This window comes from Halomonas sp., from assembly GCF_033549285.1.
Lineage (GTDB): Bacteria > Pseudomonadota > Gammaproteobacteria > Pseudomonadales > Halomonadaceae > Halomonas.
Window position 1 is genome coordinate 1 of record NZ_JAWSUJ010000015.1, and the last position, 56112, is coordinate 56112.

Below are 56112 nucleotides of genomic sequence, written 5' to 3' on the forward strand. Positions count from 1 at the left end.
CCAGGTCCGGCTCGCGCAGCAGCAGCCGGGCCAGGGCGACGCGCCGGGCCTGGCCACCGGAGAGCCGGCGGCCGCCCTCCCCCACCCGGGTATCCAGGCCTCGCGGCAGGGCCCCGGCCCAGTCGGCGAGCTCCACCATCGCCAGCACCCGCCACAGCCGGGCGTCCCCCGCCTCGGGGTCGCCCAGGCGCAGGTTGGCGGCCAGGGTGTCGTCGAACAGGTCCGTCTGCTGGGTCAGCAGGGCCACTCGGGAGCTCAATGCCGCCGCCGGCCACGCCTCCAGCGCCACGCCACCCAGCCGCACCTCGCCCGACTCGGGACTGAGCTGTCGCGTCAGCAGACCGGCCACGCTGGATTTCCCCGCCCCCGACGCCCCGCACAGGGCGAGCCGCTCGCCGGGCCCCAGGGCCAGGCCGACCTCGGCCAGGGCGGGCACCAGGGCGTCCGCATGGGTCAGGGTGACATCGGTGAGGGCCACCGAGAGGGCCCCCAGCGGCAGGCGTGCCGGCGATTCCGCCGCGGCCACGCGCTCCTGCTGTGCCTCCAGCGCATTGAGTCGCTCGGCGGCGCCCCGCGTGGCCCCCAGCCAGGTGAAGGCGGCCGGAAGCGGGGCCAGCGCCTCGCTGAGGGCCAGCACTGCCAGCGGCATCATCACCGTCAGCGGCCCGGAGAGCCGCCCGGCGCTCCAGGCCTCGGCCGCTAGCCACAGCGCCAGGAGCATCGCCAGCCCCACCACCAGCGATGCCAGGGCATTGCCCAGCGCCACCCGCGCTCCCAGGCGACGCTGGTCCCGGTACAGCCCCGCCTCGATGGTGGCCAGCCGGGCGCGGTGATCCGCCAGGCTGCCATAGGCCTCCAGCTCCGCCAGGCCCTGGACCTGCTCGATGAGTCGCCCCCTGAGCCGCTCCAGGTCGTCGACCTGGCGACGGCTGGCGGCCATGCCGAGACGGGCCTGGCCTGCCGTCAACCAGAGCCAGCCCAGCAGCAGCAGCGCCCCGGTCGCCGCGCCGACCCGCGGCGACCACAGCGCCAGAAATCCGGCCAGGCCAAGGATCGCCAGCAGCGCCACCAGCGCCGGCGCCAGCAGGCGCAGGTAGAGGCTGTCCAGGGTATCGATATCCGCCGTCAGGCGGTTGAGCCAGTCGCTGGCACGCCGCCGCGACAGGGCGTGGGCGTCGAGGCCGGAGAGCACGGCGAACAGCCGCGAGCGCAGGTCGGCGAGCAGCCGCAGCACGGTATCGTGGTTGTAGAGGCGCTCCACGTAGCGCGACACCGTGCGGGTCACCGCGAAGAAACGGATCCCGCCCCCGGGAACATAGACCTCCAGGGTCGCGGCGATGCCCGCCGCCAGGAGCATGCCGGTCACCGCCGTGGCGGTGATGAACCAGCCCGAGAGGGCCAGCAGGCCGATGGCCGACACCAGGGTCAGGCCCATCAGCAGGGCCCCCAGGATCAGCCGGCGGCGACGCTGCCCGAGCAGGGAAAGCCAGGGGCGCAGGGCCCGCCAGAGCGAGGCATCAGTCGGAGGCATCGTCGCGCTCCTCCCGGGGGGTGGCCTGGACCTCGAGCGACAGGCGCCGACTCGCCAGCGCCATCAGGGCGGGATGATGGGTCGCGATGACCAGTGCCCGCCCCTCCTCGGCCAGCCCCTGCAGCGCCTCGATGAGCTGGCCCTCGGTCTCGGCGTCAAGGCTGGCCGTGGGCTCGTCGAGCAGCACCAGCGACGCCCGGGAGAGGAAGACCCTGGCCAGGGCCAGGCGCTGCGCCTGGCCCCCGGAGAGACCGACACCGCGCTCGCCGAGGCGTGTTTCCAGCCCCCGGGGAAGCCCCACCAGCAATTCGCCGAGGTCCGCCCTGGCCAGCGCCGCGCGCATCTCGGCCTCATTGACATCGGGGGCCGCCAGCCGCAGGTTGTCCGCCAGGCTGCCCTGGATCAGCAGCGGGCGCTGGTCCATCCAGGCCAGACCCAGCCCCTCGGCCACGCGGACACTGCCGCTGGCGGGCGCGACGAAGCCGGCCAGCAGCTGCAGCAGGCTGGACTTGCCGACACCCGACGGCCCGGTGACGGCCACCACGTCGCCCGCGGCCAGCGTCAGGTCGACGGGCCCCAGCACACGTCCACGGCCCGGATGCTCGACGCTGGCGGCCTCGAGCTCGACCAGCACATCCCGTGAGGGCGCCGGGACGGCCGTTCCCGGCAGGCGCCCGGCATCGGGGGCCTCGTTGAGCAGGGCCACCAGGCCTTCGGCGGCCCCCAGCGCCGCCGCCCGGTCATGGTAGTGCTGGGAGAGGCTGCGCAGTGGCTGGAAGAATTCCGGCGCCAGCAGCAGCACCAGCAGGCCACTGAAGAGGGTCAGCTCCTCCGCAGGGCCATAGGCGATATAGCCCAGCAGCCCGAACCCGACGTAGATCGCCACCACGGCGATCGCCACCGAGGCGAAGAACTCCAGCACCGCCGAGGAGAGAAATGCCAGGCGCAGGGTACGCATGCTGCGCCGCCGGTAGTCATCGGCGGCGGCATGCACCTCGCGGGTGGCCTGCTCCGTGCGGCCGAAGAGCTGGAGCGTGGTGATGCCCCGTACGCGGTCGATGAAGTGGCCCGAGAGTCGCGCCACGGCGGCGAACTGCTCCCGGTTGAGCCGCTCTGCCCCCATCCCGACCAGGGCCATGAACAGCGGGATCAACGGCGCCGAGACCAGCAGGAAGGTGGCCGCCAGCCAGTCCAGCCAAAGCGCCGCCAGCAGCACCGGCAGCGGCACCAGCACCGCGAGCCAGAGTTGCGGCTGGAACCGGGCGAAGTAGCCGTCCAGGGCCTCCACCTGCTCCACCAGCTGGCTGGCAAGGGAGGCGCTGTGCCGCGACGTCAGCCTCACGGGTCCCAGTCGCGCCAGGTGCGCGCGCCGCGCGCGCCGGCGGATCCGCAGGCTCGCCGCCTGGGCCAGGGTTTCCTGCAGATAGAGCGCCAGGGCGCGCAGCGCCAGCGTGGCCAGCAGCCCCGCCAGCAGTGGCGCGAGCTCGGCAAGCGGCGCCCCGTCGACGAGCAGGCGGCTGATGAACCCGGCCAGCAGCACCAGCTGCGCGATGGTCAGCAGGCCCGCCGCGGTCCCTGCCAGGACGGCGAGACGCAGCCGCCGGCGTTCGCCGGCGGCCAGGTCCGTCAGGTAACGGCGCGCGGTCAGCTCACCCGAGGCCGCGTCGTTCGCGCCCATCGGCTCAGTGGTACCCCTCGCCGGGGCGCACCTTGCCGCGGAACACCCAGTAGGTCCAGGCGGTATAGGCCAGCACGATGGGGATCACGAAGAGGACCCCGATCAGCAGGAAGAGCTGGGAGCCCGGATCCGAGGCGGCATCCCAGATCGTGTAGTCGGGCGGCACGATCACCGGCCACTTGCTCACCACCAGCCCCAGGTAGGTGAAGACGAACAGGCCCAGGGTGGCGATGAAGGGCTGCCCCTCCCGGCGCTGGCTGACGGCACGCCACAGCAGCGCCGCGCAAGCCAGCGCCAGCACCGGGAAGACCCAGATCAGGTGCAGGTGGCCGAACCAGCGCTCGCGGACCCCGGCATCGACGAAGGGGGTCCAGACGCTGATGATCGCGAACACCCCCAGCACCGCCAGCAGCAGGCGCGGCGCCAGCCGATAGGCCCAGGCCTGGACCGCCCCCTCGGTCTTCATGATCAGCCAGGTGGCACCGAGCAGGGCATAGCCGGCCATCAGCCCCAGGCCGGTGAGCACGCTGAAGGGCGTCAGCCAGTCCAGCGGTCCCCCCACGTAGACGAAGTCCTCCACGGCGAAGCCCTGGATGTAGGCACCCACCACCACGCCCTGGGCGAAGGACGCCACGGCGGAGCCCCAGCAGAAGGCGCGGTTCCACCAGCGACGGTTGCGGTACGACTTGAAGCGGAACTCGAAGGCGATGCCGCGGAAGATCAGGCCGGCCAGCATCAGGAAGACCCCGATGTAGAGGGCCGGCAGGAACACCGAGTAGACCAGTGGAAAGGCCCCCAGCAGGCCCGCCCCGCCGAGCACCAGCCAGGTCTCGTTGCCGTCCCACACCGGCGCCACCGAGTTCATCATGACATCACGCGACGCCTCGTCGGGGGCGAAGGGAAAGAGGATCCCCACGCCCAGGTCGAAGCCGTCCATCAGCACGTACATGATCACCCCGAAGCCGATGATCAGGGCCCAGATCAGGGTCAGGTCGAACGCTTCCATGATTCAGCTCCTTCCCGGTTGGCGAGAGGCGTCCTCGAAGGTCGCATGGGCGGCCGACAGCGGACGCTTGGGCCGGTGGACCTCCCCCTCCACGGTATCGCGGTGTACCTCGGGCAGCATGCCCTGGCGCACCACCCGGGTCAGGTAGTAGACGCCGGCCCAGAACACCACCGCGTAGACGGCGATGTAGCCGACCAGGGTGAACAGGGCCATGCCGCCGGTAAGCGACGGCGTCAGCCCCTCGGCATGGGTCATCATGCCGTAGACCAGCCAAGGCGCCCGGCCGGTCTCGGTGACGAACCAGCCCGCAAGCACCGCGATGAAGGGCGTCACCGTCATCACCCGCATCAGCTGCAGGAAGCCGCGCTGCTCGTAGAGCCGTCCGCCGCGGCGCAGCCAGAGCCCCGCCAGGGAGACGGCGATCATGGCCAGGCCGATGCCCACCATCACCCGGAAGGACCAGAACACCAGCCATACCGGCGGCTGCTCCTCGGGCGGCACCCCGCTGATGCCGGGCACCTCGCCGTCGGCGTGGTGGGTCAGGATCAGGCTGGCAAGGCTCGGGATGCCGACCTCGAAGCGATTCTCCTGGGCCTCCTGGTCGGGCCAGGCGAAGAGCAGCAGCGGCACGTTGGTGCTGCGTTCCCAGTTGCCCTCCATGGCGGCGACCTTGGTCGGCTGGTGCTCCAGGGTGTTGAGGCCGTGGAAGTCACCCAGCACGGCCTGGGCCGGCGTGAGGACCAGCAGCAGCCACAGGCACATGGAGAGCGCCTTGCGGTTGGCCTCCACGTCGCGCCGGATGAGCAGGTACCAGGCGCTGACCCCGGCCACCACGAAGCCGCCGGTCAGGAAGGAGGCCAGCACCATGTGCCAGAAGCGATACCAGAAGGAGGGATTGAAGATCGCCTCGCTCCAGGAGGTGACGTGGAAGCGTCCGTCGATCAGCTCGACCCCGGCCGGGGTCTGCATCCAGCTGTTGGCCGAGAGGATCCAGAACGAGGAGATGAAGGTGCCGGTGGCCACCATGATGGCGGCAAAGAGATGGACGCCCTGGGGGACCTTGCCTCGCCCGAAGAGCAGCACCCCGAGGAAGGCCGCCTCGAGGAAGAAGGCCGTGACCACCTCGTAGCTGAGGACCGGGCCGAGGAAGTTGGATGCCGCCTGGGAAAAGTTGCTCCAGTTGGTACCGAACTGGAAGGACATGACGATGCCCGACACCACCCCCATGCCGAACACCACGGCAAAGACCCGGGTCCAGAACAGCGCCAGGCGGTCCCATGCCGGATTCTCGGTGTTGAAGAAGAGCCCATTGAGCAGGGCAATGTAGGACGCCAGGCCGATGGTGAACACCGGGAAGATGGCGTGGAAGGCGACCACGAAGGCGAACTGCAGTCTCGACAGCAGCAGGGGATCCAGTTCCATCACGCACTCCTGATTGCAGCGGAGGCGGGGCTCCGCGAGGTCAGCTCGTCAAGGGATGCGCGCGGCACTCGTCGGTGCCCTTGTACGTCAGGCCGCCATGCTCATGGCGCCGTGCCGCATTCCACCTCACCCATGCCCAGCCTAGACCAGTCCGTCGGCAATGCCGTCATGGCATTGACTGTGAACATAGGGCATATCCTTATCACCGGGCATGCTAACCATCCTGCGCCCTTCGGGTCGTGCCTGCCACCACGAGAGCCGTGTCGCAGTGTCGCAGCGGGGAAACACTTCACGCCGCGCTCACCCCGCCATGCCACCCCGGATGACCATGCTGACCATGTAGGCGGTATAGCCGAGGAACATGGCCAACAGGGCGGCGCCCTCGGCGCGGTTGATGCGGCCCTCGCGGCCACGCCAGCCCATGGCGAAGACCGCCATCATCACCGTCATGGCCATCATCAGGCTCCAGTCACGCAGCAGCACCTCGCGGCCCGCCTCGATGGGCGCGATCACCCCGGCCAGGCCCACCACACCCAGGGTATTGAAGAGGTTGGAGCCCACCACGTTGCCCAGCACCAGGTCATGCTCGCGGCGGCGCAGCGCACTGATCGAGGAGGCGAGCTCCGGCAGCGAGGTGCCCACCGCCACCACGGTCAGGCCGATCACCAGGTCGCTGACGCCGAAGCCCTGGGCGATGGCCACCGCCCCCCATACCAGGATGCGCGAACTGACCACCAGCAGCACCAGGCCGACACCCGTCCAGACGAGCCCGGCCTTCAGCGACATGGGGTGCACCGTCAGGCTCTCCTCGGTGTCGCTGGAGAGGGGATCGCTGCCGTCGCGAAGGCCCTGGAAAATGGAGACGCCGATGAAGGCGGCCAGCAGCACCAGCAGCAGGATGGCCTCGAGGCGACTTATCACGCCGCCCCACAGCAGCAGGGCGGAGAGCAGGGTGACGCCGCCCAGTACCGGCAGCTCGCGACGCACGACACCGGAGTGCACCGCCAGCGGCGAGATCAGCGCCACCAGGCCCAGGATCAGGCCCATGTTGGCGATGTTGGAGCCGTAGGCATTGCCCAGCGCCAGGCCGGGGTTGCCCTGGCTGGCCGCCAGGGCGGAGACCACCAGCTCCGGGGCCGAGGTCCCGAAGCCGATCACCAGCATGCCGATCAGCAGCGGGGAAAGCCCCAGCCGGGCGGAGGTGGCCGCCGCTCCGTCGACGAAGCGCTCGGCACTCCAGACCAGCAGGACCAGGCCTGCCAATACCGCCACGGCGGGAAGTAACATGTCGTCTCCTCGGGAACATTCAGGCTCGCATGTTTGTATATGGTGTCACCCTCGTCAACGTGCCACACTGACTTTTCTGATCTTGTCGTCATGAGGAGACCCCATCGCGGTGCCCAGGCTCGCCTTTCGCGCCCCCGCCCTGCCCCGGGGAGAACCGCTGGTGGATCGCTCGCCACCGGAGACGCGCACCTCGCGGCGACGGCTGCGGGCCTGCCACGAATGCGACTGGCTGGTGGCGCTGCCGCCGCTGCACGCCGGCGAGAAGGCCGAGTGTCCACGCTGCGGCCATACCCTCGCCAGCCGCCATCACCGACCGGCCCAGCGCAGCATGGCCCTGGCTCTGGCCGCCCTGGTGGCCCTGGCACTGGCGGTTTCCTTCCCCTTCGTCAGCTTCAGCGTCGGCGGCATCGGCAACCGCATCGAGCTCTCCCAGACCGCCACCACCCTGATCGGCTTCGACCAGCCGCTGGTGGCCATCGCCGTGCTGCTGACCATCGCCGTGCTGCCCGCCGTCTACCTCGCCGGGGTGGTCTGGCTGCAGCTCGGCCTGCTGCGCCAGGACCCGCTGCCGGCCAGCCGCAGCATCGCCCGTTCGCTCTCCCACCTGCACCCCTGGATGATGGCCGACGTCTTCATCGTCGGCGCCCTGGTGAGCCTGATCAAGATCGCCGGCATGGCCGAGATCGAGCTGGGCATCTCCTTCTGGGCGTTCTGTGCCTTCGCCCTGCTGCTGCTGGCCACCACCCAGTCGCTAGATGCCGACTGGCTGTGGTTCTCGCTGGCCGGCGAGCCCCTCGCCCCGGAGGGGGCGCGCACCGGCGAACCCGCCGCTCCCCAGGGCCTGGCCGGCTGCGCCACCTGCGGGCTGGTCAACCGCCTGGACGGCGAGGGCCACGGTCGCTGCCGACGCTGCGGCGAGAGCCTGCATGCGCGCCTGCCCCACAGCCTGCAGCGCACCTGGGCCCTGCTGGCCGCCGCCACGGTGATGTACCTGCCGGCCAACCTCTACCCGATCATGACCACCACCAGCCTGGGGCACTCCTCGCCCTCCACCATCATCGGCGGAGTCGTCGAGCTGATCCAGATGGGCTCCTGGCCGGTGGCCGTGGTGATCTTCGTGGCAAGCGTGATCGTGCCGGTGGGAAAGCTGGTGGCGCTGGCCTGGCTGTGTCTGGTGGTCCGGCGCAGCGATGAGCTCAGTGCCCCGACCCGCACCCGCCTCTACCGTCTCACCGAGTTCATCGGCCGCTGGTCGATGGTCGATGTCTTCGTGGTGGCGATCCTGGTGGCGCTGATCCGCGCCGGTGCGCTGATGTCGATCACCCCGGGCCCCGCTGCCCTGGCCTTCGGGGCCGTGGTGGTCAGCACCATGCTCGCCGCCATGACCTTCGACCCGAGACTGCTCTGGGACACGCCCCTGCCGCGTGAGTCCCGCCCCGCACAAGGAAGCCTGCGATGACCGAGATCCCCGACACGTCCGGCCGGGACAGCCACCGCGCCCATGCCACGCCCCAGGCCCGGCTCTCGCCGATCTGGATCGTGCCCCTGGTGGCGATCCTGATCGGCGCCTGGCTGGTCTACGACAATTACCGCAGTCGCGGCCCGCAGATCACCCTGGTGATGGACAGCGCCGAGGGCATCGAGGCGGGCAGTACCCTGATCAAGACCCGCAACGTCGAGGTCGGGCGGGTCGAGCGGGTCCACCTCTCGGATGACCTCTCCCGGGCGGTGATCACCGCCCGCATGAGTCCCGACACCGATGCCATGCTGGTCGAGGACAGCCGCTTCTGGGTGGTCAAGCCGCGCATCGGCCGCGAGGGCATCAGCGGGCTTGGCACGGTGCTCTCCGGCGCCTACATCCAGCTCGAGCCGGGCCAGAGCGAGATCGACGCGCGGGAGTTCGAGGTCAGCGACCAGCCGCCGGTCTCGCCGGCCGGGGCAGAGGGGCTGCGCATCAACCTGGTCAGCCAGCTGGGCAACTCGCTGAACGTCGGCGACCCGGTCACCTACCAGGGCCTCATCGTCGGCCGGGTCGAGGAGGCCAGCTTCGATGCCGCGACCCGGCGCATGCACCACCGCATCTTCATCGAGAGCCCCTACCATGACCTGGTGACCGACAGCACCCGCTTCTGGTCGGCCAGCGGGTTCGACCTGCGCCTGGACTCCGAGGGCTTCCGGGTCAACATCGACTCCCTGGAGACCCTGCTCGGCGGCGGCGTGACCTTCGGCGTGCCCGAGGACCTGCCCCGCGGCATGGCCGTGGAGCCCGACGCCACCTTCAGCCTCTATCCCGACGAGGAGAGCGCCCGCCAGGGGACCTTCAACCGCTACCTGGAGTACGTGCTGCTGGTGGAGGATACCGTGCGCGGCCTCTCCCGGGGCGCCCCGGTGGAGTTTCGCGGCGTGCGCATCGGCACCGTGGCGGCGGTGCCCTGGAACTTCACCGCCCCCCAGCCGGACTCCCGCTCGAACTTCGCCATCCCGGTACTGATCCGCATCGAGCCCCAGCGCCTGGGCATCGACTCCCAGGAGCTCGACCTCGAGGAGTGGCGCACGCGCTTCGAGCGTCTCTTCGGGCTGGGACTCAAGGCCTCGCTGAAGAGCGGCAGCCTCATCACCGGCGCGCTGTTCGTCGACCTCAACTTCCAGCGCGACGACGCCGGCGACTATGTCGCGGAGACCTTCGCCGAGCGCCGCGTCTTCCCCACCACCTCCAGCGGCTTCGCCCAGATCGAGGCCCAGGTGACGACGCTGCTCGACAAGCTCAACGGCCTGGAGGTCGAACCGCTGCTGGAGGGGCTGGACCGCAACCTGTCGACCTCCGAGGCCATGCTCGTCGAGCTCCGCGAGCTCACCGCCAGCGTGCGCACCCTGGTCGACGATCCCGGCACCCGGGCGCTCCCCGGCAACCTCAACCAGACCCTGGAGGAGCTGCGCACCACCCTCGAGGGGGTCTCGCCGGAGTCCGCCGCCTACGGCGACTTCACCGGGACCCTGCAGCAGCTCGAGCGGCTGCTGCGCGACCTGCAGCCCACCGCGCGGACCCTGCGCGACAACCCCCGCGCCCTGCTCTTCGACAGCCTGGACGGCGAGGACCCGCTGCCCAGGGCGCCACAACGCCAACCCGGAGGGAGCCCCCCATGACGTCCATCAAGGCCCTGATCGCCGCCGGCCTCTCCCTGTGGCTGGCCGGCTGTGCCGCCAGCGGGCCGGCGCCGAGCCAGTACACCCTGCCCGGGGACGGCGGCGGTGACCCGGCACGGATCGCCGGGGCCGACGCCGCTCACCGGCTGGTCGTCGGTCAGCCCCGGCTGGCCCGCTTCCTGGACGTCGATGGCCTGGTGCTGCAGCTCGACGACATCACCCTCAACGAGGCCAACCACCACCAGTGGGCGGAGCCCCTCGGCCTGCAGCTCGAGCGCGGCCTGCGCGCTCGCCTGGCCGCGCGCCTGCCGGACACCCGGGTCATGCAGGAGGACGCCGAGAGTCGTCGCGGCGCTGCCGCCACCCTGCGCCTGGAGGTGGACCGTTTCCATGGCCGCTTCGACGGCCGGGCCGTCGCCGGGGGCCAGTGGCAGCTGCGCGACGGCGGGGGGGAGCTGCTGGCCATGGCCCCCTTCGCGGTGGAGGTGGAACTGGCCGAGGACGGCTATCCCGCCCTGGTGCGTGCCCTGGGGCGCGGCTGGGACCGGGTGGCCGACGAGATCGCCGCACAAATCAAACGGCTGCGCTGAGCCGCGCACTATGGCATACTACCGCCACGCGGCGATCGCTGGTCCCTCCTGCCGCGCCAGATTCCTTTTACACGCCTCGGCCCGGGACTGACCACGTCGACCATCGATGCGGCGCGACCGGGGCGTCTCTGCGGAGACCGCATGACCTTTTCCGACCTCGGCCTGCGTGCCGAACTGCTCCGTGCCGTCGAGGCACAGGGCTATACCACCCCGACCCCGATCCAGCTCAAGGCGATTCCCGCCGTCCTCAAGGGTGGTGACCTGCTGGCCAGTGCCCAAACCGGCACCGGCAAGACCGCCGGCTTCACCCTGCCGATGCTGCAGCGCCTGGCCGACGGCCCACGCCCGGCCAAGCGCCAGGTGCGTGCCCTGGTGCTGACCCCGACCCGCGAGCTCGCCGCCCAGGTCGGCGAGAGCGTCGCCGACTACGGCCGCCACCTGACCCTGAAGAGCCATGTGATCTTCGGCGGCGTCGGCCAGCAGCCCCAGGTGGACGCCATCCGCGCCGGCCTGGACGTGCTGGTCGCCACCCCCGGCCGCCTGCTGGACCTTCACCAGCAGAAGCACGTCGACCTCTCGAAGGTCGAGATCCTGGTGCTCGACGAAGCCGACCGCATGCTCGACATGGGCTTCATCCACGACATCAAGAAGATCCTGCGCGTGCTGCCCGAGAAGCGCCAGAACCTGCTGTTCTCGGCGACCTTCTCCAACGAGATCCAGGCGCTGGCCGGCAAGCTGCTCGACGACCCGGCGATGATCGAGGTCGCCCGCCGCAACACCACCGCCGAACTCGTCGACCAGGCGATCTACCGCGTCGACCGCGAGAAGAAGCGCGACCTGCTGGCCCATTTGATCACCGAACACGACTGGCAGCAGGTGCTGGTCTTCACCCGCACCAAGCACGGCGCCAACCGCCTGGCCGAGCAGCTCTCCAAGCAGGACATCCCGGCCATGGCGATCCATGGCAACAAGAGCCAGTCGGCCCGCACCAAGGCGCTGGCCGCCTTCAAGACCGGTGACCTGCAGGTGCTGGTGGCGACCGACATCGCGGCCCGCGGCCTCGATATCGAGGAGCTGCCCCACGTCGTCAACTTCGAGCTGCCCAACGTGGCCGAGGACTATGTCCACCGCATCGGCCGCACCGGTCGGGCCGGCAGCGAGGGCAAGGCGGTCTCGCTGGTCTGCGTCGACGAGCACGGCCTGCTCAAGGGCATCGAGCGGCTGATCAAGCGCGACCTGGAGAAGCGCATCGAGCCGGGCTTCGAGCCGGACCCCAATGCCAAGCCCGAGCCCATCGAGAACGGCCGCGGCAAGCGGGCGGGCGGCGGTCGCAACGGCGGCCAGGGCCAGCGACGCCAGGGCCAGGCCGCGGGCCAGCGCCGCGGTGGCGACGAGACCCGTGCCCCGCGCCGCCGCGGCGGCGGCGGTTCCGGCTCTCGCCAGGCCTGAGATGCCTGACTGGCGGGCTGCATCGGAATGTGCGAATGTAGCCCGCTGTTTCCCCTTGCCCCTTCCACCGTCCAAGGCAGGACGCTTCCATGGATGAAAAGAATCTCGTCACCTGTTACCGGCGCTGGCTGACCTTCCAGCAGCAGGCCCGGCTGGACCGCGAACACCACGGCGCCCGTCAGAAGCTCGAGGAGTCGAAGGTCTCGGCGACGCGCATGACCGAGGCCTACCGCAGCATGGCCGCCAAGGGCGCCAGCGAGGGCGCCAGCTACCGTACCCTCTTCCTGCGCGACCACGGTGACACGGCGCTGGCCTGCGAGGGCTGGCTGTTCGTTCGCCGCGTGCTGGCGGAGGGCGGCTCGACCCGCGTGCGGGCCACCCTGCTGACCACCTTCACCCTCGAGGAGGGCCGCATCGAGCCCGGCACCCACCCGGCGGAGAAGGTCACCCTGGAGATCTTCGACCAGCTGAACATCGATCGCGGCATGAGCAGCGTGGTGCGGGTCGACCGCATCGACGGCGACCGCGACACCCGCTTCATCACCCTGCTCGATGCGGTGCGAGGCGACCTGCGCCGCCACATGCGGTGAGCGCGGCATGCTGAAGACGCTGTTCGGCAGATCCCCCGTGGAGGTCTGGGTCATCAAGCAGGTCGATGATGGCCTGCTGCACCTGTGCGGCCAGGGCATCCTCGAGAGTCGGGATACCCGCAAGGCCGTGCTCGCGGCCCTCGCAGAGGGACGGTTCCATGGCGCCGTGCGCCTGGCCGGCGGCGGCCTGGTGCTCAACGCGCGGCTCTTCGCCGCCCTGGTGCCGCTGGATGACCTGACGCTGACCGACGACGGCCAGGCCCACTGGCAGGGCCGCCTGTGGCGTGTCTCCCAGGTGCCCCAGCGCTGCTGGGGCTTCGATGGCAGGCTGGTCGCCCAGCAGGGGGTCAACGTCGGCGGCCTGGGCCTGGTCAGCGCCGAGGATGTCTCCGGCATCCGCCGGCGCGTGGACCGCGATACTCCGCAGCCGCCCGGCGAGGTCACCTTCCGCGCGGACAACAAGCTCGAGGACCACCCCCTGATCGCCGAGCCCCGGGAGGAGCGTCGCCCCGCCCGCCCGGCGAACCGGCGCGAGTGGCGTCATCATGACGAACGGCACTGAGGCGACCCGGCCCGCTGCCCGCCAGCTGGCGCTGTTCATCGGCCTGATGTTGCTGGTGGGGCTCAACCTGCGCCCCGCCCTCTCCACCCTGGCCCCGGTGCTCACCCGCATCCAGCAGGAGACCGGGCTCTCGGCGCTGGCCATCGGCGCCCTGACCACCCTGCCGGTGCTCTGCCTGGGCATCTTCGCCCCGCTGGCCCCCTGGCTGGCCAAACGCTTCGGCCCCGAGAACACCCTGGCCGCCGCCCTGCTGCTGCTGGCCGGCGGCCTGCTGCTGCGCGGCGTGCCGGCCGTCGTCGCGCTGTTCGCCGGCACCCTGATGGTCGGCGCCGCCATCGGCGTGGCCGGCACCCTGCTGCCGGCCCTGGTCAAGCGCGAGCTGCCTGCCGGCGCCGACCTGATGACCGGCGTCTACACCATGGCCCTCTGCCTCGGCGGCGCCCTGGGCGCGGGGCTGAGCATTCCCCTGGCCGACGCCTTGGGGGGCTGGCCGGCCGGACTCGCCAGCTGGGCCCTGCTGGCGCTGGTGGCACTCGTGGCCTGGCAGGTCCTGATGCCGCGCCATGACGCCGCCTCGTCCCTGCCCGGGGGCGGCGGCTCCACGCGGGAACTGCTGAGCCAGCCGCTGGCCTGGCAGGTGATGCTGTTCATGGGCAGCCAGTCGTCCCTGGCCTACATCGTCTTCGGCTGGCTGCCCACCCTGCTGGTGGCCCGCGGCTACAGCGAGGCCGAGGCCGGCTGGATGATGGGTGCCTCGGTGATGGTGCAGCTGCTCTCGGCCCTCTCGGCGCCCTGGCTGGCACGCCTGGGGCAGGACCAGCGGCCAGCCCTGCTGATCGTGCTGGGCATGGTCGCCGCCGGCTTCTGGCTGCTGCTGCAGGCACCGGCGATCTGGCGCTGGCCCGGCGTGGTGCTGCTGGGGCTCGGCCAGGGCGGCGGCTTCAGCCTCGCCCTCACCTTGATCGTGCTGCGCACGGCCACCTCACGCCTGGCCGGCAAGCTCTCGGGGCTGGTCCAGGGGGGCGGCTACACCCTGGCCGCCATGGGGCCGCTGGCGGTCGGCGTGATGCTGCAGCTCGAGGTGGGTCTTGCGACCCTGACCCGGGTCCTGCTGGGCATCATCGCCGTCAGCATGGGCTTCGCCCTGCTCGCCGGCCGCAACCGCCGCCTGGAGGTCGACGACGCGGGACGGCTGGTCACCCGCTAGACTCGGGGCATGGAGAACCAGGGGATGCCCGGCGGATGGACAACGACAAGGACGAGGTCTTCACCACGCGGGGACTGACCCGCCTCTACCGCATGGGCGAGGTCACCATCCGGGCGCTGCAGGGCGTCGACCTGGCGCTCTACCGCGGCGAACTCGCCGTCATGCTCGGTGCCTCGGGCTCCGGCAAGTCCACCCTGCTCAACATCCTCGGTGGCCTCGACAGCCCCAGCGACGGCGAGGTGCACTATCGCGACAGGGCCGGGCAGGACCACGACCTGACCCGAGCGAGCCAGCGCCAGCTGACCCGCTTCCGTCGCCACCACGTGGGCTTCGTCTTCCAGTTCTACAACCTGATCTCGAGCCTCACCGCCCGGGAGAACGTGGCCATCGTCACCGACATCAGCCGAGACCCCATGCCCCCCGAGGCCGCGCTGGCCCTGGTCGGCCTCGCCGAGCGCCTCGACCACTTCCCCTCCCAGCTCTCCGGCGGCGAGCAGCAGCGCGTGGCCATCGCCCGGGCCGTGGCCAAGCAGCCCGACGTGCTGCTCTGCGACGAGCCCACCGGCGCCCTGGACTTCCACACCGGCATCCGCGTGCTGGAAGTACTCGAACAGGTCAACCGCGAGACCGGCACCACGGTGGCGATCATCACCCACAACGAGGTGATCGGCGAGATGGCCGACCGGGTGATCCGCCTGCGCGACGGCCGGGTGGACGAGATCCACGCCAACGCCCGCCGCCGTCCGCCCGGCGAGCTGCGCTGGTGATGCCATGCTGACCCTGGACCGCAAGCTCCATCGCGACCTCTGGCGCCTCAAGGGCCAGGCCCTGGCCATCGCCGTGGTGATCGCCGGCGGGGTGATGACGCTGATCCTTGCCGTCACCACCCTGGAGGCGCTGACGGGCTCCCGGGACCGCTTCTATGCCAGCCACCACTTCGCCGAGGTGTTCGCCGACGTCAAGCGCGCCCCCGCGGGGCTGATGCCCAGGCTGCAGGAGATCGAGGGGGTCAACCGCATCGAGCCCCGGGTCAGGGCCGCGGTGCGACTGGCCGTGCCCGGCTTCGCCGACCCCGTCCGCGGCCTGCTGGTGTCGATTCCCGACGGTCGCCAGCCGACCCTCAACCGCCTGAGGCTGATCGCCGGTGCCCTGCCGGAGGCCGGCCGCGACGACCAGGTGGTGGTCAGCGACGCCTTCGCCGAGGCGCACGACCTGGCGCCGGGCGATACCCTCGAGGCGATCATCGACGGTCGCCAGACGCGGCTTCGGCTCTCCGGCATCGCGCTTAGCCCGGAGCACCTCTACCAGGCCGCCCCCACCGACCTGATGCCGGACTACCGCCGCTATGCCGTGCTGTGGATGAACGAGCGCGCCCTGGCCAACGCCTACGACATGGAGGGGGCCTTCAACAGCCTGAGCCTCACCCTCCAGGCCGGGGCCCGCCAGGAGGAGGTGATCGACGCCCTTGACCTGGCGCTGGCCCGCTACGGCGGTACCGGCGCCCAGACCCGCCATGACCAGCAATCCCACCGCTTCCTCGAGGAGGAGCTGGCCCAGCAGCGCCTGATGGCCACCGTGCTGCCGGCCATCTTCCTCTCGGTCTCGGCCTTCCTGCTCAACGTGGTGATGGGGCGGATCATCCAGACCCAGCGCGAGCAGCTCGCCGTGCTCAAGGCGTTCGGCTATCGCGACGCGGAGCTGGCCCGACACTACGCCCTGCTGGCCGGCGCCATCGTGCTGGCCGGCTGGGTGCTGGGCGTCACCCTCGGCGCCTGGGCCGCCAGCGGGATGGCCGGCCTCTACCGCGAGTACTTCCGCTTTCCCGAGATGGTCTTCCGGGTGCCGGCCTGGGCCCTGGCCCTGTCGCTCGGCGTGGTGCTCCTTGCCGCGCTGGCCGGTACCTGGCAGGCGGTGTGGCGGGCGGTCAGCCGCCCGCCGGCCGAGGCCATGCGACCGCCGGCGCCCGCGCGGTTCCGCGAAAGCTGGCTCGAACGGGCGCTGCCGGCCGCCCTGCTGGGCCACGAGGGGCGCATCATCCTGCGCAACCTCGCACGGCACCCGGCCAAGGCAGGCCTCTCGGTGGCCGGCATCGCCCTCTCCTGCGGGCTGCTGATGGTGGGCGCCTACCAGCTCGATGCCGTGGAGGCGATGCTCGACCAGCAGTATCGCCAGGTACTGCGCATGGACGTCGAGCTCACCTTCGTCGATGCCACCCCGGCGCGGGCCGTCGGCGAGCTTCGCCACCAGCCCGGCGTGATGGCGGTGGAAGCCTGGCGCCGGGTGCCCGCCACCCTGGTCCACGGTCACCGCGAGGTCCGCACCAGCCTGCTGGGCCTGGAACCCATGCCGCGGCTGCGCCAGCTGCTCGACGCCGACGGCCACGCCAGGGGTCTGCCCGAGGAGGGCCTGACCCTGACCCGCCACCTCGCCGAGGAACTCGACGCCCGCATCGGCGATACCCTGGAGGTGGCCATCATGGAGGGCCGGCGTCGCCGGGTCGGCCTGCCGCTGGTGGCCCTGGTGGACGAGCCCCTTGGCACGGGCGCCTACCTGCGCCGGGAGCGACTCAACGCCCTGATGGGCGAGGGGCCTGCCATCAGCGGGGCCTGGCTGCTGGTCGACCCCGGGCGCATGGACGAGCTCAATGCCGCCCTGTGGGCCATGCCGGGCGTCGCCGCCATCGGGCTGCTCGCCGAGGCCGAACGTGGCATCCGCGACTACCTCGACGAGACGCTGCTGTTGGTCGCGCTGATCTTCGTCACCGTCGCCGGCTCCATCGCCTTCGGGGTGGTCTACAACAATGCGCGTATCGCCTTCGCCGAACGCGCCCGGGAACTGGCCACCCTGCAGGTGCTGGGCTACACCCGGGCCGAGGTGTCGCGCATCCTGCTCGGCGAGATCGCCCTGCTGACGCTGGTCGCCATCCCGCTGGGCTGGGCCATCGGCATCGCCTTCGCCCGGCTGCTCAACCAGGCCTTCAGCAGCGACCTCTACCGGATACCCCTGGTCTTCACCCCCCAGGCCTTCGGCATCGCCGCCGGTGGGGTGCTGGGCGCCTCGCTGCTGGTGGGCCTGCTGGTGGTCCGCCGGCTGGGCTGCCTCGACAGGATCCGCGTGCTCAAGGCCGTGGAATGACCCGCACCGCACCACAGGAGAGCCCTCATGACATCACGCCTGCGCTGGACCCGACGCCTGCTGTGGATCGCCCTGGGACTGGCCCTGGTCATGGCACTGGCCTGGGCACTGCGCCCGGCCCCGGTGCCCGTCAGCGTGGCGCCGGTGACCGTCGGCCCCTTCGTCGACTCGGTCACCGAGGAGGGTCGTACCCGGCTGCACGACACCTGGAACGTCTCGGTGCCCATCGCCGGCTACCTCCAGCGGGTGCTGCTCGAGGTGGGCGACGAGGTCGAGCGGGGCCAGGTGCTGTTTCGCCTCGAACCCAGCCCGGCCCCGGCCCTCGATCCGCGCTCCCGCCAGCAGGCCGAGGACGCCCTGCGGGCCGCCGAGGCGCGGCTCGAGGCGGCCCGCGCCAACCTGGAGACCGCCCGGGCCGAGCGCCGCTTCGCCGAGGCGGAGTACGAGCGCTACCGTCAGCTCCACCAGCGCAACCTGGTCTCCACCACCGAGCTGGAGCAGCGCCAGAGCCAGCGTGACCGCCAGCGCGCCCTGGAGCGGGCCGCCGCGTCCAGCGTCGAGGCGGCGCGCTTCGAGGTGGAAAGTGCCCGCGCCGTGCTGGCGGTGGCCAGCGGCCAGCGCGGCGACATCGAGCACCCGGAGCTCGAGGTGCGCGCCCCCATCGATGGCGTGGTGCTCGGCCGCTATCGCTGCTGCGAGGGGAGCGTGGCCGCCGGGGACCCGATCCTGGAGCTCGGCCGCCTCGACGACCTGGAGATCCAGGTCGACCTGCTCTCCATGGACGCCGTGCGCCTGCGCCCGGGAATGGCAGTGCGCATCACCGGATGGGGCGGCGAGCCCCTGGCGGGGAGCGTCCGGCGCATCGAGCCCGCCGGCTTCACCCGCATCTCCGCACTCGGCGTCGACGAGCAGCGCGTGCCGGTGATCGTCGACTTCGACGCGGCGGTCGATCCCGCCGCCCTGGGGCTGGGCAGCGGCTTTCGGGTCGACGTCGAGTTCCTGGTCTGGCAGGCCGAGGAGATCCTGCAGCTACCCACCGGCGCGCTGTTCCGCGAGCCCGGCCAGTGGACGGTGTTCGTGGTCGAGGACGGGCGTGCCATCAGCCGTCGGGTCGAGGTCGGCCGGCGCAGCGGACTGGTCACCCAGGTCGTCGGCGGCCTCGAGCAGGGCGAGCGGGTCATCATCCATCCCGGCGAGCGGGTGGCGGATGGCGTGCGGGTCAGCCCTGATTCCTGAGGGCCGCGGCCGCCGCCTTGCCCCCTCGCGGCGCACCGGTATCATGGCGCCATCGCGCTTCCCATCCGCCGCCGACAGGAGCCCCCATGCCCGCCCCGGTTTCCGCAGACTCTCCCGTGCTGGTGATCTACACCGGCGGCACCCTGGGCATGGTCGAGACCACCCGCGGTCTGGCTCCGGCTGGCCACATCGAGGCGCGCCTGCGACGCGCCCTGGCCGCCCTGCCGCCGGGCCGCCAGGCGAGCCTGCCGGCCTTCGAGGTGCTCGAGATCGACCGCCCCATCGACTCCAGCAGTGCCACGCCCGATGACTGGCAGCGGCTCGCCGCCCTGGTGGCGCAGCGCTACCGGCAGCATGCCGGTGTCGTCATCCTCCACGGCACCGACACCCTGGCCTGGACGGCCTCGAGCCTGGCCTTCCAGCTGCCGGGGCTGGACCGCCCGGTGATCCTCACCGGGGCCATGCGCCCCCTGGAGGCCGAGGGCAGCGATGCCGCGGCCAACCTCGAGGACGCCCTGCGCTTCGCGGTCACCCCGCGCCTGCAGGAGGTGGCGATCTGCTTCGCCGGCCGCCTGCTGCGAGGCTGCCGCTCCCGCAAGTGGCAAACCCGGGAGGCCGACGCCTTCACCAGCCCCAACCAGCCGCTGCTCGGCGAGCGGGTCGACGACGAGGTGGTGCTCTACCCGGGGCGCGGCCTGGCGGATCACCAGCGGGGCGCCCCGCGTTTCGAGCTGGCCGACTATTCGCCGCTGGCGGGGGGGGGTGTCGTGCGTCTGGCCCTCTGGCCCGGCCTCCAGGCCTGGCAACTGGAGGCCTGGTTGCGCGACGACCGGGTCAGGGGCGCCGTGCTGGAGGTGTGGGGAGGCGGCAACCTGCCCGACGACCCGGCGCTGGCCGGGGCACTCGCCCGCGCCAGCGGCGAGGGCAAGCTGCTGGCGGCCCTCAGCCAGTGCCCGCATGGTCCGGTGGCCTTCGGCGCCTACGCCGCGGGACAGGGGCTGGCCGATGCGGGGGTGCTCTCGGCGGATGACATGACCCCGGAGGCCACCTTCACCAAGCTGGTCCACCTGCTGGCCCTGCCGCTTCCGGAGGAGGAGCGGCGACGGCGCTTTCTCACGCCACTCGCCGGCGAGCGATGAGGCGTCGACGGCAGCGTTGACGGGCGTCAAGCACGGCACCCCGGAAGTCGCTAAGGTGGGGGTATCTCGACAGGACAGCAGGAGTCACGCCATGGAACACCCCGACCACCCCTTCACCGAACTCTTCGAGCAGCTCGGGCTCGCCTCGGATCCCGCGGCGATCAAGCGCTTCATCGACCGCCATGCCCCCATTCCCGAGGACGTCGCCCTGCCCGATGCGCCCTGCTGGAACGAGGGCCAGGCGGAATTCCTGCGCGAGGCCCTGGAGGCAGACGCCGACTGGGCCGAGGTGGTCGACCACCTCAACACCTCGCTGCGCAAGGGCTGAGCCGGCGGTGGCGGCCGTCAGGCAGGCGGGGAGGCACCACCCCGGGGAGCCTCGGAAGGAGGAATATCCTCCGGCGGCAGGCGTGGCATGGACGCCACGCGTCGATCCACCAGGTGCAGCAGCCAGAGCTGTCCCGCCAGGACGGCCAGGCACCAGAGCAGGCCAGTGATCATGGAAGGCTCCTCTCACAGGCCGACGGCCTGATTTCCCCCATGATAGCCCTGCCAGCGGGCGGCGGTAAGATAGGCCGCTAATTGATTTTGGCGATCACGTCAGCCAGCGTCATAGCCGCGCCTCGACCCGCTCCAGGATCTGCCGGCTGACCTTGCCGACCAGCGGTCGAGCCGCCCGGTTGACGGCCTTCTCCAGCAGACGATTGCGGATGGCGTAGGTCAGGGTCAGGGACACCTCGGTGCCCCCCGCCACGGGCGTCAGGCGATAGCAGCCCCGGTTGTGCACCCCGTCCAGCGATTCCCAGGCCAGCACCTCAGGGGCGCGCGCCTCGGTGATCGCCACGTCGAAGGTCCAGTCCATGCCCACCGCATGGACATGCCAGCGATAGCGGTCCTCCCCCAGCGGCTCGATGGCCTGGATCAGGTCGGAGTAGTCGGCAAAGTCCTCGACCCGCTCGAGCAGGGCGAAGACCCGCTCGGGCGGTGCCTTGAGAATCGCGCTGTGTTCGATGGTGGCCATGCCGCTCCCTGTTCGACGAACAATCGATGCCTACCATGTCGCCGGCGGCCGTGGATGTCCAGCCGCCGCCCGACTCAGAGGTCGCGCATCAGCAGCGCGAACTCGATCCGCGAGGCCTCGATGGCCTCGCCCGGCACCGGGATCCGCACCACGTGGCCGGAGCCGGGCGCGGCGCCCACGGACTCGCCGCGGCGGTTCTCGATATGCTCGAGCACGAAGCGGCGGTTGCCGCCGGGCAGCATCAGCTCCATGGAATCCTTCACCTCGAAGCGGTTCTTGACATCGACCTCGAGCGTGCCGCGATCCGGGTCGTAGCCGATCACCTCGCCGACGAACTGCTGGTGCACCCCCACCGAGTTGCCCTGCTCGTAGTTCTGGTACTCGTCGTGGACGTGGCGGCGATAGAAGCCCTCCGTATAGCCGCGGTTGGCAAGGTTGTCGAGCTCGTCCATCAGGCGCATGTCGAAGGGGCGGCCGGCCACGGCGTCGTCGATGGCGCGGCGGTAGACCTGGGCGGTGCGTGCCACATAGTAGTGGGACTTGGTGCGCCCCTCGATCTTCAGCGAGGTGACGCCCATCTCGGTCAGGCGCGGCACGTGCTGCACGGCGCGCAGGTCCTTGGAGTTCATGATATAGGTGCCGTGCTCGTCCTCGAACACCGGCATCAGCTCGCCGGGGCGGGTGCGGTCCTCGATCAGCGCCGAGAGCTCGTCCTGGCCCTCCACGCCGCCCGCGGTGGCGGTACTTGCCACCTCGGCACTGCCGCCCCCGGAGGCGATCAGCCCACCCGGCTGTCCATCCTGCCCTGGCGTCCAGATGCCGCTGCCGGCATGGGCGCGGGCCGAGTTAGCGGGAACGATGTCGCCGGTCTCGTCCTGGGCGGCGGCCACGGTGTTGTACTTCCAGCGGCAGGCGTTGGTGCAGGTGCCCTGGTTGGGATCGCGGTGGTTGAAGTAGCCCGAGAGCAGGCAGCGCCCGGAATAGGCGATGCACAGCGCACCGTGGACGAAGGTCTCGATCTCCAGGTCGGGACACTCGGCGCGGATCTCGGCGATCTCGGCGAGCGACAGCTCACGCGACAGGATGATGCGGCTGATGCCCTGCTGCTGCCAGAACCGCGCCGCCGCCCAGTTGACCACGTTGGACTGCACCGACAGGTGGATGACCTGGTCCGGCCAGCGCTCGCGGATCATCATGATCAGGCCCGGGTCGGACATGATCAGCGCATCCGGACCGGCCTCGATCACCGGCTCCATGTCGCGCAGGTAGGTCTTCAGCTTGCTGTTGTGCGGCGCGATGTTCGAGGCCACGTAGAACTGCTTGCCCCGCTCGTGGGCGTAGGCGATGCCCTTGTGCAGGTTGTCGATCTTGAAGTCGTTGTTGCGCACCCTCAGCGAGTAGCGCGGCTGGCCGGCATAGACCGCATCCGCGCCATAGGCGAAGGCGTAGCGCATGTTCTTGAACGTTCCCGCGGGGGAGAGCAGTTCGGGGGCTTGCATAGGAGGTCACCGTTGTCAGGACGATGGCGCCAGAAGGCGCAGGGAATTGAGGGGCGCACATTATAGCAGCGCCGAGCGTCAGAGTCTGGAGTTCCCCGAGGCCGGCAGGTCAAGTAGACTGTCGCCGTTTCCGGACCGGACCCCGGATCGCCGCGCCAGCGGCCCGACAAATTCTCCGACCAGAGCTCCCGCCATGAACGACGCCTCTACCCCTGCCACCGTGGTGATCTACTCCGGCGGCATGGACTCCTACACCGTGCTGCACCGGGCCCTGCGCGAGGGGCGCGAGGTCCACGCCCTCTCCTTCGACTACGGCCAGCGCCACGCCCGCGAGCTGGAGGTCGCGGCGCGGGTCTGCCGCGGGCTCGGCGTGCCCCACCAGGTGGTGGACATCCGCGCCATCCACGGGCTGATCGACGCCTCGGCGCTCACCGATGCCGACCGAGCGCTGCCAGAGGGCGACTACGCCGAGGACAACCTCGCCGCCACGGTGGTGCCCAACCGCAACATGATCCTGCTGTCGCTCGCCATCGCCAAGGCCGTGAACATCGGCGCCGGCCGGGTCGACTACGGCGCCCACGGCGGCGACCACGTGCTCTACCCCGACTGTCGACCGGCATTCGTCGAGGCGATGAACGCCGTGGCCGGCATCGCCAACTTCCAGGCCGTCGAGATCCATGCGCCCTACCTGCGCGCCAGCAAGGCCGAGATCCTCGCCGATGGCCTGGCCATGGGGCTCGACTACGCCGACAGCTGGACCTGCTATCAGGGGGAAGAGCTTGCCTGCGGACGCTGCGGCAGCTGTCGCGAGCGCCTGGCCGCCTTCGCCGCCAACCATGCGACGGATCCCCTCGGCTATTGTCAGCGGCCTGAACCCGCCGCCGAACCGGCCAAGAGGAGCCACTGATGTATCACGTCAAGGAGGCCTTCTATACGCTGCAGGGCGAGGGCGGCCAGGCGGGTCGCGCCAGCGTCTTCTGTCGCTTCTCGGGCTGCAACCTCTGGTCCGGCCGGGAGCAGGATCGCGCCGCGGCGGCCTGCCGCTTCTGCGACACCGACTTCATCGGCACCGATGGCCAGCACGGCGGACGCTTCGAGGATGCCGAGGCCCTCGCCAAGCATCTGGCGGCGTTATGGCCCGACCGGGAGGAACCGGGGGAAAGAGCCGCCATCCCCCATGTGGTCTTCACCGGGGGCGAGCCGCTGCTGCAGCTCGACGAGGCACTGATCCGCGAGATGCACGCCCGCGGCTTCGAGGTCGCGGTCGAGACCAACGGCACCCTGCCCGCCCCTGCCGGCATCGACTGGCTCTGCGTCAGTCCCAAGGGCGACAACGCCCTGGCGGTCACCGGGGGCGACGAGCTGAAGCTGGTCCATCCCCAGGCCGATGCCCCGCCGGCGCGCTTCGCCCGGCTCGACTTCGACCACTTCTTCCTGCAGCCGATGGATACCGGGCCGGCCGCCATCCCAGGCGAGACCACTGCCGACACCATGGCCGAGACCGTGGCCTACTGCCTGGCCCACCCCCGGTGGCGCCTGTCGCTGCAGACCCACAAGATCGCGGGTATCGACTGATGACGCTCTTCGTCAACCGCCTCACCCACCTCGACGTCTCGCTCTGGTGCCCGCAGCGTGGCCTGGTCGGCGCCAGCTGGCAGGTCGACGCGGAACTCGACGGGGAGCTCGGCGAGGACGGCATGCTGTTCGACTTCGGCGAGGTGAAGCCCTGGATCAAGTCGCGGCTCGATGGCGGCCTGGACCATACCCTGCTGGTGCCCACCCGGGCACCGGGGGTGACGCTCCACGACTGCCGGGAGGGGCTCTGCGTGCGCGGCGAGCGGCCCTACCCGCTGGAGGTGCGTGCCCCGCGCCAGGCGCTGAGCCTGCTCCCCTGGCGCGAGATCACGCCGGAGCGACTCGCCGACCACCTGGTCGCCGACCTGATGCGCCGACCGCCGCCGCGGGTCACCGACATCCGCCTGAGGCTGCGCGAGGAGGCCATCGAGGGGGCCGCCTACACCTACAGCCATGGCCTGAAGCAGCATGCCGGCAACTGCCAGCGCATCGCCCATGGCCATCGTTCGCGGCTGGAGGTCTGGCAGCAGGGGCAGCGCGTTCCGGCCCTCGAGCAGCAGTGGGCCGAGTGGCTGGCCGACCGCTACCTGGTGGACGAGGCGGATCTGGTCGAGGACGACGCCCCGGGCTTTCGCGACCAGCTGAGCTGCCGCTACCGCGCCGAGCAGGGCCACTTCTTCATCCGGCTCCCGCGCAGTCGCTGCGCGGTGCTGCCGACGCCGACCACGGTGGAACATATCGCCGCCTGGCTGGCCGGGGCCATCGCCCGGGAGAGCGGCCAGGCCACGCGGGTCCGGGCCTTCGAGGGCATCGACAAGGGCGCCATCGCCGAGGCCCGGCCATGACCGCCACGCCCGCGGCCCCGGCCGACGGCTGCCGTCCGGGGTGTGGCGCCTGCTGCATCGCGCCCTCGATCAGCTCGCCGATTCCCGGCATGCCCGACGGCAAGCCGGCGGGCGTGCGCTGCGTGCAGCTCGACGACGCCAACCTCTGCCGGCTGTTCGGTGACCCGCGCCGCCCCGCGGTGTGCGCGCGCTTCGACTACGACCCCGAGCTGTGCGGCACGGGGCGCGACGAGGCACTCCAGCGCATCGAGGCCCTGGAACTGGCCACCTGACGCCCTGCCCGCAGAGCACAACGGCGCCCCTGGGGCGCCGTTGTGCTCTGCGGGTCGGCGATCGGGGTGTCAGGAGGAGAGGTCCGCGGCATGGGGCAGGCGGCGGTCGAGCAGGGTCCGCCAGCGCGTCAGCACCGGCGCGTCGCTGTGGCTCACTTCGCCCAGCAGCGCGCGGAACTCCGCCCGGGACGCCTCGTCCCGGGGGTCGATCAGGGTCAGCCAGAGCTCCAGGGCGGCGAGCTGCTGGTGGAGGTTGCCGTCCTCCCGGGCCTGCAGCAGGGCCTGCTCGGCGAGGCTCCTGACCTCCTCGCGGGAGTGGCCCAGGCGATGGCGGACGCGCGCCAGGTGCACCGCCAGTTCGGGGACGAACAGGGTGGTGCGCTCGCGGGCGATCATCAGGCACTGGTCGAGGTAGTCCTCGGCCCGGGAAAGCTCCCCCAGGGCCAGGCAGGCATCCACGTACCACAGGGCCGGGCGCTGGTAGGGATCGCGTCCGGTTACCTCCGCCAGCTCCTCCTGGGCCGACTCGATCTGGGCCAGGCCATCGCGGTCGCCGGCCAGGGCCCGCTGCCAGCCCAGCACGCTGCGCGAGGCCACCTGCCAGAGGTGCAGGTCGGGGGTGCCGGTCAGCTCGAAGGCGCGCTCGGCGCGCATGGTGGCCAGGTGCACGTGTCCCAGCTGGCGATAGAGGGCCGCGGCATACATCAGCGCCATGGCCAGGCTGCCGGGGTGGCCGATCCGCTCGGCCAGCCGGATGGCCGACTCCACCTGCCGCTCGGCACGCTGGTAATCGCCCCGCAGGCAGAGGGTCCAGCCCTGGAAGCAGGCCGCCGCGACCTGGGGGTGGTCGGAGAACGGCAGCCACTCGATCATCATCGGGACGTTGAGCGGGTCGATCTCCTCCAGGTGGTCATAGGCCTGGGAGATGCGCCCGGCCCAGTACTCGCAGCTGGCCCGGGCGAAGTCGGCCAGGCGGCGGTAGCGCGGGTCCTCGAGGCGGCCGGCGAGGCTCGCCAGGCGCGAGGCCAGGGAGAAGGCATCGGCATGGGCATGACGCTGGCTGCAGCCCACCCACAGGCCCCACTGGACCAGGAAGGCCTGCTCCAGGTCGCCGGCGTCGTCCGGGGCGGCCTCCTCCTGGGCGAGAAGCTCCCGGGCCCGCACGAAGCTCTCGTGGGCGGTGGGCGAGCCGTGTCCCTCCAGGGCGAAGGCGGCCTGGCCACGCACGGTGAGCAGGCTGATCTCGCGCTCGGCCTGCCCCTCGACGTGGCGCAGGCTGGCCAGGCCGAAGTCGGCCATCTTCAGCGCCGTGCGGTTGGCACTGACCTTGAGGGCCTCCCGGGCGGCCAGCTCGAAGTAGCGGGCGCCGCGGGCATAGTGGCCGCTGCGCCGCAGATGGGTGGCAAAGTCGCCGGGATGGCGGCTGATCCACATCGGGAAGTGCTCCTCGATCAGGCTGACCACCTGACGATGGATGCTCACCCGCACGTCCCGGGGACAGGAGAGGTAGGCGGCTTCCTGCAGCAGCTGGTGGGTGAACTGGTATTCGCGCTCGCCCTCCTCGCCCTCGGCCGGCTCGATGATCTCCAGCCGGCGCATCTGCTCCAGGGCCGGCGCCAGTCGGCTCATCTCCCAGCCGCTGCACTCGGCCAGGAAGTCGAGGCGGAAGCGGCGTCCGAGCACCGCCGCCACATGGGCCACCTCGCGGTCGGTGTCGAGCTGGTCGATGCGGCTGGCCAGCAGCCCCAGCAGGCCGCGCGGCAGCTCGTCGAGCTGCACGCTGCGCCCCTCGCGGCGATCCATGTCGACCCGGCGGCAGATCTCCTGGAGGTAGAGCGGGACGCCATCGCAGCGCTCGATGATCTGCCCACGCAGCCGCGGGCTGAGGTGGATGCGATAGCGGCGCGCCAGCTGGGAGAGCAGCCGGGAAGACTGCATGGCATCCAGCCGCCCCAGGGAGATCTGCTGGTCCCAGTGCAGCTTCGCCGGCAGCGCCTCCCGCCCATGGTGGCTGGCCACCAGCAGGAAGGGGCTGTTGATCGGCAGCCGCGCCTGGAGGCCTGCCAGCACCTTGAAGGAGGGCTCGTCGAGCCACTGCAGGTCGTCGATCATCAGCACCAGGGTGCGCTCGCGGGAGAGCTCGCGAATCAGGCGGTGGATGAGTCCCACGACCAGCTCCACGGCCTCCCCGCTCTGGGCGAGCACCGCCATCTCGCGGGGCTCGCGCACGCCGAGGGCCTCCTCCAGCAGCAGGCGGTGTTCGGACTCGGGCGCCACGGCATCGTCGGCGGCCAGCAGGCGCGACAGCGACTCGGCGTCGATGCGCCCCCCCAGGTGCCAACGCAGCAGCTGCCGCGCCACCCCATAGGGCTCCTGCACGGAGAGCCGCGTGGTGGGCTGCCAGCAGATCGCCGCCTCGCGGCTCTGCTCGAGCTGGCGAAAGCCCACCAGCAGCGCCGACTTGCCGAGCCCCGAGGGGCCCCGCACCAGCACGCTCTGGCGCAGGCCGATGCCGGCCCGGGCCAGGGCATCGCGCAGGGTGCGCAGGGAGCCCTCGCGCCCCACCAGGCTGGGCGGAGGCGCCTCGCGCCCGCCCTCGTTGGTGCCGAGGACCAGCGCCCGCAGGCGCACCCGGCCGTCGCTGGCCACCAGCCGCGTGGAGAGCCGCGGCTGGAGGTCGAGGGCCGGCGGCATGTGCTGGCTGGCATCCTGGGAGATGACCAGCTCGCTGCCCTCGGCGGCGCTCATCAGGTCGAGGGAGCCCTGGGTCACCTGGCCGAGCGGGTCGACCAGGTGTCGCTCGGGGAGGTAGACCACCCGGCCGCTGTCCAGGCCGGCGGCCAGCTCGATGCGCGGCGGCTCGCCCTCGCCGCTCCAGTGGCGCTGGGACTCCTCGGGCAGCACGCGGCGACAGTGCTCGTAGAGCGCCACCAGCTCGGCCAGCTGGTGCGCCGGGCCATGGGTGCCGAAGCAGGCCAGGCCCAGGCCGCCGGTCGCCCCGGGCAGCCAGAAGCCCCCGAGGTGGTGGCACTGCTGCTCGAGCCAGCGCATCAACTCGACCTGCAGCGCCAGGCAGGCGCGGGCATCGGCACGGGCCGAGAGGTCGGCCTTGAGCCGCAGGCGAATGGCCATCACCGAGAGCTGGCGCTGCTCGATCTCGTCCTCGCGCAGGGGGGCGCTGTCCATGGCCAGGGTGCGCGAGAAGGCCCCGCTGGGACCGAGGTGCGCGCCCTCGGCCTGGGCATCGGACCAGTAGCGGGCCAGCTGCAGGAAGGAGGGCTCCGGCTGCTGGCCGGAGAGCGCCAGCAGCTGCAGGTAGGCGTTGTACTGCTCGTGGGCGGCGGCCAGCTGGCCCTGCTCGGCCAGCTGGCGCACCAGGCGTTCATGGAAGGGCCCGTAGCCGGAAAAGCGGCTGACCAGCGACTCCAGCACCCCATCCGGCAGCGGTTCCGGGCGCTCCAGGACGCTCTCGGCGAAGCGGATCACCCGCTGGCGCCATTCGTTGCGCACCTGGACCAGCCAGCGCTGGTACTCGGCACAGCTGGTCAGGTGCAGCTCCTCGGCGAGGTCGCCGCGATAGCAGGCCAGCACCGCCTCGAGGGTGGCCACGTCGGCGGGCCCCTCCAGCAGCGCCTGGAGCCGGTGCATGTCGAAGTGCCAGCGCTCCGGCAGCCGGAAGGCAATGGTCTGGCGAGACACCGAGAGCACCCGCTCGGCCTCCTCGCCCAGGGACTGGCGCAGGCAGTGCAGCGCGTGACGCAGGTTGGTACGTCCCGACGACAGGCCCTGGTCGGGCCACAGCAGTTCGGCCAGGGTGGCACGACTGACCGGCTGGTCGTGGAGCAGCAGGTAGACCAGCAGCGCCTTGACCTTGTCGTAACTGAACTGGGTCAGGACATCGTCGCCCAGGCTCAGTGAAAAGTGGCCGAAGAGTGCCAGGTGGTCCCGGTCATTGTCGTGTACGTCGTCGGCAGCATCCCGCATGGTGATCATTCCTGCGTGGCGGAAGTGATGGCCTCAGGCCGGCACGCCGCTGTGAAAACGAAAGGCCGTGTCCGGCATGGTGACCAGTTCGGCCTCGCGATCGGAGAAAAAGGCGATACGCGCGTCGATGGGCGCCGTGGCCAGGCGGCGCGCCAGCATCAGGTAATCCTCGAAATGACGGCCTTCCGACTTAACCAGACTGCGATAGAACTTGGCAAGTTCATCATCCAGATGCGGAATCAGGCGGGCAAAGCGCTCGCAGCTGCGTGCCTCGATCAGCGCCCCGATGATCAGGATGTCCACCAGGCGTTCCGGTTCCTCTCCCCGGACGTGGCGACGCAGCCCCTCGGCATAGCGCGAGGCACTGATATGGCGATAGACGATGCCCCGCGCCTCCATCAGCTTGACGACCTGCTCGAAGTGCAGCAGCTCCTCCCGGGCCAGCTGCGACATCTTGGTGAGCAGCAGCGGCTGGTCCACATAGCGGTAGAGCAGGCTCATGGCCGTGGAGGCCGCCTTCTTCTCGCACTGGGCGTGGTCGATCAGCAGCAGCTCGGGGTTGGCCAGGGCCCAGTCGACCCACGCCTCCGGGGTGGCACAGGGCAGGAACGCCAGCAGCTCGGCAGGCAGCAGGTCCCGGCAATCGGTGGTCTCGAGACTCGGCATCGGGGGCATCATGGTTCCTGTGTCGGCGGGTCGATGAGGTCGGCAAGCAGCGCCTGTCGCCGCTCGGCGGCAGCCAGCAGGTCGGTGGTGATGCGTTCATGGAGCGAGGCGGCGTCCTCGCCGTCGCGAGCGGCCAGCCCGTAGCGCGTCAGGTCGCGGATGCGGCCGCGCCCCACCCGCAGCAGCTCCACGGCGCGGGAGAGCGGCGGCTGCTCGTCCCGGAAGCGGATCCGGTGGCGGCGCAGCTGGGCCTCAAGGCTCTCGGGGTCGACGACCACCAGGAAGCGCCCGGCGACCTCGGCCCGCAGCCTGTCCAGCTCGGCCATGCGCTGTTGTCGCTGCTCACCGGTCAGGGCCGGCCAGTCGCGGATCTCGCCGTCGAGGCGCTGACAGCCACGGCACACCCGGTCACCCAGGGTGGTCGAGCAGAGGCCGACGCACGGCGAGGTGATGCGCTCTCCCATGCCCCTCCCGTTGACGTTAACGTGCGTTGACATAACGTCATGTTAACGCGGGAGACACCGGGCTGGCAGCCCGAAGTTGCCGCCGACCAAAGTTCAAGGCCGCCACGGCGGGCCCAGCTTAACATTGTCGACAGTTTCCTCTATGATCGCGGCACCGCTGACACCCTGGCAACAGCAAGGGTCTGCCAGAGTTTTCCCGCGCCGAAGCGTGCCTTTCGTCGACGCTCGACTAAGGTCTGCCGGCTTCGGCCACCACCACCGATGAGGGCCCCAACGTGCTTGAAGCCTATCGCCAACATGTCGAGGAGCGCGCCGCCGAGGGCGTGCCGCCGAAGCCGCTGAACGCCGAGCAGGTCGCCGCACTGGTCGAGTTGCTGAAGAACCCGCCGGCCGGCGAGGAGGAGTTCATCCTCGACCTGCTCACCAATCGCGTTCCGCCCGGCGTCGACGAGGCTGCCTACGTCAAGGCCGGTTTCCTCACCGCCATCGCCAAGGGCGAGGCCGAGTCCCCGCTGATCGACAGGATCCACGCGGTGAAGCTGCTGGGCACCATGCAGGGCGGCTACAACATCGTCTCCCTGGTGGAACTGCTCGACGATGCCGACCTGGCCAAGGAAGTGGGCGAGCAGCTCAAGCACACCCTGCTGATGTTCGACGCCTTCCACGACGTGGAAGAGCGCGCCAAGGCGGGCAACGCCGTCGCCAAGGACGTCATCCAGTCCTGGGCCGACGCCGAGTGGTTCCTCTCCAAGCCCGCCCTGGAAGAGAAGATCACCCTCAGCGTCTTCAAGGTGCCGGGCGAGACCAACACCGACGACCTCTCCCCCGCCCCGGATGCCTGGTCGCGCCCCGATATCCCGGTGCACGCCAACGCCATGCTCAAGAACGAGCGTGATGGCATCGAGCCGGAGGAGCCCGGCGTCAAGGGCCCGCTCAAGCAGATCGAGGAGGTCAAGGCCAAGGGCTTCCCGGTCGCCTACGTGGGCGACGTGGTGGGCACCGGCTCCTCGCGCAAGTCCGCCACCAACTCGGTGCTGTGGTTCTTCGGCGACGATATCCCCAACGTGCCCAACAAGCGCGCCGGCGGCTTCTGCTTCGGCGGCAAGATCGCCCCGATCTTCTTCAACACCATGGAAGATTCCGGCGCCCTGCCCGTGGAGATGGACGTCTCCGCCCTCGAGATGGGCGACGTCATCGACGTCTACCCCTATGAAGGCAAGGTGTGCAAGCACGGCACCGACGAGGTCGTGACCACCTTCGAACTCAAGACCCAGCTGATCCTCGACGAGGTGCGCGCCGGCGGCCGTATCCCGCTGATCATCGGCCGCGGCCTGACCACCAAGGCGCGCGAGTCCCTGGGCCTGGCCCCCTCCGACGTCTTCCGCCTGCCCGAGCAGCCGGTCGACACCGGCAAGGGCTACACCCTGGCCCAGAAGATGGTCGGCAAGGCCTGCGGCATGGAAGGCGTGCGCCCGGGCATGTACTGCGAGCCGAAGATGGCCACCGTGGGCTCCCAGGACACCACCGGCCCGATGACCCGCGACGAGCTCAAGGACCTCGCCTGCCTCGGCTTCCAGGCCGACCTGGTGATGCAGTCCTTCTGTCACACCGCCGCTTACCCCAAGCCGGTGGACGTGGACACCCACCACACCCTGCCCGACTTCATCATGAACCGCGGCGGCGTCTCGCTGCGTCCGGGCGACGGCATCATCCACAGCTGGCTCAACCGCATGCTGCTGCCCGACACCGTGGGCACCGGCGGCGACTCCCACACCCGCTTCCCGCTGGGCATCTCCTTCCCGGCAGGCTCGGGCCTCGTCGCCTTCGCCGCCGCCACCGGCGTGATGCCGCTGGACATGCCGGAATCGGTGCTGGTGCGCTTCAAGGGCAAGCGTCAGCCCGGCGTCACCCTGCGTGACCTGGTCCACGCCATCCCCTACTACGCCATCCAGAACGGCCTGCTGACCGTCGAGAAGTCCGGCAAGAAGAACGCCTTCTCCGGTCGCGTGCTGGAGATCGAGGGCCTCGAGGACCTCACCGTCGAGCAGGCCTTCGAGCTCTCCGACGCCTCCGCCGAGCGCTCCGCCGCGGGCTGCACCATCACCCTGTCCGAGGACAGCGTCAGCGAGTACCTGAAGTCCAACATCACCCTGCTCAAGTGGATGATCGCCAACGGCTACGGCGACCGCCGGACCATCGAGCGCCGCATCCAGGGCATGGAGGAGTGGCTGGCCAACCCGAGCCTGATGCGCGCCGACCAGGACGCCGAGTACGCCGAGGTGATCGAGATCGACCTCGAGGAGCTCAGGGAGCCGGTACTCTGCGCGCCGAACGACCCGGACGACGCCCGCCTGCTCTCCGAGGTGGCCGGCGAGAAGATCGACGAGGTGTTCATCGGCTCGTGCATGACCAACATCGGCCACTTCCGCGCCGCGGGCAAGCTGCTCGAGAAGCAGCCGGCCGGCAGCCTGAAGACCCGCCTGTGGCTGGCCCCGCCGACCAAGATGGACCAGCACCAGCTGACCGAGGAGGGCTACTACGGCATCTACGGCCGTGCCGGGGCGCGCATGGAGATGCCGGGCTGCTCGCTGTGCATGGGCAACCAGGCCCGTGTCGCCGCCAAGTCCACCGTGGTCTCCACCTCCACCCGCAACTTCCCCAACCGCCTGGGCGACGGGGCCAACGTCTACCTCGCCTCCGCGGAACTGGCGGCCGTGGCCGCCGTGGAGGGTCGCCTGCCCACCGTCGACGAGTATCGCCGCTACATGGGCGAGTTCGACGCCATGGCCGGCGAGATCTACCGCTACATGAACTTCCACGAGATCGAGGAGTATCAGAACGCCGCCTCCAACGTGATTCCGGTCGCGCAGGAAGCCTGAACCCCGGTGTTGTGATAGTCTCAGGTTCGACTCCGATGCTCGCAACATCGAAGGCCGCCGCCCGCGGCGGCCGGAGCCGATGAACGAAGCGCCCCACACGGGGCGCTTTTTTTGCGCCTGCCCCTCCACCCCGACCCTGCCAACGGTCCGTCCCACCAAAGGGGACTTCCGTTCTGCCCGGGCCATGGCATCATCGAGGGATCATCCATGTCACGAGGAGCCGCATCGTGAGCCATATCGTCACGCCGGACATCTGCGACGCCTACCCCGAGGTCCAGGTGCTCGACCCCATCTTCGTCAACTTCGGCGGCCACGAGGCCTTCGCCGGCCCGATCCGTACCGTCAAGTGCTTCGAGGACAACTCCCTGGTCAAGCAGGCGGTGGCCGAGCCCGGCGACGGCGCCGTGCTGGTCGTCGACGCCGGTGGCTCCACCCGCTGCGCCATGCTGGGCGACATGCTGGCCGAACAGGCCGCCGGCCACGGCTGGGCCGGCGTGGTGATGTATGGCTGTGTGCGCGACGTCGACGTGCTGGCCGAGACCGAGCTCGGCATCCAGGCCCTGGGGGCCCATCCGCGCAAGAGCGAGAAGCGCGGCGAGGGCCAGCGTGATATCCCGGTCAGCTTCGCCGGCGTCATTCTGTCGCCGGGCCAGTGGCTCTACGCCGACAACAACGGCATCCTGGTCGCCGACGAGCAGCTGGACCTGGAGCGCTGAAGCGCGACGAGGCCCGCGGTAACAGGCACTTGCCCGTGACGGGGCAGCGGTGTCACCCTGACACTATGTCCCCGTCACGCGCCTGTCCATGCTGCACCTGTCACGATTGAGCGGCGATGTGCTGCGCACATTGCGCGAGCACCTGCGCCCGCTGATCGCCTACCACCTCTTCTTCACGCTGCTGGCCTCGAGCCTGCTGCTGCCGGCCGTGGGCTGGACCCTCTCGAGCCTGCTCGCCCAGTTCGGCAGACCGGTGATCACCAACAACGAGCTGATCGCCCTGCTGATGAGCCCCGGCGGCCTGCTCTGGCTGCTGGCCGCCGTCGGCCTGACCTTCCTGGTGCTCTACCTGCAGCAATCCGGCATGATCCTGGTGGCGGTACGCCCCCGGGATCACCATGTCCGCCTCGCCTTCGAGGCCCTCTGGGCCACCCTGCGCCGGCTACCGGCGCTCAGCGGCCTGGTGGTGCTGCAGGTGGGGGCCCAGCTGCTGCTGCTGGTCCCGCTGGCCCTGAGCCTCGCCTGGCTCCATGGGTTCTTCCTGGGCGGGCTGGACCCCTACTTCGTGCAGAACGTCCGCCCGCCTGCCTTCTGGGCCTTTCTCGGCAGCGGCCTGCTGCCGGTGCTGGCGTGGATGCTGATCGCCGGCAGCCTCTATGTCCGCTGGCACCTGGCCCTGCCGGTGCTGACCCTGGAGGGGCTCTCGCCGCCGGCGGCCCTGGCGCGCAGCAGCCAGCTGACCCGGGGCCGTGGTCGCCATATCGCGGCGGCGGTGGTACTGCTGCTGCTGGGGATCATCGCCCTGCCCCTGCTGGCCACGGCGCTGTTCGACCGGGTCGTCACGCCGCTGCTGTGGTGGCTACCCGAGCGCAATGCGGTGCTGGTCCCGGCCATGCTCGCCTACCTCACCGCCTACCTGCTGGTGGCCCTGGCCATCACCTTCGGCGGCATCGCCGCCAACGCCCTGCAGGCCACCTGTCTCTACCTGCGCCTCGCCCATCGCGAGCCGAAGCCCAAGCCACCGCCGCCCGGCACCCACGCCGGTCGCCTGGCCTGGGCGGTCGAGCTCGCCGTCGTGCTGTTCGCCATCGGCCAGGCGTGGCTGATCGTCAACCGCTTCGAGATCCGCGACGAGGTCACCATCATCGCCCACCGCGGCAGCTCGCTGCAGGCGCCGGAGAACACTCTGGCCGCGGTGGAGCAGGCGATCCGGGATCGCGCCGATGGCGTCGAGATCGACGTGCGCCTCACCGCCGACGGCGAGGTGGTGCTCTACCATGACGAGAGCCTCAGGCGGCTGGCCGGGGACAAGCGCCGGGTCGGGGAACTGCCGCGATCGGACCTCGACGAGGTGGATGTCGGCAGCTGGTTCGGGGACCCCTTCATCGGCGAGCGGATCCCGGGGCTGGACGAGGTGCTGGCGGCGGTACGCGGACGCGCCACCCTGATGATCGAGCTCAAGCCCGACCCGGGCCGCGAACTCGAGCTGGTCGAGGCGGTGATCGACACCCTGGCGAGGGAGAGGGAACTGCGCCGCGCCTGCCGGCACCGCGCCGAGGATCGGGTGACCGCCCTGGCCTGTGGTGATCCCGATGTCATGGGCGAGATGCGCGTGGCCGCCATGTCGACCTGGCTGCTGCGCGAGGTCCGACTGCGCGCGCCGCGCCTGCGCACCACCCTGCTCGCCCAGCTGGTGATGTCGGGTACCCTGGAGCGCCATGGCTTCGATGCCCTGGCCCTTCGCCACAACCGCATCGATGAGGAGGAGGTCCGCCTCGCCGGCTACTACGGCTACGAACTGCATGCCTGGACCATCAACGATCGCACCCGGATGTCCCAGCTGATCGACCTTGGCGTGGACGGCATCATCACCGACCGGCCGGCGATGCTCGCCGCGCTGATCGGTGAGCGCCGCCGACTGGGCGACGGCGCCCTGCTGCTGGTCAAGCTGCGCAACTGGCTGAGGAACTAGTCCCCCATCACGACCCCTTCACGGCGCGGGTCGGCGCCACCGAAGAAGCCCTTCTCGGTGCGCTGGATCGCCTGCAGGCCGCTGGTCAGCTCACGCTCCTCCACCTCATGCCCCCACTCGCGCAGCGCCTCCAGGGTGGCCGGCGGGAAGCGTCCCGCCTCCAGGTAGACCGGCCCGCCCAGGGTGATGGCATGGGGCAGATCCAGCGAGCGCTGGGCGTCCAGGCCCCAGTCGAGCATGGCCACCAGCGAGCGCGCCGTGTAGTGGATGATGGCCGCGCCCCCCGGCGAGCCAAGACTCGCCACCAGGTCGCCGCTCTCCCGGTCGAAGACCAGCGTCGGGCTCATGCTGGAGCGCGGGCGCTTGCCGGGCTCCACGCGGTTGGCGATGGGAGTCCCCTCCTCATCCGCGGGGGTGAAGGAGAAGTCGGTCAGCTCGTTGTTGAGCAGGAAGCCCCCCGGCATGCCGGTCCCCCCGTCAGAGAGGATGCGCGCGCCGAAGGCCTGCTCGATGGAGCTGGTCATGGCCAGGGCGTTGCCGTGCTCGTCGACGATGCTGATGTGGCTGGTGCCATGTTCCGGCTGCGTCGGCTGCACGGCCCAGGCGGTGGCCAGGGCACCGGGGTTGCCAGGGCTCGCACCGCCGCTGCCCATGCTCTGCCCTGCCTCGATCAGCTCGGCGCGCTCGGCCAGGTAGTCGGGGTCGAGCATCAGTGACCAGTCGCCGCCGGGCGCCTCGACGAAGTCCGGGTCGGCGATGTAGCGCCCGCGGTCGGCGAAAGCCAGCCGCGAGGCCTCGAGGAAGCGGTGCAGCCAGTCGACGCCGGGCAGGTCCTCCTCCATGGCCGCCTCCAGCGGGGGGAGCTCTTCCAGGGTGCCGAGGATCTGCATTACCGTCAGGTGGCCCGAGGAGGGGGGCGGGAAGCCGCAAACACGGTAGGCCTGCCACTCGGTGCAGAGCGGCTCGCGCTCTTTCGCCGTATAGGTGGCCAGGTCCTCGAGGCTCAGGCTGCCGGTGATTCCGGGGTGGTTCTGCACCTGGGCCACGATATCCTCCGCGACGGCCCCGGTATGCAGCGCCGAGCTGTCCTGCTCGGCGACCCGCTCGAGGATCACCGCCAGGGCGGGGTTCTTGAGCGTGTGGCCCTCGGGGAGCGGCTCCCCTTCCTCGGTATAGTAGAAGGCCGAGGCCCTGGCATTGTCACGCAGGCCCTCGGTGCCGGCCAGGCTCCGGTGCAGCCGGGGGCTGACGGGAAATCCCTCGTCGGCCAGGGTGATGGCCGGCTCGAAGAGCTCGGCCCAGGGCAGGCGGCCATGGGCCTTGTGGGCCATCTCCAGCATGCGCAGGGTGCCGGGCACGCCGACCGAGCGACCACTGGCCACGGCCTCCATGAAGGCCAGGGGCTCTCCGTCCCCGTCGAGGAAGAGCCCCTCCTTCACCGAGGAGGGCGCGGTCTCGCGGCCGTCGTAGGCCCTGACCTCCTCGCCGTCGTGGTACATCAGGAAGGAGCCCCCGCCGATGCCGCTCGACTGGGGCTCGACCAGGGTGAGCACCATCTGCACCGCGATGGCGGCGTCGATGGCCGAGCCCCCCGCCTTGAGGATCTGGTAGCCGGCATCGGTGGCCAGGGGGTTGGCCGCGGCCACGGCGAAGGTCTCGGTGGCCCAGCCGGGCTTCTCCTCGCTGCCGGATGCCGACTCCGGGGCGATCTCCGGGCGCTGGTACTGGAAGTCCACCTCGCCGAGGGCCGCCGGGGAGAGCAGCAGCGGCGAGAACAGCAGACAGGACGCCGCGCGACGCCAGGCGGTGGGGATGACCATGATCATGACTCCTTGTCTCGATTCGGGGTCATGACAGCATAGGTGAGTCAGGCCCGGTCGTCGCCACCCGACCGGTGACAGCGCCAGAGGGCCAGCAGGTTCATGCCGGCGAGGGCCAGCAGGATGGCGGCCACCCACCCCAGTGTGCTGACCAGGCCGTGGAACTCGCCGGGGGCGGCCTGCGGTCGGAAGGTCATGCCGTATTCGGCCAGGCGGCTGCCCGCATAGAGCAGCAGGACCAGCAGGCCCAGCGGCAGCGGCGAACGCCGCCGTGCCAGCCAGCGGGTCAGTCGCCAGGGTTCCTGCGGCGGCTTGGCCGGCACAGCCTTCCGCGTTCTGGTCCGTGGAGCGGCCCTGGGCCGGCTGGGCGCCTTGGGCCTGCTGGGCGCACGGCGGGCCGAGCGCCGCGCCGGCTTGCGGCCCGCCCCCGGCAGGCGCCCCAGCAGCCAGCGCGTGGCCCGGACCAGGCCCCAGCCCAGGGTGAAGCAGACGGAGAGCCCCAGGGCCCCCATCACCAGCAAGTATGCCATCCCGGCAGATCCCCCTTCGGCTCGTTGGAGGCGCTATCTTGCCAAATTCTCGCCGCCCCGTGGGCCGGAAACGCTCGAATCCTCAGGGCACCACGATGACCGGGATCGGCAGGCGGGCCAGCAGGTCGGCATCCTGGTCGGCCAGGCGGGCGAGCTGGGGGCGGTGAAGCAGCAGGGCACCGCTGTCCACGTGGGCCAGCTGCCGCTCCAGTTGCCGGGCATCGCTCGCCTGCAGGACCTCCCTGCCGTCGAACAGGCGGGTCAGCGCCTCGGGAACCGGCGGGAACTCGCCGCCCGCCCCGGGACCGTCCAGGGTCCGCAGCGGGCCTCGAGCCAGCGACAGCCGCTCGTCCCAGATGATCACCGTGCAGGGCGCCTCGAGGATCAGGGCACGGCTTGTCGAGCCCAGGCGCACGCCCCAGTGGCCCGATAACCCCGCCTTGCCGAGCACCAGCAGGTCCCCCGGGCCGGCCAGCGACAACGCTTCGCTGACCACACGACCGCGACTGACCCGCAACTGGTGTTGCAGCTCCCGGCCGGCGACCGCGGCATCCAGGGCCTCGGTCACGCGACGGGCCTGCCGGGCCATGCCGGCCTCGAGGTCGGACCTCGACAGCCGGCGCACCCGTCCCGAGGCGGCGCCGATCTCCCGGGCGAAGGGAAAGCCGGCGCTGCCCAGCAGGTCCTGGTCCTCGACGTAGAGGGCCACCAGCTCGGCCTGGCGCGTCACCGCGAGGTCCACCGCGGCGGCCAGTGCCGCCAGGCTGTGGCGAGAGGCATCGAGCAGCGCCAGCACCCGCATCACCGGGATCTCGCCCTCTCCCCCCGTCTCCTCCGGGCCTGACCGGGGCACGTCAACGTTCATCGTCCGACTCCTCGTGCTCCTCGCCATCGCCGCCCCGCTCCTCCTGGCGCGCGTGCTTCACCACCTCGCGGAAATGGGCCAGCCGCTCGGCCACGCGGGCATCGAGGCTGCCCTCGGGGAAGCGCCCCTGGGGGTCGGGGGCGCCGATGGGCAGACCGGTGAGCAGCTCCAGTGCCTCGTCCACCCGTGACACGGCGAAGACCCGGAAGCGTCCCTCCTCGATCGCCTCACGCAACTCCGCCTTGAGCATCAGGTGCTCGACGTTGGTCGCCGGCAGGATCACCGCCTGCCCCTCGAGGTCGCCACGGGCGGCGCAGACATCGAAGAACCCCTCGATCTTCTCGTTCACGCCGCCCACCGCCTGGACCCGCCCATGCTGATCGATGGAGCCGGTCACGGCGAAGGCCTGGTCGAGCGGCACCCGGGCGATGGCCGAGACCAGCGCACACACCTCGGCCACCGAGGCGCTGTCGCCCTCGATCCCGCCGTAGGACTGCTCGAAGGCCAGGCTCGCGGAGAGCGAGAGCGGTTCCTCCCCCGCGTAGCGCATGGCCAGGTAGCGCGACAGGATCATCACCGCCTTGGAGTGGATGCGCCCCCCCATGCGCGCCTCGCGCTCGATGTCCACCACCTGGCCGTTGCCCGGCCGCGCCGTGGCGGTGATACGCGACGGCTGGCCGAAGGCGTACTCCCCAAGCTGCAGCACGGAGAGGCCGTTGACCTGGCCGACCACGCGCCCCTCGGTGGCGACCATCATGGTGCCGCGAGTGATCATCTCGTGGCTACGCTCGCGGATGCGCCCGGCGCGCCAGAGCTGCTGGCTGACCGCCTTCTCGACATGGCGACGGGCGATTACCGTAGCCGCCTCCTCGCCGGCCCAGTGATCGGCCTCCAGCACCAGGTCATGGAGGTCGCGATGACGCGCGGTCAGCTTGCGCTGGTCGTCGGCCAGACGGCTGGCCCGCTCGATCACCGCGGCCACACCGCTGCGATCCAGCGGACGAAGGGCCGCCTCGCGGGCCAGGGTCGCCACCATGCGGGCATAGAAGGCCTCGTGCCGGGGGTCACGGTCGAGCTCATCCTCGAGGTCGGCCTGGACCTTGAACAGCTCCAGGAACTCGGGGTCATGCTCGCAGAGCAGGTAGTAGAGCAGGCGTTCGCCCAGCAGCACGATCTTGACGTCCAGCGGGATTGGCTCCGGCTCGAGGGTCACGGTGCTGATCAGCCCATAGGCCTGCTCCAGCGACTCGGTACGGATCTCGCCGGCCTTCAGCACCCGCTTGAGGGTATCCCAGGCGCCGGGCTGGGTGAGCACGCCGCGCACGTCCAGCACCAGGTAGCCGCCGTTGGCGCGATGCAGGGCGCCGGCCCGGATCAGCGAGAAGTCGGTCAGCAGGGTGCCGTTGTGCACGTGATGCTCGATGCGGCCCACCAGGTGCTGGTGGGTGGGCAGGTCCTGGTAGATCACCGGCGCCCCCTGTGCCTCGGCGTTGTCCACGATCAGGTTGACCTGGAAGCGGCTGAACACCGCCTCCGCCGGGATGTCGGGCTCGTCGGCGATGAAGGAGTCGACATTGAACAGGATCGCCTCGCGGATGGCGTCCAGATGGGTCAGGATGCCCGCGTGCTCGGCATAGCGCTCCTTGAGCTCATCCAGCGGGGCGCCGATGGCCGACTCGAGCATCTCCGCGTTGAGGGTGTTGGCCTGGTCGCGCAGCTCCTTGGCCAGGCGCGGCATCTGGCGGATCGCCTGGGTCAGCTTGCGCTGCAGGATCTCGACCGTGGCCTCGATGCGTTCGCGCTCGTCCTTCGGCAGTTTCTCGAAGGCCTCCGGCGCCATCATCTTGTCGCCGTCGGCCGGTGCGAAGGTGAAGCCGTTGGGGGTGGAGAGCAGCAGGATATCGTGCTCGCGGGCCTCGCGTCGCACGGCCTCCACGGCGTCGCGCTGGCGTTCGCCCATGGCCTGCTTGAGCTCGTGGATGCGATTCTGGTACTCCTCGCTCTCGAACACCGCCGGGATGGCGCTGCGCAACTCCTCGACCAGGGCCTCCAGATCGGTGCGCAGCTGGCGTCCCAGGCCGGGCGGCAACGAGAGGGCCAGCGGCACGGCGGGGTCGTCGAAGTTGTAGCGGTAGCACCAGTCCCGGGGGGACGAGGCGGCCCGGGCCTTCTCGGCGAGGAAGCTGCCCACCAGGCTGTGGCGATCATGGCCGGGCTGGCCCAGCACGAAGAGGTTGAAACCGTCACTGCGGATCGCGGTGCCGAAGCTCAACGCATCCCGTGCGCGTTCGTGGCCGACGAGCAGGTCCAGCGACTCGAGCTCGCTGGTGACCTCGAAATCGAAGGCATCGGTCGGACAGGTCCGATACACCTGCGCCACCCCAAGGGGTTCCACCATGGCAGTTCTCCTTTGCAGACACGGGCAGTATGAGACATGACGAAGGGTCCCTGCCTGATGGAGATCAAGGAGAGCGGGCACAGGGGACGGCGGGCACCGGCGTGCCCGCCCGGGGTGATCAGCGCAGGATGTCGTGGATCACTTCATGGATGATGTCGTTGGTGAGGTCGACCAGCACGGCGTCGGTCCCCACACGGCGCCATTCATAGCCCTCGTAGTCGGGCAGGTCGCGCCGCACGCGCTCGTCGAAGTTCCTGGCAATGCCGGGGGGCAGGGGCTTGCCGCGCTCCAGGTTCATGCGGATGCCGGGCGGCAGGCTGTTGCGGTCATCATGGTGAAGATACTCGCGCCGACTGCGGAAGATCTCGCGAACCTCGCGCTCGTCGATCATCGGCCGCCTGGCCTCGTCGCGATAGCGTTCCCTGTCACGGTACTCATCACGTTCTCGATCACGATATTCCTCACGTTCTCGATCACGATATTCCTCACGCTCTCGGTCGCGATATTCGTTACGCTCCCGGTCGCGATACTCGTCGCGCCCTCGGTCACGAGACGCCTGGCGGTCGCGATCACCTTGGGCCTGGCCCTGGCCACGGGACTCCTGGGGACCACCCTGCCCCTGCTGGCCACGCTGCGGCTTGCCTTCCTCCTTCCAGGGAGCCGCCCCTTGGGCATTGCCCTGGCCGTTGCCGGGCTGGGCCAGCAGCGGTGAGGCGGCGAGGGACAGGCCGAGGGCACCGGCCACCACCAGGGGAAAGAGGGGGAAACGGGTCTTCATGCAGACCTCCACGTCGGGGCATGTACGCTCAGTCTAGCCCGGCATCGTGCAAGCGCCGTGCACAAAGCAAGACACCCGGGCAAGCCCGGGTGTCGTCTGTCACTGCTGGCAGGAGCGGGCGTCAGCCCAGGGTCTCGCCGGCCAGCATGAACCAGGTCTCGAGCACCGCATCGGGGTTGAGCGACACGGAGTCGATGCCCTGCTCCATCAGCCACTTGGCCAGGTCCGGATGGTCCGAGGGGCCCTGGCCACAGATGCCGATGTACTTGCCCTGGGCGTGACAGGCCTGGATGGCCATGGCCAGCAGCTTCTTCACGGCGGGGTTACGCTCGTCGAAGAGGTGGGCGACGATGCCGGAGTCGCGGTCCAGCCCCAGGGTCAGCTGGGTCAGGTCGTTGGAGCCGATGGAGAAGCCATCGAAGTACTCGAGGAACTCCTCGGCCAGCAGGGCGTTGGCCGGCAGCTCGCACATCATGATCACCTTGAGACCGTTCTCGCCCCGGGCCAGGCCGTTGGCGGCCAGCAGGTCGACCACCTCACGGGCCTCCTCGGTGGTGCGCACGAAGGGCACCATGATCTCGACGTTGTCGAGCCCCATCACCTCGCGCACCCGCTTGAGTGCACGGCACTCCAGCTCGAAGCAGGGACGGAACGAGTCCGAGATGTAGCGCGAGGCGCCCCGGAAGCCGAGCATGGGGTTCTCTTCTCCCGGCTCGTAGAGCTTGCCGCCGATGAGGTTCTCGTACTCGTTGGACTTGAAGTCCGACAGGCGCACGATGACCCGCTTCGGGTAGAAGGAGGCCGCCAGGGTCGAGATGCCCTCGACCAGCTTGTCGACGTAGAACTCCACCGGGTCGCTGTAGCCGGCGGTGCGCAGGTCGATGGTCTGCTGCAGGTCGGCGGGCAGGGTGTCGTACTCGAGCAGCGCCTTGGGGTGTACCCCGATCATGCGGTTGATGATGAACTCGAGCCGTGCCAGGCCGACCCCGGCATTGGGCAGGCTGGCGAAACTGAAGGCACGATCCGGGTTGCCGACGTTCATCATGATCTTGAAGGGGATCTCGGGCATGGCGTCGACGCTGGTGACGTTGCGGTCGAACTCCAGCAGCCCCTCGTAGACGTGGCCGGCGTCCCCCTCGGCACAGGAGACGGTGACGTCGCGCCCGTCATCCAGCGCCTCGGTGGCGTCCCCGCAGCCCACCACGGCGGGAATGCCCAGTTCCCGGGCGATGATCGCCGCATGGCAGGTGCGGCCGCCACGGTTGGTGACGATCGCCGAGGCGCGCTTCATGATCGGCTCCCAGTCCGGGTCGGTCATGTCGGTGACCAGCACATCGCCGGGATTGACCTTCTCCATGTCGTCCGGGGAGAACACCACCTTGACCGCGCCACGACCGATGCGCTGGCCGATGGCCCGGCCGGCCACCAGGGTGCGCCCCTTCTCCTTGAGCTGGAAGCGCTCGAGCTTGCCGCCCTCCTGCTGGGAAACCACGGTCTCGGGACGCGCCTGGACGATGTAGAGCTCGCCATCGTCGCCGTCCAGCGCCCACTCGATGTCCATGGGGCGGCCGTAGTGCTCCTCGATGGTCACCGCCTGGCGCGCCAGCGCCATGATCTGCTCGTCGTCGATGCAGAAGCGCGCGCGGTCGGCCAGCGGCACGTCCACCGTGGCCACCGACTTGCCGGCGCTGGTGTCGTCGGTGTAGATCATCTTGATCAGCTTGGAGCCGAGGTTGCGGCGCAGCACCGCCGGGCGGCCCGCCGCCAGGGTCGGCTTGTGGACATAGAACTCGTCGGGGTTCACCGCCCCCTGCACCACGGTCTCGCCCAGCCCCCAGGAGGCGGTGACGAAGACCGCGTCACGATAGCCGGACTCGGTGTCCAGGGTGAACAACACGCCCGAGGCGCCGGTTTCGGAGCGCACCATCTTCTGGATGCCGGCGGAGAGCGCCACGTTCTCGTGGGCATAGCCGCGATGGACGCGATAGGAGATGGCGCGGTCATTGAACAGCGAGGCGAAGACCTCATGCACGGCACGCTTGATGTTGTCGAAGCCCTCGATGTTGAGGAAGGTCTCCTGCTGGCCGGCGAAGGAGGCGTCCGGCAGGTCCTCGGCGGTAGCCGAGCTGCGCACGGCCACCTTGAGGTTGGGATGCATCGCCGAGAGCGTCTCGTAGCTCTCGCGCAGGTAGCGCTCGAAGGTCGGCGGCAGCGGCGTGTCGATCACCCACTGGCGGATCTCGGCACCGGCCCTCGCCAGTTCGGCCACGTCATCGACGTCCAGGGTGGCGAGCCGGCGGTTGATGCGCTCGTTGAGCCCTTCATGGGAGAGGAATTCGCGGTAGGCGTGTGCCGTGGTGGCGAATCCGCCGGGGACGGTGACGCCCGCGCCGGACAGGTTGGAGATCATCTCGCCGAGGGAGGCGTTCTTGCCGCCGACCCGCTCGACATCGTCCATGCCCAATTGATCGAACCACTGAATGTAATCGTCCATGAGACCTCCCAGGATTTCGACGACGGATGCATCATGCCGGCGGGCCGCGCGGGACTCGGGCATGAAGGGATGCTGGCGACTCTAACAGCGGCCTTCCATATTCGCCATTAGTCTAACATCGAAGTCACTGGAGGATTTTTACAACACCTGGCCGAATCGGCAGGCATCTGTAGTGGCGGGAGGCGTGACAGGCAGGAAACCCGCCTCTTGTCCCGGCCTCGAGCAGCACCGACAATGGGCCTCACCTTTACCTTGGACCATAGCGACCCGCCATGACGCGCACCGCCTTCTTCATCTCCGACGGCACCGGCATCACCGCCGAGAGTCTGGGACGCAGCCTGCTCGCCCAGTTCGAGAGCGTCGAGATCCGCATGCTCACCAAGCCCTACATCGACTCCCTCGAGAAGGCCCGGACCCTGGTGGCGATCATCGAGGCCACGGCAGTGCGCGACGGCGAGCAGCCGATCATCATCGACACCATCGTCGACGAGCAGATCCGCGAGGTGATCCGCCAGGCCCCCGGTTTCAAGGTCGACATCTTCTCGACCTTCCTCAAGCCGCTGGAGGAGGAGCTGGAGGCCCACTCCTCCTACAGCGTCGGGCGCACCCATGCCATCGGCAAGGATGAGGTCTACATGGACCGCATCCACTCGGTGCACTTCGCCCTGGACAACGATGACGGGGCCCGCACCCACCAGTACGACAAGGCCGACATCATCCTCGTCGGGGTCTCGCGCTGCGGCAAGACCCCCACCTCGCTCTACCTGGCCCTGCAGTTCGGCATCCGCGCCGCCAACTACCCGCTCACCGAGGACGATCAGGACGAGAATGGCACCCTGAAGCTGCCCAAGGCCCTGGTTCCGCATCGCCACAAGCTGTTCGGGCTGACCATCGACCCGCGACGGCTGGCAGCGATCCGCCACGAGCGCCGGCCCAACAGCCGCTACAGCTCCATGGACCAGTGCGTCCAGGAGGTCGAGCAGGCCGAGGGGCTTTATCGCCAGATGCATATCCCCTATATCGACACCACCCGCTTCTCCGTGGAGGAGATCTCCACCCGGATGATCGCCGAGACCGGCCTGACACGGCGCTTCTCGCCGCGATAAGCGCCGAGCGCCGAGCGCCGAGCGCCGAGCGCCGAGCATAAGGGTGCTAAAGCACCAAGATGGCGACAAAGAAAAACCTCCAGCAGGCGACTCTGATGGAGGCTTTTCTTGGCTGCTTGGCTGCTTGAGGCTATCTCACCACACCGGCCCGCCTGAGCCTGGCGATATCCTCCGGCGTCAGGCCCATCTCGGCGAGTATCGCATCGCTATCCTGACCGAGCCTGGGCGGCGCTACCTCGCTGGTGGCAGGCTCGCCGTCGAAGCGCAGCGGGTTGGCGACCTGGGGCACCTCGAGATAGCCACGGCGCAGCGTCCGGTGCAGGCCGCGATGGCGCACCTGGGGGTCGTCGAAGACCTCGGTGAGGGTGTTGATGGGGCCGGCGGGAATACCGCGCGCCTCCATCTCGGCCAGCCACTCATCGCGGCCCCGCTCGAGCAGGATCCGCTGGATGAGCGTGACCAGCACCTCCCGGTTGCCGACCCGGGCGGCATTGGTGGCATAGGCGGGATCCTCGGCCCACTCGGGGTGGCCCAGCAGGTCGGCGAAGCGCGCGAACTGGGCATCGTTGCCCACGGTGAGCACCAAGTGGCCATCGGCGCAGGCGAACGCCTGGTAGGGCACGATATTGGGATGGGCGTTGCCATGGCGCTCGGGTGAACGGCCTTCGACCAGGGCATTGAGCGCCTGGTTGGCCAGGGTGGCCACCTGGACATCGAGCAGGGCCAGGTCGATATGCTGCCCCCGCCCGGTACGCGCGCGCTCCTGCAGGGCGGCCAGCACCCCCACGGTGGCATAGAGACCGGTCATCACGTCGGTGATGGCCACGCCGGTCTTCATGGGCATGCCGTCGGGCTCGCCGGAGAGGCTCATCAGCCCGCCCATGGCCTGGATCATGAAGTCGTAGCCGGCCCGGTGGGCATAGGGACCGTCCTGTCCGAAGCCGGTGACCGAGCAGCCGATCAGGCGCGGGTTGATCGCCCGAAGGCTGGCGTAGTCGAGCCCGTACCTGGCCAGGCCGCCGACCTTGAAGTTCTCGAGCAGGATATCGGCGCCCTTCGCCAGTTCCCTGACCAGGTCCTGGCCGCCCTCGCTGGCGATGTCCACGGCCAGCGACTGCTTGCCGCGGTTGGCGCACAGGAAGTAGGCCGCCACCCGCTCGGCATCGTCCTGCTCGGCCAGCCAGGGCGGTCCCCAGCCGCGGGTGTCATCCCCCCGCGAGGGGTGCTCGACCTTGATCACCCGCGCCCCGAGATCGGCAAGCAGCTGGCCGGCCCAGGGCCCGGCCAGTACCCGCGACATGTCGAGCACCGTGATGCCCTCAAGCGGTCCGCTCATCTTGACTCCTTGCAGAGCGTTTAGACTACGGGGCTGTTCCGGCGACAAGCCTGCGAGGAGGCGCTGTGAATACCTCCCTGTACGCTACCGATTCCTTCCCTGGAACCGGACCTCCTCTTCAGCTTGCCCCCGGCGCCCCTTGTGATGGACAACTTCGCAGCTGCCGCGGCTCAGCCGGTAAAGGCCTGGATGCCGGTCTGGGCGCGCCCGAGGATCAGGGCATGGACATCGTGAGTGCCCTCGTAGGTATTCACCGCCTCGAGGTTCATCACATGGCGGATCACGTGGTACTCGTCGCTGATCCCGTTGCCGCCGTGCATGTCACGGGCCACGCGGGCGATGTCCAGGGCCTTGCCGCAGTTGTTGCGCTTGATCAGCGAGATCGCCTCCGGGACCAGCTGGCCGTCGTCGATCATGCGGCCGACGCGCAGCGCGGCCTGCAGGCCCAGGGCGATCTCGGTCTGCATGTCGGCGAGCTTCTTCTGGATCAGCTGGTTGGCGGCCAGGGGGCGGCCGAACTGCTTGCGCTCCAGGGTATAGTCGCGCCCCGCATGCCAGCAGGCCTCGGCGGCGCCCATGGTGCCCCAGGCGATGCCGTAGCGGGCGCGGTTGAGGCAGGAGAACGGCCCCTTGAGCCCCTTGACGCCGGGCAGCCGCTGCTCGTCGGAGACCTCCACGTCCTGCATGGCGATCTGGCCGGTGATGGAGGCGCGCAGGCTGAACTTGCCCTCGATCTTGGGGGCCGAGAGTCCCTTCATGCCCTTCTCGAGGATGAAGCCGTTGACCACCCCCTCGTCGTCTCGGGCCCAGACCACGAAGACATCGGCGATAGGCGAGTTGGTGATCCAGGTCTTGGTGCCGTTGAGCCGCCAGCCGCCGTCGGTGCGGGTGGCACGGGTGCTCATGCCGCCGGGGTCGGAGCCATGGTCCGGCTCGGTGAGACCGAAGGCCCCCACCCACTCGCCGCTGGCCAGCTTCGGCAGGTACTTGTCGCGCTGGGCCTCGCTGCCGAAGGCGTGGATCGGGTACATCACCAGGCTCGACTGCACGCTCATGGCACTGCGGTAGCCGGAGTCGACGCGCTCCACCTCACGGGCGATCAGGCCATAACTCACGTAGTTCAGCCCGGCGCAGCCGTAGCCATTGATGGTCGCGCCGAGCAGGCCCAGCTCGCCCATCTCGTTCATGATCTCGCGATCGAAGTGCTCGTGACGATTGGCCTCCAGCACCCGCGGCAGCAACTTTTCCTGACAGTAGTCGTGGGCGGTCTGCAGGACCATGCGCTCGTCCTCGGAGAGCTGGTCGACGAGGCGGAAGGGGTCGTCCCAGGTGACGGGCGTGATCTGGCTCATGGGGTGTCCTCGCTTGGCGTGCTGACAATTTCTACATTTTCAACAAATGTAGACCAAGTCGGCTGATCTGCCAAGTAGGAAGTCACTGCTCGCTTGTCTTCCAGCTCGCGCCCCGGTGTCCCAGCTCGGCGCGGATCTGTTGCCAGGCGAGCAGCGCGACCATCAGGTTGGCGATGAGCATCCCGGCGAAGACGCCGCTGCTGTCGGCCAGCCGTCCGCCCAGCCAGGCCAGCGGCACGGTCAGCGCGAAGAGCCTGACCATCGAGAGCCGCATGGCCCGGGCGGGGCGATGCAGGGCGTTGAAGGAGGAGACAGCCAGGATCACCACGCCCTGGGCACCGAGTCCGAGGGGCACCAGCCACAGGAAGCTGCGCAGCACCTCCCCGACCGCCTCGCGCTTGGCATAGCCGGCCACCAGCCAGGGCGCCAGCAGTTGCAGCAGGCCCCAGACCAGCAGCTGCCAGGCCAGCACGAAGACGAAGCAGCCCAGGATCGCCCGGCGCACCCGGTCGTGCTGGCCGGCACCGGCATTCTGGCTGACCAGCGGCGAGAGGGTCATGGAGAGCGCCAGCACGGCGATCTGGGAGATGGCCTCGATGCGCGTGCCCACGCCGTAGCCGGCCACCGCATCGTGGCCATGGCCCGCCACGATGCGGGTCACCAGGCCCAGGGCGATTGGGGTGAAGACACTGGTAAGGGCCGCCGGCCCGGCGATGCGGCCGAGCTCCCGCCAGGAGCCGGCGAGGCCTTCCCAGCTCAGGCCGGCCAGGTCGAAGAGCTCGCGCAGCTCGCGCTGGAAGGCCAGGGCCACCGCCATCATGCCCCAGCTCAGCACCGTGGCCAGCGCCGCTCCGGAGACCCCCAGAGCCGGAAAGGGCCCGATACCGAAGATCAGCCACCAGTCCAGCAGCACGTTGGTCCCGGCGGCCAGCGCCATCATCAGCCCCTGGGTAGCGGTATTGCCGTGGGCGCGCAGGATGCTGTTGAGCACCCGCGGCACGATCACCGCCGCCGCCCCCAGGTACCAGATGCCCATGTAGTCGCGGATATGCGGCATCAGCAGGTCATCGGCGCCCATCAGGCGGAACAGCGGCTCCAGGGTGGCAAGGCCCAGCAGCGTCATGCACAGCCCGACCCCTACCGCCAGCAGGGCCGCATCGGTGGCGCGCCGCCTTACCGTGTCCAGGTCGCCCTGCCCCAGCCGGCGGGCCACCACCGCCGAGGTGCCGATGCCCAGGCCGATGGCCAGGCTGATCACCGTGAACACCACCGGGAAGGTGAAGGACACCGCGGCCAGCTCCTCGGTACCGAGGCGCGAGATGAACCAGGTATCCACCAGGTTGAAGCTCATCATGGCGATCATGCCGCCGACCACCGGCAGACTCTTGCGCAGAAGGGTCAGGCCGATGGGCCCCTCGAGCAGCTCGCGACGGGTGGGACGGGGGTGGGACGCAGGGGAGGAAGACGGGGAAGCGGGGGCGCTCATGCAGGGTCTCGATGGAAAACGGGCTCTGGATTGTGCCGTTTCCCCGGATGGAGGGCAAAGCGCGCCGAGCACCGGGCAGGATGGTGCTCACGCACCACCATGGCGACAAGGGGAAACCTCCAGCAGAGTAATCTGCTGGAGGTTTTCTTGGCCGCTTGGCTGCTGGCGGCTCGGTGCTTACTTCTCCTCGCCCTGGCGGTAGAGGGCCTGGATGCTGGAGAAGTCGAGTTGGCCGCTGCCCTGGGCGCTGTGCAGCGCGAAGAGGTTGCGGGCCTGGGAGCCCATGGGCACGGTGGACTTCGAGCCCAGCGCCAGCTCCCAGGCCAGCCCCAGGTCCTTGGCCATCAGGTCGGTCAGGAAGCCGCCCTGGTAGTCCCGGGAGGCGGCGGAGCCCTCCATCACCCCGGGCCAGGGGTTGTAGACGTTGAGCGCCCAGTTGCCGCCGCTGCTCTGCTTCATGATCTCGGAGAGCACGGCCGGGTCCATGCCGTTCTTCACGCCCAGTGCCAGTGCCTCGGCGGTGCCCGACATCAGGATGCCCAGCAGCATGTTGTTGCAGATCTTGGCCACCTGCCCGGCACCCGCCTCGCCGGCGTGGAAGATGTTCTTGCCCATGGCCTCGAGCAGGGGCTTCGCTTGCGAGTATCCCTCCTCCGCCCCACCGACGATAAAGGTCAGGGTGCCGGCCTTGGCGCCGCCCACCCCGCCGGAGACCGGGGCATCCAGGTAGGTGAAGCCGCGCTCGGAGGCGGCCGCCGCCACCAGGCGGGCATCGTCCGGCGCGATGGTCGAGGAGTCGACGAGCAGCGGCTTGCCGTCGAGGGCATCGAGCAGTCCCGGCGCACCGTCGCGGCCCAGGTAGAGCCCCTTGACGTGCGCCCCGGCCGGCAGCATGGAGATGACCACGTCGGCACCGGCCGCCGCCGCCTCGGCGCTGGCGGCGCGCCGTGCGCCCTCGGCTTCCAGGGACTGGATGGCGCTCTCGACCAGGTCGAAGACAGTGACGTCATGGCCGGCCTTGACCAGGTTGATGGCCATGGGCGCGCCCATGTTGCCCAGGCCGATAAAGGCGATGTTCATAGGTTGTGCTCCTTGTTGTTGATCTCGTGAAGGTGATGGCGGCAGTGCGCGAGGCTGTTCCGCCCCTACCCGACCCGATGGCCGACGCCAAGGTCGCGCAGGGGGTGTGACTCGCTGGACCAGAGCGGGGTCATCAGGGCCTGGATATCGGCCTGGGGCACCCCGGCGACGCTGTCGTGCTGCCAGCGTGGCGTCTTGTCCTTGTCGACCAGCAGCGCGCGTACCCCCTCGACGAAGTCTCCCTGGCGACAGCACTGCACCGACAGGCCGAGTTCGTCGCGGAAGGCATCGGCGAGGCTGGTGTGGGCGTGACGCTCGAGCATGCGCCACACCAGCTGGGCGCTCATCGGGCAGCCGACCGCGAGACGCGCACGGTTGGCGGCGAGCCAGCCGTCGTCGGTGGTGTCGCGCAGGATCCGCTTGACGGCCGTGGCGGCATCCACCCGGCCCACCAGCGCCTGGATATGGTCGAGGTGCGACCACACCTGACCGGCCGGCACGGCGCGGCGGTCCTCGTGGTCGTCGAGCACCCCCTGCACCCCGGCACGCAGGGCCGGCAGGCTGCGATCGCCATAGTCGGCCTCTTCCAGGGCGCCGAGCAGCGCCTCGCGGCGCTCCCGCGGGATGAAGCGGTCGGCCATCCCCAGGTCCAGGGCATCGCGGGCATTGAGCTGGGCCCCGGTCAGGCCCAGGTAGGCCCCCACCCCGGCGGGCATGCGCCCCAGGAACCAGCTGGCCCCGATGTCGGGATAGAGGCCGATGGTGATCTCCGGCATGGCGATGCGCGTGGTCTCGGTGACCAGGCGCTGGAAGCCCCCGGCCATCAGCCCCAGGCCGCCGCCCATGACGATGCCATCGCCCCAGACCATCAGCGGCTTGGGGTAGGTGTGGATGCGGTAGTCGAGGCGGTACTCCGCGGTGAAGTAGGTCTCGGCGAAGATGCCGTCGCGGCCGGCACCGCGGTTCTCGCCCTCCTCGGTCAGCGAGCGGTAGAGGGCCACCACGTCGCCACCGGCACAGAAGGCCTTGTCGCCGCTTCCCTCGAGCCACACCGCCACCACGCTGCGATCCACCGCCCAGGCCTCGAGCTTGGCCTCGAGCTGGCGGATCATCTCCAGCGACAGGGCATTGAGCGACTTCGGGGCATTCAGGGTGGCCACGCCGATGCGGCCGCCGTCGCGGGTGGGCAGCTCGTCGAAGAGCACTGCAAGGTCCGACATCCCGGGATCTCCTGGGTCTGGTGAAGGAAACGGGGTTACTGGAGCGACTCGATGACGCCATCGGCCAGCAGGCGACGGGCGACGATCAGGCGCATGATTTCGTTGGTGCCCTCGAGGATCTGGTGCACCCGGGTGTCGCGCACCAGGCGCTCCAGGGGGTACTCACGGATGTAACCATAGCCGCCATGCAGCTGCAGGGCCTCGTTGCAGACATTGAAGCCCATGTCGGTGGCGAAGCGCTTGGCCATGGCGCAGTGGGCGGTGGCCTCGGGATCATTCTGGTCGAGGCGCCAGGCGGCGTGACGCACCATCAGTCGTGCCGCGGTCAACTCGCTGGCCATGTCGGCGAGCTTGAACTGCAGGGCCTGGAACTGGCTGAGCTCGCGGCCGAACTGCTTGCGCTCGGCGAGGTAGTCCCGCGACAGGGTCAGCGCCTGCTGGGCGGCCCCGAGCGAGCAGCTGGCGATGTTCAGGCGCCCGCCGTCGAGGCCCTTCATGGCGAACCTGAAGCCCTCCCCCTCCTCGCCGAGGCGGTTGGTGACCGGCACCCGCACGCCGTCGAAGCTGACCAGGCGCGTCGGCTGGCTCTTCCAGCCCATCTTCTCCTCGTTCTTGCCGTACTCGATCCCCGCGGCATCGGCCGGCACCACGATCGCCGAGACACCGCCGGCGCCGCTGTCGGGGGCGCCGGTGCGGGCCATCACTACCAGCACCTCGGTGGCCCCCGCGCCGGAAATGAACATCTTGCTGCCGGAGAGGACATACTCATCCCCCTCGCGCACGGCCCTGGTGCGCAGGCTGGCGGCATCGGAACCGGCACCGGGCTCGGTGAGGCAGTAGGAGCCGAGCGCCTCACCGGCTACCATGGCGGGGACCCAGGCCTCGCGCAGGGCATCGTCGCCCCAGCTGGCGATCATCCAGGTCACCATGTTGTGGATGGTCAGGTAGGCGGTAGTGGCGATGCAGCCCTGGGCGAGCTGCTCGAAGATCAGCGAGGCCTCCAGGCGCGAGAGGCCCAGGCCGCCGTGCTCCTCCGGGGTATAGATGCCGAGGAACCCCGCCTCGCCGGCCCGGCGTATCACGTCCACCGGGAAGTGGGAGCGCGCGTCCCAGTCGGCGGCATGCTCGACCAGCTCGGCCCTCGCGAAGTCGGCGGCGGCCGCGGCCAGCGCCTTCTGGTCATCGGTCAGGGAGAAGTCCATGGGGAATCCCTCTTGTTCAGCAATGGGTGGGTGACGTCTTTGTGGTTGTGGTCCGGGCCACCGCGGGTCCCGGGCAGGTCTCGTGGGCACCCGGCGGCATCGTTGCCTCGTCCGGCCGGCTGGACACCAACCTAGCACTTGCTAGGTTTATCCCATATCACCCCATGGTCGAACAAGCACTTTACGTTAACGTAAACCTCGTCTAGTGTTGCCAGACGAGGTGGGAAACCGCCGGTTCACCACCCGGTCACAGGATCGACGTCATGACACAGCCAAGCGCCCCGACCAATGAGGCCAGCCAGGAGGCCTTGCCCCGCCAGCATCGACACTACACCATCGGTGAGCTGGCGAGGATGTTCGAGGTCACCCCACGCACCATCCGCTTCTACGAGCAGGAAGGCCTGCTGGCGCCCCGCCGCGAGGGACAGAAGCGCATCTACCGCGAGAAGGACCGGGTGCGCCTGAAGCTGACCCTGCGCGGCAAGCGGCTGGGATTCTCGCTGGCCGAGATCCGCGAGGTGGTGACGATGTACGACGCCATGCCCGACGGCAACGCGCGCCAGCTCTGGCGACTGCTGGAGATTCTGGCCGACAAGCGTGACAACCTCGAGCGTCAGCTGGAGGACATCCGCCTGATGCGCATGGAGATCGACGACGTGGATCACCGTGCCCGGGAGGTACTGCGCAGCCTCGGCCACGAAGCCTGAGCGATAGGCAGGGGCCCGGCAAACCACGACGTCATTACCCGTTTCACGCACACCGCCACAGGCAACAACAAGACGAGAAACACCATGACACGTCAACATCGATCGATCAGCTACGTCAGCGGCATCAGCGACACCCCCCTCAAGGGCCAAACCATCGGTGACTGCTTCGACGATACCGTGGCGCGCTTCGCCGAGCGCGACGCGCTGATCAGCCGCCACCAGGGGCTGCGCTACAGCTGGAAGGCGCTGCAGCAGGCCGTGGACGAGGCGGCCCGCGCCCTGCTCGCCCTGGGGGTGGACAAGGGCGACCGGGTCGGCATCTGGTCGCCCAACTGTGCCGAATGGACCATCACCCAGTTCGCCACGGCGAAGATCGGCGCCATCCTGGTGAACATCAATCCCAGCTATCGGACCCACGAGCTCGAGTATGCCCTCAAGCAGTCGGGCGCCTCGACGCTGGTCCTTCAGGGCGCCTTCAAGACCTCCGACTACGTCGCCACCCTGGCCGAGCTGGCCCCCGAGCTTCGCGACGGCGCCCCGGGCACCTTCTCCTGCCAGCGGCTGCCCGAGCTCAAGCGGGTGGTCTGCCTCGACGCCGACCGCGCGCTGACCGGCATGCTGACCTGGCCGCAGATGCTGGCCCATGCCGACGAGGTCTCCACCGAGCACCTGGCCGATGTCCAGGCCAGCCTGCAGTTCGACGACCCGATCAACATCCAGTACACCTCGGGGACAACGGGCGCGCCCAAGGGCGCCACCCTCTCCCACCACAACATCCTCAACAACGGCTTCTTCGTGGCCCGCACCATGGATCTCAGCGAAGCCGATCGCATGGTGATCCCGGTCCCGCTCTACCACTGCTTCGGCATGGTGATGGGCAACCTGGGGTGCGTGACCCACGGCGCCACCATGATCTACCCGGGCGACGGCTTCGACCCCGAGCAGACCCTGCGCGCCGTCTCCGAGGAGAAGGCCACCACCCTCTACGGCGTGCCCACCATGTTCATCGCCGAGCTGGAGCATCCCGAGTTCGAGAACTTCGACCTCTCCAGCCTGCGCACCGGCATCATGGCCGGCTCCATCTGCCCCATCGAGGTGATGCGCAAGGTGATCGATCGCATGAACATGCAGGACGTCACCATCTGCTACGGCATGACCGAGACCAGCCCGGTGAGCACCCAGACCCAGACCGACGCCCCGCTGGAGAAGCGCGTCACCACCGTGGGCACCATCCATCCCCACCTGGAGGTCAAGCTGGTGAGCCCCGATACCGGCGCCGTGGTGCCCCGCGGCGAGACCGGCGAGCTCTGCACCCGCGGCTACAGCGTGATGCTCGGCTACTGGAACAACGAGGAGGCCACCGACAAGGCCATCGACAAGGCGGGCTGGATGCACACAGGCGATCTAGCCACCATGGACGACGAGGGCTATGTGGCGATCGTCGGGCGCATCAAGGACATGATCATTCGCGGCGGCGAGAACATCTATCCGCGGGAGATCGAGGACTTCCTCTACACCCACCCGGCCATCTCGGACGTGCAGGTGATCGGCGTGCCCGACGAGAAGTACGGCGAGGAGGTGATGGCCTGGGTCAAGCTGACCGAGGGCGAGTCGCTCGGCGAGGAGGAGCTCAAGGCCTTCTGCAAGGGCCAGATCGCCCACTACAAGGTGCCGCGCTACGTGAAGTTCGTCGACGACTTCCCGATGACCGTCACCGGCAAGATCCAGAAGTTCAAGATGCGCGAGGAAGCCACCCACGAGTTGGGGCTGGCGTAGGCGCCGAGCAGAATAGTGCTCGGCGCCACCATGGCAACAATGAAAAACCTCCAGCAGGCGACTCTGCTGGAGGTTTTTCTTGGCGGCTTGGCG

At 69.8% G+C, this 56112-nt stretch carries 45 protein-coding genes; 22 read left to right on the forward strand and 23 right to left on the reverse strand.

Translation table 11 applies throughout. The features are described 5' to 3' along the window. From cydC to SCI24_RS05245, 5 genes are all read right to left on the reverse strand, one after another. On the reverse strand, positions 1 to 1531 hold a 1531-nt coding region (gene cydC / locus SCI24_RS05225), incomplete at its 3' end, for a thiol reductant ABC exporter subunit CydC (RefSeq protein WP_318724374.1). Then, the gene (cydD, locus tag SCI24_RS05230) at positions 1518 to 3209 is read right to left on the reverse strand and encodes a thiol reductant ABC exporter subunit CydD (protein ID WP_318724375.1); all 1692 of its coding nucleotides are present in this window, start codon (positions 3207 to 3209) and stop codon (positions 1518 to 1520) included. The genes cydD and cydC, both read right to left, overlap by 14 nt. A gap of 4 nt (positions 3210 to 3213) precedes the next feature. Then, positions 3214 to 4215, reverse strand: a complete 1002-nt coding sequence (cydB, locus tag SCI24_RS05235; protein WP_318724376.1) for a cytochrome d ubiquinol oxidase subunit II — start codon at positions 4213 to 4215, stop codon at positions 3214 to 3216. A 3-nt stretch (positions 4216 to 4218) separates the two neighbouring features. Further along, on the reverse strand, positions 4219 to 5637 hold the full coding sequence (locus tag SCI24_RS05240; RefSeq protein WP_318724377.1) for a cytochrome ubiquinol oxidase subunit I: 1419 nt from the start codon (positions 5635 to 5637) through the stop codon (positions 4219 to 4221). Between the two features lie 300 nt (positions 5638 to 5937). After that, a complete protein-coding gene (locus SCI24_RS05245) occupies positions 5938 to 6924 on the reverse strand; it encodes a calcium/sodium antiporter (protein ID WP_318724378.1) in 987 nt (328 codons plus the stop codon). 109 nt (positions 6925 to 7033) lie between these two features. Between SCI24_RS05245 and SCI24_RS05250 the strand changes: the two genes are divergently transcribed. The 12 genes from SCI24_RS05250 to SCI24_RS05305 all read left to right on the forward strand — a co-directional run bounded on the left by SCI24_RS05250 (position 7034) and on the right by SCI24_RS05305 (position 20304). Next, the gene (locus SCI24_RS05250; RefSeq protein ID WP_318724379.1) at positions 7034 to 8383 is read left to right on the forward strand and encodes a paraquat-inducible protein A; all 1350 of its coding nucleotides are present in this window, start codon (positions 7034 to 7036) and stop codon (positions 8381 to 8383) included. Next, a complete protein-coding gene (pqiB, locus tag SCI24_RS05255; protein ID WP_318724380.1) occupies positions 8380 to 10068 on the forward strand; it encodes an intermembrane transport protein PqiB in 1689 nt (562 codons plus the stop codon). Before SCI24_RS05250 ends, pqiB begins: the two co-directional genes overlap by 4 nt. Continuing rightward, the gene (locus tag SCI24_RS05260) at positions 10065 to 10658 is read left to right on the forward strand and encodes a membrane integrity-associated transporter subunit PqiC (RefSeq protein WP_318724381.1); all 594 of its coding nucleotides are present in this window, start codon (positions 10065 to 10067) and stop codon (positions 10656 to 10658) included. The genes pqiB and SCI24_RS05260 overlap by 4 nt, the downstream gene beginning before the upstream one ends. Positions 10659 to 10799: 141 nt before the next feature. Then, positions 10800 to 12107, forward strand: a complete 1308-nt coding sequence (locus SCI24_RS05265; protein ID WP_318724382.1) for a DEAD/DEAH box helicase — start codon at positions 10800 to 10802, stop codon at positions 12105 to 12107. Between the two features lie 89 nt (positions 12108 to 12196). Then, the gene (locus SCI24_RS05270; RefSeq protein WP_318724383.1) at positions 12197 to 12697 is read left to right on the forward strand and encodes a hypothetical protein; all 501 of its coding nucleotides are present in this window, start codon (positions 12197 to 12199) and stop codon (positions 12695 to 12697) included. A 7-nt stretch (positions 12698 to 12704) separates the two neighbouring features. Continuing rightward, positions 12705 to 13259: a hypothetical protein gene (locus SCI24_RS05275; RefSeq protein ID WP_318724384.1), complete on the forward strand. Its 555-nt coding sequence runs from the start codon at positions 12705 to 12707 to the stop codon at positions 13257 to 13259. After that, positions 13243 to 14466, forward strand: a complete 1224-nt coding sequence (locus SCI24_RS05280) for an MFS transporter (RefSeq protein WP_318724385.1) — start codon at positions 13243 to 13245, stop codon at positions 14464 to 14466. The genes SCI24_RS05275 and SCI24_RS05280 overlap by 17 nt, the downstream gene beginning before the upstream one ends. 35 nt (positions 14467 to 14501) lie before the next feature. Beyond that, complete coding sequence (locus tag SCI24_RS05285; protein ID WP_318724386.1) at positions 14502 to 15233, forward strand: ABC transporter ATP-binding protein; 732 nt, start codon at positions 14502 to 14504, stop codon at positions 15231 to 15233. A gap of 4 nt (positions 15234 to 15237) precedes the next feature. Beyond that, positions 15238 to 17601, forward strand: coding sequence for an ABC transporter permease (locus SCI24_RS05290; protein WP_318724387.1), 2364 nt, complete (start codon positions 15238 to 15240; stop codon positions 17599 to 17601). 27 nt (positions 17602 to 17628) lie between these two features. Next, a complete protein-coding gene (locus SCI24_RS05295; protein WP_318724388.1) occupies positions 17629 to 18837 on the forward strand; it encodes an efflux RND transporter periplasmic adaptor subunit in 1209 nt (402 codons plus the stop codon). Positions 18838 to 18923: 86 nt separating this feature from the next. Beyond that, a complete protein-coding gene (locus SCI24_RS05300; protein ID WP_318724389.1) occupies positions 18924 to 19976 on the forward strand; it encodes an asparaginase in 1053 nt (350 codons plus the stop codon). 91 nt (positions 19977 to 20067) lie between these two features. After that, positions 20068 to 20304, forward strand: coding sequence for a DUF2789 domain-containing protein (locus SCI24_RS05305; protein WP_318724390.1), 237 nt, complete (start codon positions 20068 to 20070; stop codon positions 20302 to 20304). Positions 20305 to 20321: 17 nt separating this feature from the next. On the opposite strand, the gene SCI24_RS05310 is transcribed toward SCI24_RS05305, so the two are convergent. The 3 genes from SCI24_RS05310 to yegQ all read right to left on the reverse strand — a co-directional run bounded on the left by SCI24_RS05310 (position 20322) and on the right by yegQ (position 22496). Continuing rightward, positions 20322 to 20477, reverse strand: a complete 156-nt coding sequence (locus tag SCI24_RS05310; RefSeq protein WP_318724391.1) for a hypothetical protein — start codon at positions 20475 to 20477, stop codon at positions 20322 to 20324. Between the two features lie 109 nt (positions 20478 to 20586). Further along, a complete protein-coding gene (locus SCI24_RS05315; RefSeq protein ID WP_318724392.1) occupies positions 20587 to 20997 on the reverse strand; it encodes an SRPBCC family protein in 411 nt (136 codons plus the stop codon). A gap of 74 nt (positions 20998 to 21071) precedes the next feature. Next, positions 21072 to 22496 (reverse strand): tRNA 5-hydroxyuridine modification protein YegQ, encoded by a 1425-nt coding sequence (gene yegQ / locus SCI24_RS05320; protein WP_318724393.1) that lies wholly within the window; start codon positions 22494 to 22496, stop codon positions 21072 to 21074. A gap of 193 nt (positions 22497 to 22689) precedes the next feature. Here yegQ and queC point away from each other — a divergent pair, with 193 nt between their 5' ends. Genes queC through SCI24_RS05340 form a run of 4 tightly spaced genes read left to right on the forward strand, consistent with a single transcriptional unit; the run spans position 22690 to position 25188 of the window. Further along, positions 22690 to 23403, forward strand: coding sequence for a 7-cyano-7-deazaguanine synthase QueC (gene queC / locus SCI24_RS05325; protein ID WP_318724394.1), 714 nt, complete (start codon positions 22690 to 22692; stop codon positions 23401 to 23403). Further along, positions 23403 to 24071, forward strand: a complete 669-nt coding sequence (gene queE / locus SCI24_RS05330; RefSeq protein ID WP_318724395.1) for a 7-carboxy-7-deazaguanine synthase — start codon at positions 23403 to 23405, stop codon at positions 24069 to 24071. The genes queC and queE overlap by 1 nt, the downstream gene beginning before the upstream one ends. Beyond that, a complete protein-coding gene (locus tag SCI24_RS05335; protein ID WP_318724396.1) occupies positions 24071 to 24916 on the forward strand; it encodes a 6-carboxytetrahydropterin synthase in 846 nt (281 codons plus the stop codon). The genes queE and SCI24_RS05335 overlap by 1 nt, the downstream gene beginning before the upstream one ends. Then, positions 24913 to 25188 (forward strand): YkgJ family cysteine cluster protein, encoded by a 276-nt coding sequence (locus SCI24_RS05340; protein WP_318724397.1) that lies wholly within the window; start codon positions 24913 to 24915, stop codon positions 25186 to 25188. The genes SCI24_RS05335 and SCI24_RS05340 overlap by 4 nt, the downstream gene beginning before the upstream one ends. A 69-nt stretch (positions 25189 to 25257) precedes the next feature. Here the strand turns inward: SCI24_RS05340 and SCI24_RS05345 are convergent, their stop codons facing one another. Genes SCI24_RS05345 through SCI24_RS05355 form a run of 3 tightly spaced genes read right to left on the reverse strand, consistent with a single transcriptional unit; the run spans position 25258 to position 30302 of the window. Next, positions 25258 to 29172 carry an AAA family ATPase gene (locus SCI24_RS05345; protein ID WP_318724398.1) on the reverse strand — a complete coding sequence of 1305 codons (3915 nt, stop codon included), beginning with the start codon at positions 29170 to 29172 and terminating at the stop codon, positions 25258 to 25260. A 33-nt stretch (positions 29173 to 29205) separates the two neighbouring features. Beyond that, the gene (locus tag SCI24_RS05350) at positions 29206 to 29847 is read right to left on the reverse strand and encodes a tRNA-(ms[2]io[6]A)-hydroxylase (protein WP_412929083.1); all 642 of its coding nucleotides are present in this window, start codon (positions 29845 to 29847) and stop codon (positions 29206 to 29208) included. Continuing rightward, on the reverse strand, positions 29847 to 30302 hold the full coding sequence (locus SCI24_RS05355; protein ID WP_318724400.1) for a DUF1289 domain-containing protein: 456 nt from the start codon (positions 30300 to 30302) through the stop codon (positions 29847 to 29849). The genes SCI24_RS05350 and SCI24_RS05355 overlap by 1 nt, the downstream gene beginning before the upstream one ends. A gap of 275 nt (positions 30303 to 30577) precedes the next feature. Here SCI24_RS05355 and acnB point away from each other — a divergent pair, with 275 nt between their 5' ends. The 3 genes from acnB (at position 30578) to SCI24_RS05370 (ending at position 35869) form a co-directional block, all read left to right on the forward strand. Next, complete coding sequence (gene acnB / locus SCI24_RS05360; protein WP_318724401.1) at positions 30578 to 33181, forward strand: bifunctional aconitate hydratase 2/2-methylisocitrate dehydratase; 2604 nt, start codon at positions 30578 to 30580, stop codon at positions 33179 to 33181. A 227-nt stretch (positions 33182 to 33408) separates the two neighbouring features. After that, positions 33409 to 33897, forward strand: a complete 489-nt coding sequence (gene rraA / locus SCI24_RS05365; protein ID WP_318724402.1) for a ribonuclease E activity regulator RraA — start codon at positions 33409 to 33411, stop codon at positions 33895 to 33897. A gap of 88 nt (positions 33898 to 33985) precedes the next feature. Further along, complete coding sequence (locus tag SCI24_RS05370) at positions 33986 to 35869, forward strand: glycerophosphodiester phosphodiesterase family protein (protein WP_318724403.1); 1884 nt, start codon at positions 33986 to 33988, stop codon at positions 35867 to 35869. Here the strand turns inward: SCI24_RS05370 and ggt are convergent. The 6 genes from ggt to ppsA all read right to left on the reverse strand — a co-directional run bounded on the left by ggt (position 35866) and on the right by ppsA (position 44754). After that, positions 35866 to 37689: a gamma-glutamyltransferase gene (ggt, locus tag SCI24_RS05375; RefSeq protein ID WP_318724404.1), complete on the reverse strand. Its 1824-nt coding sequence runs from the start codon at positions 37687 to 37689 to the stop codon at positions 35866 to 35868. The genes SCI24_RS05370 and ggt overlap by 4 nt on opposite strands. A 47-nt stretch (positions 37690 to 37736) precedes the next feature. Next, positions 37737 to 38219: a hypothetical protein gene (locus SCI24_RS05380; RefSeq protein WP_318724405.1), complete on the reverse strand. Its 483-nt coding sequence runs from the start codon at positions 38217 to 38219 to the stop codon at positions 37737 to 37739. Positions 38220 to 38301: 82 nt separating this feature from the next. Then, positions 38302 to 39084, reverse strand: coding sequence for a universal stress protein (locus SCI24_RS05385; RefSeq protein WP_318724406.1), 783 nt, complete (start codon positions 39082 to 39084; stop codon positions 38302 to 38304). Further along, positions 39074 to 41482 carry an ATP-binding protein gene (locus tag SCI24_RS05390; protein WP_318724407.1) on the reverse strand — a complete coding sequence of 803 codons (2409 nt, stop codon included), beginning with the start codon at positions 41480 to 41482 and terminating at the stop codon, positions 39074 to 39076. Before SCI24_RS05390 ends, SCI24_RS05385 begins: the two co-directional genes overlap by 11 nt. A gap of 118 nt (positions 41483 to 41600) precedes the next feature. Then, the gene (locus SCI24_RS05395; RefSeq protein ID WP_318724408.1) at positions 41601 to 42260 is read right to left on the reverse strand and encodes an anti-virulence regulator CigR family protein; all 660 of its coding nucleotides are present in this window, start codon (positions 42258 to 42260) and stop codon (positions 41601 to 41603) included. Positions 42261 to 42381: 121 nt separating this feature from the next. Next, positions 42382 to 44754 (reverse strand): phosphoenolpyruvate synthase, encoded by a 2373-nt coding sequence (gene ppsA, locus SCI24_RS05400; protein WP_318724409.1) that lies wholly within the window; start codon positions 44752 to 44754, stop codon positions 42382 to 42384. A 272-nt stretch (positions 44755 to 45026) separates the two neighbouring features. Here ppsA and SCI24_RS05405 point away from each other — a divergent pair, with 272 nt between their 5' ends. Next, on the forward strand, positions 45027 to 45860 hold the full coding sequence (locus SCI24_RS05405) for a pyruvate, water dikinase regulatory protein (RefSeq protein WP_318724410.1): 834 nt from the start codon (positions 45027 to 45029) through the stop codon (positions 45858 to 45860). 130 nt (positions 45861 to 45990) lie between these two features. Here SCI24_RS05405 and SCI24_RS05410 read toward each other — a convergent pair whose 3' ends face one another. The 6 genes from SCI24_RS05410 to SCI24_RS05435 all read right to left on the reverse strand — a co-directional run bounded on the left by SCI24_RS05410 (position 45991) and on the right by SCI24_RS05435 (position 53536). Beyond that, on the reverse strand, positions 45991 to 47196 hold the full coding sequence (locus SCI24_RS05410; RefSeq protein WP_318724411.1) for a CaiB/BaiF CoA-transferase family protein: 1206 nt from the start codon (positions 47194 to 47196) through the stop codon (positions 45991 to 45993). Positions 47197 to 47366: 170 nt separating this feature from the next. After that, the gene (locus SCI24_RS05415) at positions 47367 to 48548 is read right to left on the reverse strand and encodes an acyl-CoA dehydrogenase (RefSeq protein ID WP_318724412.1); all 1182 of its coding nucleotides are present in this window, start codon (positions 48546 to 48548) and stop codon (positions 47367 to 47369) included. 82 nt (positions 48549 to 48630) lie between these two features. Next, positions 48631 to 50034: an MATE family efflux transporter gene (locus tag SCI24_RS05420; RefSeq protein ID WP_318724413.1), complete on the reverse strand. Its 1404-nt coding sequence runs from the start codon at positions 50032 to 50034 to the stop codon at positions 48631 to 48633. A gap of 177 nt (positions 50035 to 50211) precedes the next feature. Continuing rightward, complete coding sequence (gene mmsB / locus SCI24_RS05425) at positions 50212 to 51114, reverse strand: 3-hydroxyisobutyrate dehydrogenase (protein ID WP_318724414.1); 903 nt, start codon at positions 51112 to 51114, stop codon at positions 50212 to 50214. A gap of 65 nt (positions 51115 to 51179) precedes the next feature. Continuing rightward, entirely contained in the window at positions 51180 to 52334 is a 1155-nt protein-coding gene (locus SCI24_RS05430) for an enoyl-CoA hydratase/isomerase family protein (protein ID WP_318724415.1), read from the reverse strand. 35 nt (positions 52335 to 52369) lie between these two features. After that, on the reverse strand, positions 52370 to 53536 hold the full coding sequence (locus SCI24_RS05435) for an acyl-CoA dehydrogenase family protein (RefSeq protein WP_318724416.1): 1167 nt from the start codon (positions 53534 to 53536) through the stop codon (positions 52370 to 52372). A 263-nt stretch (positions 53537 to 53799) separates the two neighbouring features. Between SCI24_RS05435 and SCI24_RS05440 the strand changes: the two genes are divergently transcribed. Both SCI24_RS05440 and SCI24_RS05445 read left to right on the forward strand, forming a co-directional pair. Then, on the forward strand, positions 53800 to 54243 hold the full coding sequence (locus tag SCI24_RS05440) for a MerR family DNA-binding transcriptional regulator (protein WP_318724417.1): 444 nt from the start codon (positions 53800 to 53802) through the stop codon (positions 54241 to 54243). Positions 54244 to 54327: 84 nt separating this feature from the next. Further along, the gene (locus SCI24_RS05445; protein WP_318724418.1) at positions 54328 to 56019 is read left to right on the forward strand and encodes an AMP-binding protein; all 1692 of its coding nucleotides are present in this window, start codon (positions 54328 to 54330) and stop codon (positions 56017 to 56019) included. Positions 56020 to 56112 lie beyond the last annotated feature (93 nt).

Bases quoted from the DNA above. Each gene is read 5' to 3' on its own strand.
- cydD (WP_318724375.1), bottom strand. From the start codon at position 3,209: ATGGGCGCGAACGACGCGGCCTCGGGTGAGCTGACCGCGCGCCGTTAC.
- cydB (WP_318724376.1), bottom strand. From the start codon at position 4,215: ATGGAAGCGTTCGACCTGACCCTGATCTGGGCCCTGATCATCGGCTTC.
- SCI24_RS05240 (WP_318724377.1), bottom strand. From the start codon at position 5,637: ATGGAACTGGATCCCCTGCTGCTGTCGAGACTGCAGTTCGCCTTCGTG.
- SCI24_RS05245 (WP_318724378.1), bottom strand. From the start codon at position 6,924: ATGTTACTTCCCGCCGTGGCGGTATTGGCAGGCCTGGTCCTGCTGGTC.
- pqiB (WP_318724380.1), top strand. From the start codon at position 8,380: ATGACCGAGATCCCCGACACGTCCGGCCGGGACAGCCACCGCGCCCAT.
- SCI24_RS05260 (WP_318724381.1), top strand. From the start codon at position 10,065: ATGACGTCCATCAAGGCCCTGATCGCCGCCGGCCTCTCCCTGTGGCTG.
- SCI24_RS05265 (WP_318724382.1), top strand. From the start codon at position 10,800: ATGACCTTTTCCGACCTCGGCCTGCGTGCCGAACTGCTCCGTGCCGTC.
- SCI24_RS05270 (WP_318724383.1), top strand. From the start codon at position 12,197: ATGGATGAAAAGAATCTCGTCACCTGTTACCGGCGCTGGCTGACCTTC.
- SCI24_RS05275 (WP_318724384.1), top strand. From the start codon at position 12,705: ATGCTGAAGACGCTGTTCGGCAGATCCCCCGTGGAGGTCTGGGTCATC.
- SCI24_RS05280 (WP_318724385.1), top strand. From the start codon at position 13,243: ATGACGAACGGCACTGAGGCGACCCGGCCCGCTGCCCGCCAGCTGGCG.
- SCI24_RS05285 (WP_318724386.1), top strand. From the start codon at position 14,502: ATGGACAACGACAAGGACGAGGTCTTCACCACGCGGGGACTGACCCGC.
- SCI24_RS05290 (WP_318724387.1), top strand. From the start codon at position 15,238: ATGCTGACCCTGGACCGCAAGCTCCATCGCGACCTCTGGCGCCTCAAG.
- SCI24_RS05295 (WP_318724388.1), top strand. From the start codon at position 17,629: ATGACATCACGCCTGCGCTGGACCCGACGCCTGCTGTGGATCGCCCTG.
- SCI24_RS05300 (WP_318724389.1), top strand. From the start codon at position 18,924: ATGCCCGCCCCGGTTTCCGCAGACTCTCCCGTGCTGGTGATCTACACC.
- SCI24_RS05305 (WP_318724390.1), top strand. From the start codon at position 20,068: ATGGAACACCCCGACCACCCCTTCACCGAACTCTTCGAGCAGCTCGGG.
- SCI24_RS05310 (WP_318724391.1), bottom strand. From the start codon at position 20,477: ATGATCACTGGCCTGCTCTGGTGCCTGGCCGTCCTGGCGGGACAGCTC.
- SCI24_RS05315 (WP_318724392.1), bottom strand. From the start codon at position 20,997: ATGGCCACCATCGAACACAGCGCGATTCTCAAGGCACCGCCCGAGCGG.
- yegQ (WP_318724393.1), bottom strand. From the start codon at position 22,496: ATGCAAGCCCCCGAACTGCTCTCCCCCGCGGGAACGTTCAAGAACATG.
- queC (WP_318724394.1), top strand. From the start codon at position 22,690: ATGAACGACGCCTCTACCCCTGCCACCGTGGTGATCTACTCCGGCGGC.
- queE (WP_318724395.1), top strand. From the start codon at position 23,403: ATGTATCACGTCAAGGAGGCCTTCTATACGCTGCAGGGCGAGGGCGGC.
- SCI24_RS05335 (WP_318724396.1), top strand. From the start codon at position 24,071: ATGACGCTCTTCGTCAACCGCCTCACCCACCTCGACGTCTCGCTCTGG.
- SCI24_RS05340 (WP_318724397.1), top strand. From the start codon at position 24,913: ATGACCGCCACGCCCGCGGCCCCGGCCGACGGCTGCCGTCCGGGGTGT.
- SCI24_RS05345 (WP_318724398.1), bottom strand. From the start codon at position 29,172: ATGCGGGATGCTGCCGACGACGTACACGACAATGACCGGGACCACCTG.
- SCI24_RS05350 (WP_412929083.1), bottom strand. From the start codon at position 29,847: ATGCCCCCGATGCCGAGTCTCGAGACCACCGATTGCCGGGACCTGCTG.
- SCI24_RS05355 (WP_318724400.1), bottom strand. From the start codon at position 30,302: ATGGGAGAGCGCATCACCTCGCCGTGCGTCGGCCTCTGCTCGACCACC.
- SCI24_RS05370 (WP_318724403.1), top strand. From the start codon at position 33,986: ATGCTGCACCTGTCACGATTGAGCGGCGATGTGCTGCGCACATTGCGC.
- ggt (WP_318724404.1), bottom strand. From the start codon at position 37,689: ATGGTCATCCCCACCGCCTGGCGTCGCGCGGCGTCCTGTCTGCTGTTC.
- SCI24_RS05380 (WP_318724405.1), bottom strand. From the start codon at position 38,219: ATGGCATACTTGCTGGTGATGGGGGCCCTGGGGCTCTCCGTCTGCTTC.
- SCI24_RS05385 (WP_318724406.1), bottom strand. From the start codon at position 39,084: ATGAACGTTGACGTGCCCCGGTCAGGCCCGGAGGAGACGGGGGGAGAG.
- SCI24_RS05390 (WP_318724407.1), bottom strand. From the start codon at position 41,482: ATGGTGGAACCCCTTGGGGTGGCGCAGGTGTATCGGACCTGTCCGACC.
- SCI24_RS05395 (WP_318724408.1), bottom strand. From the start codon at position 42,260: ATGAAGACCCGTTTCCCCCTCTTTCCCCTGGTGGTGGCCGGTGCCCTC.
- ppsA (WP_318724409.1), bottom strand. From the start codon at position 44,754: ATGGACGATTACATTCAGTGGTTCGATCAATTGGGCATGGACGATGTC.
- SCI24_RS05405 (WP_318724410.1), top strand. From the start codon at position 45,027: ATGACGCGCACCGCCTTCTTCATCTCCGACGGCACCGGCATCACCGCC.
- SCI24_RS05410 (WP_318724411.1), bottom strand. From the start codon at position 47,196: ATGAGCGGACCGCTTGAGGGCATCACGGTGCTCGACATGTCGCGGGTA.
- SCI24_RS05415 (WP_318724412.1), bottom strand. From the start codon at position 48,548: ATGAGCCAGATCACGCCCGTCACCTGGGACGACCCCTTCCGCCTCGTC.
- SCI24_RS05420 (WP_318724413.1), bottom strand. From the start codon at position 50,034: ATGAGCGCCCCCGCTTCCCCGTCTTCCTCCCCTGCGTCCCACCCCCGT.
- mmsB (WP_318724414.1), bottom strand. From the start codon at position 51,114: ATGAACATCGCCTTTATCGGCCTGGGCAACATGGGCGCGCCCATGGCC.
- SCI24_RS05430 (WP_318724415.1), bottom strand. From the start codon at position 52,334: ATGTCGGACCTTGCAGTGCTCTTCGACGAGCTGCCCACCCGCGACGGC.
- SCI24_RS05435 (WP_318724416.1), bottom strand. From the start codon at position 53,536: ATGGACTTCTCCCTGACCGATGACCAGAAGGCGCTGGCCGCGGCCGCC.
- SCI24_RS05440 (WP_318724417.1), top strand. From the start codon at position 53,800: ATGACACAGCCAAGCGCCCCGACCAATGAGGCCAGCCAGGAGGCCTTG.
- SCI24_RS05445 (WP_318724418.1), top strand. From the start codon at position 54,328: ATGACACGTCAACATCGATCGATCAGCTACGTCAGCGGCATCAGCGAC.